At 65.8% G+C, this 55151-nt stretch carries 56 protein-coding genes and 2 tRNA genes (2 of these 58 only partly in view); 22 read left to right on the top strand and 36 right to left on the bottom strand.

Features of this window, described 5'->3' with window-relative positions; translation table 11 throughout:
• Positions 1-184: the end of an ABC transporter ATP-binding protein gene (locus HV786_RS20025; protein ID WP_175211644.1), read on the top strand. Its footprint begins 629 nt before the window's first position; only the last 184 of its 813 coding nucleotides appear in the window; the start codon falls outside the window, past its left edge; it ends in the stop codon at positions 182-184.
• 25 nt (positions 185-209) lie between these two features.
• Here HV786_RS20025 and HV786_RS20020 read toward each other — a convergent pair whose 3' ends face one another.
• Positions 210-707: a YbaK/EbsC family protein gene (locus tag HV786_RS20020; protein WP_056327899.1), complete on the bottom strand. Its 498-nt coding sequence runs from the start codon at positions 705-707 to the stop codon at positions 210-212.
• A gap of 140 nt (positions 708-847) precedes the next feature.
• Between HV786_RS20020 and HV786_RS20015 the strand changes: the two genes are divergently transcribed.
• Positions 848-1657, top strand: coding sequence for an alpha/beta fold hydrolase (locus tag HV786_RS20015; RefSeq protein ID WP_128829938.1), 810 nt, complete (start codon positions 848-850; stop codon positions 1655-1657).
• Between the two features lie 9 nt (positions 1658-1666).
• On the opposite strand, the gene HV786_RS20010 is transcribed toward HV786_RS20015, so the two are convergent.
• Positions 1667-2137, bottom strand: coding sequence for an Lrp/AsnC family transcriptional regulator (locus HV786_RS20010; protein ID WP_128829937.1), 471 nt, complete (start codon positions 2135-2137; stop codon positions 1667-1669).
• A 299-nt stretch (positions 2138-2436) separates the two neighbouring features.
• Between HV786_RS20010 and HV786_RS20005 the strand changes: the two genes are divergently transcribed.
• On the top strand, positions 2437-3330 hold the full coding sequence (locus tag HV786_RS20005; protein ID WP_175211642.1) for a DMT family transporter: 894 nt from the start codon (positions 2437-2439) through the stop codon (positions 3328-3330).
• A gap of 16 nt (positions 3331-3346) precedes the next feature.
• Here the strand turns inward: HV786_RS20005 and fusA are convergent, their stop codons facing one another.
• The 4 genes from fusA to HV786_RS19985 all read right to left on the bottom strand — a co-directional run bounded on the left by fusA (position 3347) and on the right by HV786_RS19985 (position 8036).
• The gene (gene fusA, locus HV786_RS20000; RefSeq protein ID WP_175211640.1) at positions 3347-5458 is read right to left on the bottom strand and encodes an elongation factor G; all 2112 of its coding nucleotides are present in this window, start codon (positions 5456-5458) and stop codon (positions 3347-3349) included.
• 217 nt (positions 5459-5675) lie between these two features.
• Positions 5676-6140: a universal stress protein gene (locus HV786_RS19995; RefSeq protein ID WP_056327894.1), complete on the bottom strand. Its 465-nt coding sequence runs from the start codon at positions 6138-6140 to the stop codon at positions 5676-5678.
• Between the two features lie 98 nt (positions 6141-6238).
• Positions 6239-6583 (bottom strand): protein tyrosine phosphatase family protein, encoded by a 345-nt coding sequence (locus HV786_RS19990; protein ID WP_062838528.1) that lies wholly within the window; start codon positions 6581-6583, stop codon positions 6239-6241.
• Between the two features lie 37 nt (positions 6584-6620).
• Positions 6621-8036 (bottom strand): aminotransferase-like domain-containing protein, encoded by a 1416-nt coding sequence (locus tag HV786_RS19985; protein ID WP_175211652.1) that lies wholly within the window; start codon positions 8034-8036, stop codon positions 6621-6623.
• Between the two features lie 181 nt (positions 8037-8217).
• Here HV786_RS19985 and HV786_RS19980 point away from each other — a divergent pair, with 181 nt between their 5' ends.
• Positions 8218-9141 (top strand): DMT family transporter, encoded by a 924-nt coding sequence (locus HV786_RS19980; protein WP_175211638.1) that lies wholly within the window; start codon positions 8218-8220, stop codon positions 9139-9141.
• Positions 9138-9782 (top strand): LysE family translocator, encoded by a 645-nt coding sequence (locus HV786_RS19975; protein WP_128829935.1) that lies wholly within the window; start codon positions 9138-9140, stop codon positions 9780-9782. The genes HV786_RS19980 and HV786_RS19975 overlap by 4 nt, the downstream gene beginning before the upstream one ends.
• A gap of 8 nt (positions 9783-9790) precedes the next feature.
• Here the strand turns inward: HV786_RS19975 and HV786_RS19970 are convergent, their stop codons facing one another.
• Together HV786_RS19970 and HV786_RS19965 are read right to left on the bottom strand one after the other, a co-directional pair.
• Positions 9791-10483 (bottom strand): LrgB family protein, encoded by a 693-nt coding sequence (locus tag HV786_RS19970; RefSeq protein WP_175211636.1) that lies wholly within the window; start codon positions 10481-10483, stop codon positions 9791-9793.
• Entirely contained in the window at positions 10473-10877 is a 405-nt protein-coding gene (locus HV786_RS19965) for a CidA/LrgA family protein (protein ID WP_056327888.1), read from the bottom strand. Before HV786_RS19965 ends, HV786_RS19970 begins: the two co-directional genes overlap by 11 nt.
• Positions 10878-10973: 96 nt before the next feature.
• Here HV786_RS19965 and HV786_RS19960 point away from each other — a divergent pair, with 96 nt between their 5' ends.
• Together HV786_RS19960 and HV786_RS19955 are read left to right on the top strand one after the other, a co-directional pair.
• On the top strand, positions 10974-11861 hold the full coding sequence (locus HV786_RS19960) for a LysR family transcriptional regulator (protein WP_128829933.1): 888 nt from the start codon (positions 10974-10976) through the stop codon (positions 11859-11861).
• 71 nt (positions 11862-11932) lie between these two features.
• Entirely contained in the window at positions 11933-12820 is an 888-nt protein-coding gene (locus HV786_RS19955) for an alpha/beta hydrolase (protein ID WP_128829932.1), read from the top strand.
• A 4-nt stretch (positions 12821-12824) separates the two neighbouring features.
• Here HV786_RS19955 and HV786_RS19950 read toward each other — a convergent pair whose 3' ends face one another.
• The gene (locus tag HV786_RS19950; RefSeq protein WP_128830105.1) at positions 12825-13283 is read right to left on the bottom strand and encodes a multidrug/biocide efflux PACE transporter; all 459 of its coding nucleotides are present in this window, start codon (positions 13281-13283) and stop codon (positions 12825-12827) included.
• Positions 13284-13392: 109 nt separating this feature from the next.
• Here HV786_RS19950 and HV786_RS19945 point away from each other — a divergent pair, with 109 nt between their 5' ends.
• Positions 13393-14256, top strand: a complete 864-nt coding sequence (locus HV786_RS19945; protein WP_128829931.1) for a LysR family transcriptional regulator — start codon at positions 13393-13395, stop codon at positions 14254-14256.
• Here HV786_RS19945 and HV786_RS19940 read toward each other — a convergent pair.
• Complete coding sequence (locus HV786_RS19940) at positions 14243-15109, bottom strand: ChbG/HpnK family deacetylase (protein ID WP_128829930.1); 867 nt, start codon at positions 15107-15109, stop codon at positions 14243-14245. The genes HV786_RS19945 and HV786_RS19940 overlap by 14 nt on opposite strands.
• Before the next feature lie 36 nt (positions 15110-15145).
• Between HV786_RS19940 and HV786_RS19935 the strand changes: the two genes are divergently transcribed.
• Positions 15146-15541, top strand: coding sequence for a GtrA family protein (locus HV786_RS19935; RefSeq protein WP_082586437.1), 396 nt, complete (start codon positions 15146-15148; stop codon positions 15539-15541).
• Here HV786_RS19935 and HV786_RS19930 read toward each other — a convergent pair.
• Complete coding sequence (locus HV786_RS19930) at positions 15501-17084, bottom strand: ArnT family glycosyltransferase (protein WP_420809647.1); 1584 nt, start codon at positions 17082-17084, stop codon at positions 15501-15503. The two genes, HV786_RS19935 and HV786_RS19930, sit on opposite strands and share 41 nt — an antisense overlap.
• Positions 17085-17086: 2 nt before the next feature.
• Positions 17087-18133 carry a glycosyltransferase family 2 protein gene (locus HV786_RS19925; RefSeq protein ID WP_128829928.1) on the bottom strand — a complete coding sequence of 349 codons (1047 nt, stop codon included), beginning with the start codon at positions 18131-18133 and terminating at the stop codon, positions 17087-17089.
• 151 nt (positions 18134-18284) lie between these two features.
• Between HV786_RS19925 and HV786_RS19920 the strand changes: the two genes are divergently transcribed.
• From HV786_RS19920 to HV786_RS19900, 5 genes are all read left to right on the top strand, one after another.
• On the top strand, positions 18285-18812 hold the full coding sequence (locus HV786_RS19920) for a GNAT family N-acetyltransferase (RefSeq protein WP_175211650.1): 528 nt from the start codon (positions 18285-18287) through the stop codon (positions 18810-18812).
• A gap of 169 nt (positions 18813-18981) precedes the next feature.
• Positions 18982-20190: a sodium/glutamate symporter gene (gene gltS / locus HV786_RS19915; RefSeq protein WP_128829927.1), complete on the top strand. Its 1209-nt coding sequence runs from the start codon at positions 18982-18984 to the stop codon at positions 20188-20190.
• 2 nt (positions 20191-20192) lie between these two features.
• Complete coding sequence (locus HV786_RS19910; protein ID WP_128829926.1) at positions 20193-21689, top strand: TAXI family TRAP transporter solute-binding subunit; 1497 nt, start codon at positions 20193-20195, stop codon at positions 21687-21689.
• A 42-nt stretch (positions 21690-21731) separates the two neighbouring features.
• Positions 21732-21998: a hypothetical protein gene (locus HV786_RS19905; protein WP_128829925.1), complete on the top strand. Its 267-nt coding sequence runs from the start codon at positions 21732-21734 to the stop codon at positions 21996-21998.
• Positions 21999-22003: 5 nt separating this feature from the next.
• Positions 22004-22471 (top strand): YaiI/YqxD family protein, encoded by a 468-nt coding sequence (locus HV786_RS19900; protein WP_128829924.1) that lies wholly within the window; start codon positions 22004-22006, stop codon positions 22469-22471.
• A 17-nt stretch (positions 22472-22488) separates the two neighbouring features.
• On the opposite strand, the gene HV786_RS19895 is transcribed toward HV786_RS19900, so the two are convergent.
• The 7 genes from HV786_RS19895 to HV786_RS19865 form a co-directional block, all read right to left on the bottom strand.
• Positions 22489-22656 (bottom strand): hypothetical protein, encoded by a 168-nt coding sequence (locus HV786_RS19895; protein WP_167427935.1) that lies wholly within the window; start codon positions 22654-22656, stop codon positions 22489-22491.
• Between the two features lie 261 nt (positions 22657-22917).
• Positions 22918-22992, bottom strand: a tRNA-Val gene (locus HV786_RS19890).
• A gap of 61 nt (positions 22993-23053) precedes the next feature.
• On the bottom strand, positions 23054-23779 hold the full coding sequence (dnaQ, locus tag HV786_RS19885; protein ID WP_056327877.1) for a DNA polymerase III subunit epsilon: 726 nt from the start codon (positions 23777-23779) through the stop codon (positions 23054-23056).
• Positions 23780-23781: 2 nt separating this feature from the next.
• Complete coding sequence (locus HV786_RS19880; protein ID WP_128829923.1) at positions 23782-26880, bottom strand: efflux RND transporter permease subunit; 3099 nt, start codon at positions 26878-26880, stop codon at positions 23782-23784.
• A gap of 30 nt (positions 26881-26910) precedes the next feature.
• Positions 26911-27993 (bottom strand): efflux RND transporter periplasmic adaptor subunit, encoded by a 1083-nt coding sequence (locus tag HV786_RS19875; protein ID WP_128829922.1) that lies wholly within the window; start codon positions 27991-27993, stop codon positions 26911-26913.
• 272 nt (positions 27994-28265) lie between these two features.
• Positions 28266-28727 carry a ribonuclease HI gene (rnhA, locus tag HV786_RS19870; protein WP_175211632.1) on the bottom strand — a complete coding sequence of 154 codons (462 nt, stop codon included), beginning with the start codon at positions 28725-28727 and terminating at the stop codon, positions 28266-28268.
• 50 nt (positions 28728-28777) lie between these two features.
• Positions 28778-29557, bottom strand: coding sequence for a class I SAM-dependent methyltransferase (locus HV786_RS19865; protein WP_128829921.1), 780 nt, complete (start codon positions 29555-29557; stop codon positions 28778-28780).
• A gap of 19 nt (positions 29558-29576) precedes the next feature.
• Here HV786_RS19865 and gloB point away from each other — a divergent pair, with 19 nt between their 5' ends.
• The 3 genes from gloB (at position 29577) to fabI (ending at position 32726) form a co-directional block, all read left to right on the top strand.
• Entirely contained in the window at positions 29577-30398 is an 822-nt protein-coding gene (gene gloB, locus HV786_RS19860) for a hydroxyacylglutathione hydrolase (protein ID WP_128829920.1), read from the top strand.
• Positions 30399-30405: 7 nt separating this feature from the next.
• Positions 30406-31824 (top strand): transglycosylase SLT domain-containing protein, encoded by a 1419-nt coding sequence (locus HV786_RS19855; protein ID WP_152383359.1) that lies wholly within the window; start codon positions 30406-30408, stop codon positions 31822-31824.
• A gap of 116 nt (positions 31825-31940) precedes the next feature.
• Entirely contained in the window at positions 31941-32726 is a 786-nt protein-coding gene (gene fabI / locus HV786_RS19850; protein WP_128829919.1) for an enoyl-ACP reductase FabI, read from the top strand.
• 67 nt (positions 32727-32793) lie between these two features.
• On the opposite strand, the gene HV786_RS19845 is transcribed toward fabI, so the two are convergent.
• Positions 32794-33192, bottom strand: coding sequence for an OsmC family protein (locus HV786_RS19845; protein WP_056327870.1), 399 nt, complete (start codon positions 33190-33192; stop codon positions 32794-32796).
• Between the two features lie 171 nt (positions 33193-33363).
• Between HV786_RS19845 and HV786_RS19840 the strand changes: the two genes are divergently transcribed.
• A complete protein-coding gene (locus tag HV786_RS19840; RefSeq protein ID WP_128829918.1) occupies positions 33364-34041 on the top strand; it encodes a tellurite resistance TerB family protein in 678 nt (225 codons plus the stop codon).
• Positions 34042-34075: 34 nt separating this feature from the next.
• Here HV786_RS19840 and HV786_RS19835 read toward each other — a convergent pair whose 3' ends face one another.
• The 3 genes from HV786_RS19835 to HV786_RS19825 all read right to left on the bottom strand — a co-directional run bounded on the left by HV786_RS19835 (position 34076) and on the right by HV786_RS19825 (position 36978).
• Positions 34076-35062 carry a tripartite tricarboxylate transporter substrate binding protein gene (locus HV786_RS19835; RefSeq protein WP_175211630.1) on the bottom strand — a complete coding sequence of 329 codons (987 nt, stop codon included), beginning with the start codon at positions 35060-35062 and terminating at the stop codon, positions 34076-34078.
• A gap of 19 nt (positions 35063-35081) precedes the next feature.
• The gene (gene nadC / locus HV786_RS19830) at positions 35082-35966 is read right to left on the bottom strand and encodes a carboxylating nicotinate-nucleotide diphosphorylase (protein ID WP_062838512.1); all 885 of its coding nucleotides are present in this window, start codon (positions 35964-35966) and stop codon (positions 35082-35084) included.
• Between the two features lie 82 nt (positions 35967-36048).
• The gene (locus HV786_RS19825) at positions 36049-36978 is read right to left on the bottom strand and encodes an NUDIX hydrolase (RefSeq protein ID WP_175211628.1); all 930 of its coding nucleotides are present in this window, start codon (positions 36976-36978) and stop codon (positions 36049-36051) included.
• A gap of 220 nt (positions 36979-37198) precedes the next feature.
• Here HV786_RS19825 and HV786_RS19820 point away from each other — a divergent pair, with 220 nt between their 5' ends.
• On the top strand, positions 37199-37426 hold the full coding sequence (locus HV786_RS19820) for a hypothetical protein (RefSeq protein ID WP_128829917.1): 228 nt from the start codon (positions 37199-37201) through the stop codon (positions 37424-37426).
• 59 nt (positions 37427-37485) lie between these two features.
• Here HV786_RS19820 and HV786_RS19815 read toward each other — a convergent pair whose 3' ends face one another.
• The 9 genes from HV786_RS19815 to ribD all read right to left on the bottom strand — a co-directional run bounded on the left by HV786_RS19815 (position 37486) and on the right by ribD (position 48762).
• Positions 37486-38451, bottom strand: a complete 966-nt coding sequence (locus tag HV786_RS19815) for a Bug family tripartite tricarboxylate transporter substrate binding protein (RefSeq protein WP_128829916.1) — start codon at positions 38449-38451, stop codon at positions 37486-37488.
• 69 nt (positions 38452-38520) lie between these two features.
• A complete protein-coding gene (locus tag HV786_RS19810; RefSeq protein WP_128829915.1) occupies positions 38521-39699 on the bottom strand; it encodes a CaiB/BaiF CoA transferase family protein in 1179 nt (392 codons plus the stop codon).
• A gap of 29 nt (positions 39700-39728) precedes the next feature.
• Entirely contained in the window at positions 39729-40667 is a 939-nt protein-coding gene (locus tag HV786_RS19805) for a hydroxymethylglutaryl-CoA lyase (protein WP_128829914.1), read from the bottom strand.
• Between the two features lie 194 nt (positions 40668-40861).
• Entirely contained in the window at positions 40862-41794 is a 933-nt protein-coding gene (locus HV786_RS19800; RefSeq protein ID WP_062838505.1) for a LysR substrate-binding domain-containing protein, read from the bottom strand.
• Between the two features lie 101 nt (positions 41795-41895).
• Positions 41896-41986, bottom strand: a tRNA-Ser gene (locus tag HV786_RS19795).
• A 145-nt stretch (positions 41987-42131) separates the two neighbouring features.
• On the bottom strand, positions 42132-43685 hold the full coding sequence (locus HV786_RS19790) for a SpoVR family protein (RefSeq protein WP_175211624.1): 1554 nt from the start codon (positions 43683-43685) through the stop codon (positions 42132-42134).
• Positions 43682-44941 (bottom strand): YeaH/YhbH family protein, encoded by a 1260-nt coding sequence (locus HV786_RS19785; protein ID WP_128829913.1) that lies wholly within the window; start codon positions 44939-44941, stop codon positions 43682-43684. Before HV786_RS19785 ends, HV786_RS19790 begins: the two co-directional genes overlap by 4 nt.
• A 12-nt stretch (positions 44942-44953) precedes the next feature.
• The gene (locus tag HV786_RS19780) at positions 44954-46870 is read right to left on the bottom strand and encodes a PrkA family serine protein kinase (protein ID WP_370458365.1); all 1917 of its coding nucleotides are present in this window, start codon (positions 46868-46870) and stop codon (positions 44954-44956) included.
• A gap of 740 nt (positions 46871-47610) precedes the next feature.
• The gene (ribD, locus tag HV786_RS19775; RefSeq protein WP_175211622.1) at positions 47611-48762 is read right to left on the bottom strand and encodes a bifunctional diaminohydroxyphosphoribosylaminopyrimidine deaminase/5-amino-6-(5-phosphoribosylamino)uracil reductase RibD; all 1152 of its coding nucleotides are present in this window, start codon (positions 48760-48762) and stop codon (positions 47611-47613) included.
• A 176-nt stretch (positions 48763-48938) separates the two neighbouring features.
• On the opposite strand from ribD, the gene HV786_RS19770 reads away from it, so the two are divergent.
• Both HV786_RS19770 and HV786_RS19765 read left to right on the top strand, forming a co-directional pair.
• The gene (locus tag HV786_RS19770) at positions 48939-49502 is read left to right on the top strand and encodes a cysteine hydrolase family protein (RefSeq protein WP_128829912.1); all 564 of its coding nucleotides are present in this window, start codon (positions 48939-48941) and stop codon (positions 49500-49502) included.
• Positions 49503-49522: 20 nt separating this feature from the next.
• Positions 49523-50515 carry a GlxA family transcriptional regulator gene (locus HV786_RS19765; RefSeq protein ID WP_128829911.1) on the top strand — a complete coding sequence of 331 codons (993 nt, stop codon included), beginning with the start codon at positions 49523-49525 and terminating at the stop codon, positions 50513-50515.
• A 47-nt stretch (positions 50516-50562) separates the two neighbouring features.
• Here the strand turns inward: HV786_RS19765 and nrdR are convergent, their stop codons facing one another.
• The 4 genes from nrdR to tyrS all read right to left on the bottom strand — a co-directional run bounded on the left by nrdR (position 50563) and on the right by tyrS (position 54792).
• Positions 50563-51042, bottom strand: a complete 480-nt coding sequence (nrdR, locus tag HV786_RS19760; protein WP_056327845.1) for a transcriptional regulator NrdR — start codon at positions 51040-51042, stop codon at positions 50563-50565.
• Between the two features lie 218 nt (positions 51043-51260).
• Complete coding sequence (gene glyA / locus HV786_RS19755) at positions 51261-52511, bottom strand: serine hydroxymethyltransferase (RefSeq protein ID WP_056327844.1); 1251 nt, start codon at positions 52509-52511, stop codon at positions 51261-51263.
• 326 nt (positions 52512-52837) lie between these two features.
• Positions 52838-53491 carry a YbhB/YbcL family Raf kinase inhibitor-like protein gene (locus tag HV786_RS19750; protein ID WP_128829910.1) on the bottom strand — a complete coding sequence of 218 codons (654 nt, stop codon included), beginning with the start codon at positions 53489-53491 and terminating at the stop codon, positions 52838-52840.
• Positions 53492-53562: 71 nt separating this feature from the next.
• Entirely contained in the window at positions 53563-54792 is a 1230-nt protein-coding gene (tyrS, locus tag HV786_RS19745; protein ID WP_128829909.1) for a tyrosine--tRNA ligase, read from the bottom strand.
• A 256-nt stretch (positions 54793-55048) separates the two neighbouring features.
• Between tyrS and HV786_RS19740 the strand changes: the two genes are divergently transcribed.
• A protein-coding gene (locus HV786_RS19740) for a M23 family metallopeptidase (protein WP_056327841.1) crosses the window boundary here: on the top strand, positions 55049-55151 show its 5' portion. Its footprint extends 1307 nt past the window's final position; 103 of the gene's 1410 nt are visible here — the first part of the coding sequence; the start codon lies at positions 55049-55051; its stop codon lies off the right edge, out of view.

The raw sequence follows: 55151 nt of genomic DNA, 5'->3' as shown, positions 1-55151 counted from the left end.
GCTTCAGCATGCGGACCAGGCCGTGATGATCCATGAAGGGCGGCTGCACGCCGCAGGCAGCCCGGCCGACGTCATCACGCCTGACGCGCTGGCTGCCGTCTATGGCGTGCAGGCGCGCGTGGAGGCGTGCTCGAAAGGGCGGCGGCAGGTGCTGATCGACGGACTGCAGGCGCACCCGGGCTGAACCGCGCAGCCCGGCACGAGCACGCTCAGGCGCGCTGCGCCACGTCCGCGACGGGCGCGCCCGTCATGTCCGCCAGCTGGGCTGGCGTCAGATTGAAGACGGTATGCGGATGGCCGGCGGCGGCCCACAGGCTTTCGTAGTTGAAGAGGTCGGCGTCCAGCAGCATGACCGGCTTGACGGCGTGGCCGATGGGGCAGACGCCGCCGATGGCATAACCGGTCATGTCGCGCACGAAGCGCGCATCGGCCTTGGCCAGTTCGCCAACCTGCGCCGCGACCTTGGCTTCGTCCACGCGGTTGGCGCCACTGGCGATGACGAGCACCGGCGCGTTGTCGGTGGCGCGCCGGAAGATGATGGACTTGGCGATCTGGGCGACTTCGCAGCCCAGCCCCGCGGCCGCCTCGGCCGAGGTCTTGCCCGTCTGGGGCAGCACCACCACGGGTTTGTCATGCCCCAATTCCACGAGCAGACGCGCAACGCGCTGAGCGGATTCCGGCAAGGCGGCGATGGATTCTGGCGACATCGTTGAAAACTCCGTTCAAGAAAACTGGCCCGCGCGCGGACGGTGCCGGCGGGCCGCAGACGAGTGTATCAGCGTCCGGCCGGGCCGCCGCGCCCCGACGCCGGGCTAGAATGCGGACCTGGCTACACGTCCCGATCCCCATGCGTTCCGAACCCGTTTTGCCTTTGCAGACCGCGCCCATCGGCGGTTATGCCATGTCCTACACCGAGTACGGCAGCGGCACGCCGCTCGTGCTGGTGCACGGCTCCCTGTCCGACAGCCGGTATTGGAAGTCGCAGATGGCGCCGCTGGGGCGTTCGTTCCGGGTGCTGGCCGTGTGCCTGCGCCGCTATTGGCCTGAGACCTGGGACGGCGAAGGCGGCGGCTTTTCGGTCGAGCAGCATGCCAGCGACGTGCTGGAATTCATCGACACGGTGGCAGGCGGCCCGGCTCATCTGGTGGGTCACTCTCGCGGCGGGCGCGTCGCCCTGGAAGCCGCCCTGCGTCAGCCGAAATCGCTGCGCAGTCTTACGCTGGCGGATCCTGGCCTGCAGTTGCCCGGCTGCGCCGACGAACGCGGGGGCTTTCGCCAACGCGCCCTGACGCTGATCCGGCAAGGCGAGATCGAGGAAGGGTTGGCGCTTTTTGTGGACACGGTGACCGGCCCCAACACCTGGCAGCGCATGGTGCCGTGGTTCAAGGAGATGGTGCGCGACAACGTGGGCACGCTCTTCGGTCAGGTGGACGAACGGCCAGACACCCTGACGCCCGAGCAGATCGGCGGCGTGACGATGCCGGTGCTGCTGATTGGCGGCGCGCTGAGCCCGGCGCCCTATCCCGCGGTGCTCGATGCGCTGGCGCAGTGGCTGCCGCAATCCCGCCGCATCGACATCGTGGGCTCTTCGCACGGCATGAACCTGGGCAATCCCCGCGCCTTCAACGGCGCCATCCAGGAATTCATCGGCGGTTGATCCGCGCGGTCAGGGTTCAACTGACGGCGTGTGCTTCAGGCGCCGCAACACAAACGTGGAACGGCTGTGCCGCACGCCGCGCAGCTTGTACAGCCGCTTGCGCAGGAATTCCTCGTAGCCTTCCGTGCCCGCCACGGCAACCTTGATCAGGTAGTCGTATTCGCCCGTGACCAGAAACGCCTCGACCACTTCGGGCAGGCGGCTGATTTCCTCGCCAAAGCGCGCCAGCGTGTCGTCGTCGTGGTGCTCAAGCGTGACTTCGATCATTACCGTGTCCGGCAGCCCCAGCGCCTTCTGGTTCAGCAAGGCCGCATAACCTTCGATTACCCCCGACTCTTCCAGCGCCTTGACGCGGTTCCAACAGGGCGTGGGCGACAGGCCGACCGTTTCGGCCAGCTTCAGGTTCGTCAGGCGGCCGTCCGCGCGCAGGGCACGCAGGATCTTGCGGTCGGTGTCATCGAGTTTGGGCAATGTGGGCATGGTTGACGGAATATTGAAGGAACAATCCCTACGGCAGCGGATTTTACAGAAATAAGATTCTTCAAGACGTCGTAAACCGGCGTGAATCAAGAAACCTATTTTGCGCATGACGCCGTAGACTTTCCTCAAGGCGCGCACCTATCCCGCGCGTCCCGATTCGGCGCTCACGCTGCGGCACAACCCGGCGGGTGCGCCGGCAGTTTTCACGCAGCAAGCCCGCGCGCCGATCCGCGCGGCTGGAAATCATGCCCCACGCAGCAGCACCCGCGAAATCCGGTCTCGGCCTATCCGGCGCCGCCATGCTTTTCGTCGCCCCCGCGCTCTTCGCCTCAAACATGGTTGCGGCCCGCTGGGCGCACGACGCCAACCTCCCCCCCGTCTTTCTCGCCTTCGGCCGGTGGCTGATCGCCCTGCTGATCCTGTTGCCCTTTGCCGCCCCCGCCTTGCGCGCCCATCGCCGGGCCTTGTGGCGCGGCCTGCCGGCGCTGTTGCCGCTGGCCGTGCTGGGCATGGGCGTGGCGGTGGCGCCGCAGTACATCGGTGCGCAGACCACCAGCGCCACCAACATTGCGCTGATCTTTTCGTGCAGCCCGCTGCTGGTGACGCTGCTGGAAGCGGTGTTCTGGCGCAAGCCGCTGTCAGCGCCCCGCGCGGCCGGCCTGGCGCTGGCGTTGACCGGCGTGCTGGTGGTGCTGACGCGCGGCGATGCCCACGCGCTGGCGCGGCTGGCGTTCGGACAAGGAGATCTGTGGGTGCTGCTGGCCGCCACCGGCTGGGCGTTGTACACGGTGCTGCAAAAGCGCCTGACCCTGCCCGCGGTGCCCGACCGCGCGCGGCTCGCGACGATGATGCTGGGCGGCGCGCTGGCGCTGGCGCCATTTGCCGGCATTGAAGCGGCAGCCGGCATGGCGCCAGCTTGGACGGATCCACGCCTGGCGGCGGTGCTGCTGTTCCTGGCGGTGGTGCCGAGCCTGGGCGCCTATTACGTCTATGGCCGGCTCATCAGCGTGGCCGGGCCCGCAACCGCGGGCCTGTCGATGTTTCTGGTGCCGGTCTACGCGGCGCTGCTGGCCTGGCCGCTGCTGGGCGAGGCGCCGCAGCTCTTTCATGCCTACGGCTTTGCCATGATCCTGCTGGGCGTGAAGCTGGCCTCGTCGCGGCTGCGCCCGGCGGCGGCCGCAGCCGCCGCCTGAGGGCACGGCACGACGGTCAGCGGCCCGCGCCCTGCGCCGCCATGACTTCCTGCGCCACCTGGCGCGGCGCTTCGGCGTAGTGCTTGAACTCCATCGTATAAGTCGCGCGGCCCTGCGTCAGCGAACGCAGCGACGTGGAGTAGCCAAACATCTCGGCCAGAGGCACCTCGGCGCGCACGACCTTGCCGCCGCCGCCCGCGATGTCTTCCATGCCCTGCACCATGCCGCGGCGCGACGACAGATCGCCCATGACGTTGCCGGTGAAGTCCTCGGGCGTCTCGACCTCGACCTGCATCATGGGTTCCAGCAGCACGGGATCGGCGCGCCGCATGCCTTCCTTGAACGCCATCGAGCCGGCCATCTTGAACGCGTTTTCGTTCGAGTCGACGTCGTGGTACGACCCGAAGAACAGCGTCACCTTCACGTCCACAACCGGATACCCGGCCAGCACGCCGGCGTTAAGGGCCTCGCGAATGCCCTTGTCCACCGCCGGGATGAACTCGCGCGGCACCACGCCGCCCTTGATCGCGTCGACGAATTCGTAGCCCTTGCCGGCCTCTTGCGGCTCGAGCTTGAGCACGACATGCCCGTACTGGCCGCGGCCGCCAGACTGCTTGACGAACTTGCCTTCGACCTCGTTGCAAGCCTTGCGGATGGTCTCGCGGTACGCCACCTGCGGCTTGCCCACCGTGGCTTCCACGTTGAATTCGCGCTTCATGCGATCGACCAGGATTTCCAGGTGCAGCTCGCCCATGCCGGAAATGATGGTCTGCCCGGATTCTTCGTCGGTGCGCACGCGGAATGACGGATCTTCCTGCGCCAGGCGGCCCAGCGCGATGCCCATCTTTTCCTGGTCGGCCTTGGTCTTGGGTTCCACGGCCTGCGAAATGACGGGCTCGGGGAACACCATGCGTTCGAGGATGATGATGTGCGAGGGATCGGTCAGCGTGTCGCCGGTGGTGACGTCCTTGATGCCGACGGCCGCGGCGATGTCGCCCGCATAGACTTCGGTGATCTCGCGCCGTTCGTTGGCGTGCATCTGCAGAATGCGGCCCAGGCGCTCTTTCTTTTCCTTGATGGGGTTGTAGACCGAGTCGCCCGACTTCACCACGCCCGAATAGACGCGGAAGAACACGAGCTGCCCGACGAAGGGATCGGTCATGATCTTGAAGGCAAGCGCGGAGAACGGCTCGTTGTCGGTCGGATGACGCTCGATTTCGTGGTCGCGCTGGTCATGGCCCTTGATGGCGGGCACATCCACCGGCGAGGGCATGTAGTCGATGACCGCATCCAGCATCGCTTGCACGCCCTTGTTCTTGAAGGCGCTGCCGCACAGCATCGGCACGATCTCGTTGGCGATCGTGCGGGCGCGCAGCCCTTCCTTGATTTCCGCTTCGGTCAGCGGCTCGCCGGACAGGTATTTTTCGAGCAGGGTTTCGTTGGCCTCGGCGGCCTTTTCCACCATTTTTTCGTGCCATTCCTGCGCCTGGTCCTGCATCGCCGCGGGGATGTCCACGTACTGGAACTTCACGCCCTGGCTGGCGTCGTCCCAGATGATGGCCTTCATCTTGACCAGATCGATCACGCCCTCGAAGTGGTCTTCGGCGCCCACCGGCAACTGGATGGGCACGGCGTCGCCCTTCAGGCGCTCGGCGATCTGGCGCTGCACGCGCAGGAAGTCCGCGCCGACGCGATCCATCTTGTTGACGAAGGCCAGCCGCGGCACCTTGTATTTGTTGGCCTGGCGCCAGACGGTCTCGGACTGCGGCTGCACGCCGCCCACGGCGTCATAGACCATGACGGCGCCGTCCAGCACGCGCATGGAGCGTTCAACTTCGATGGTGAAGTCGACGTGGCCCGGCGTGTCGATGATGTTGATGCGGTGCTCGGGATAGTTGCCCGCCATGCCCTTCCAGAAGGCGGTGGTGGCGGCCGACGTGATGGTGATGCCACGTTCCTGCTCCTGCTCCATCCAGTCCATCACCGCCGCGCCGTCGTGGACCTCGCCGATCTTGTGGGTGATGCCGGTGTAGAAGAGGATGCGCTCGGTGGTCGTCGTTTTGCCTGCGTCAATATGGGCGCTGATGCCGATATTGCGATAAAGCTCGATGCGCGTCTTGCGGGTCATGGCCTCTTCCTACGGTTGGATGAAGATGCGTAAATATTACGCGCCGTGCGGCAAGATACAAGCCTGAATCGGCCCGCTGACGCGAGTTTGGCGGGTCCATGAGTTTGGCCCCGCCATACCAACGTATAAGCGCATGCGCCGGGCATGAAAAAGCCCCTCTGACAGAGGGGCCTTGGCGCATGCGGTGGCGCGCTACGCGCACCAAGTTGGCGCGCGATTACTTCTTGTCTTCCTTGACGCGATAGACCAGCACGGCAGTGGTGGCCAGCGAGAGCACCTTGGCGGTGACGCTGCCCAGCAGCAGGCGCGACAGGCCGCTGCGGCCGTGGCTGCCGATGAAGATCAGATCGCAGCCGGCGTCGGTGGCGGCCTGAACGATGCCGTCGGCCACGTTGAAGTTGGACACGGCGCGCGCTTCGACCTTGACGCCTGCGGTATCGGCACGGTCGCTGATCTGCTTGAGGTACTTGTCGGCTTGCTCGGCGGAGGCCTTTTCGTAGTCTTCGTCGGTGATGGCGTAGGCCGCGGCCATGCCGTCAAAACCGATGGTGGCCGCGAAGGGCTGCGTCACGTAGAGGGCGACGACTTCGGCGCCGACTTCGCGCGCGAAGCAGATACCTGCGTTGGCGGCTTGCGCCGAGAGCGGGGAACCGTCGGTGGGAATCAGGATCTTCTTGAACATCTTGCCTGCTCCTGTGTTGGAGGAATCTTTATGCTACCGGAAAGCCGCCGGGCCGACATCAGCCGAACCGGCGGCCTTGACGAGGGTCAAGGCGGGGTTTATCCCAACTGCTGGGCAGCCGCGAACAGGTTGGTGCAGCGGGTGCCGGTGCGGCAGTATGCCAGGACCGGGCCCGGCAAGGTGCGCAGCAGTTCCGCAAAGCGGGCGACATCGGCGGCGGTCATGGCGCTGCCCACGACGGGCTGATATTCGATCTGCAGGCCGGCTTCCTGCGCGGCGCGCGACACGTCGGCGGCGGTGGGCTGGTCCGGACCGCCCTCGAAATCGGGGCGGTTGATGATGACGCTCTTGTACCCGGCCGCGGCCACGTCGGCCATGTCGTCGGGGCCCAGTTGCGGGGCGACGGCAAAGTTCTGGGTAAGGGGCTTGATGGGTGCGGACATGACGGTTCCTTCGGTGACTGGGCGATCTGGCTCGGAATTATTGATTGTAGGACCCGTTTTGCGCGAAAAGTTTTTCCAGTTCGGCCCAGATGCCCCGGTGGTCGGCAATCGATACCGAAAAGCGCAGCATGGTCGACGGCGCCTGCGTCGGCGAGAACAGGGTGCCCGGCGCGAGCAGCATGCCGCGGTCCGCGGCCTCGCGCGCCAGCACCTCGGAATCCCGGCCGCAGTCGGCCCAGACGAACATGCCCGCGTGCGCCTCGTGCGGAATGGTCAGACCCAGTTTCAGCAAGCCCTTCATGCAGCGCTGGCGCGCGTCGTCGACCCGCTGTCGCACGCGTTCGATATGGCGCCGGTACTGCCCTTCCATGAGGACGCGGTGCACGACGCGCTCGCCCAGTTCGGGTGAAGTCAGACCCGCCAGCATCTTCAGGTCGGCCAGCTTCTGCAGCAGTTCGGCATTGGCCGCCACATAGCCCACGCGCAGGCTGGCCGCCAGCATCTTGGAGTATCCGCCCACGAAGATGACGCGGTTCAGCCGGTCCAGGGCCGCGAGCTTGATGGCGCCGCCCGGATGCAGCTCGCCGTAGGTGTCGTCTTCGACGACCATGAAATCGTGGCGTTCGGCGATGCGCAGGATGCCGTAGGCAGCCCCGGCGGACAGCGTGTGGCCGGTGGGGTTGTGAACCGATCCGTTGATGATGAAAAGCTTGGGCTTGTGCTGCGCGGCCAGTTGCTCAAGCAGGTCGAGGTCCGGGCCGTCGGGGCCGCGCGGCACGCCGATCAGGCGGGCACCGAAGGCGGCAAGGCGGCCGAAGATCACGAACCAGGCCGGGTCCTCGACCAGGACGGTATCGCCCGGCTTGACCAGATGGCGCGCGATGAGATCCAGCCCGTGGGTGACGCCGTTGGTCGTGAGCAGGTTGTGCTCGGGATGGGCGGGCACGCCCTCATTCTGCAGCACCGCGGCGATCTGCTGGCGCAGCGGCGCAAAACCTTGCGGACTGCCGTAGCTGACGAGGTTGGCCCGCACCGAGCGGCCCACCGCCCGCACGGCGCCTGCCACCATGTCGGGATCCAGCCAATCGGCCGGCAGGAGGCCCGCCCCGCCCGGCATGCCCGGCGCGTTGGATTCCCGGAACATGCTGCGCAACAGCCAGGCGATGTCCACCCGCGCGGGCGGCGCAAGCGTGCTGGGTGCGGCCGCGGCCACCGCCGTCAGCGGGCCGCTGCGGGCCTTTACGAAAAACCCCGCGCCCCGGCGCGATTGCACCAGCCCGCGGGCCACGAGGCGGTCGTAGGCCTCGACCACGGTGAAACGGCTGACGCCCGACTGTTCGGCCATCTTGCGGATGGACGGCAGGCGCGTGCCGGGCCGCAAGCCTTGCTCGTCGATGCGGCGGGCCAGGCCATCGGCCAGTTGCGCCACCAGGGTGGCATCGGCCTGGCGCACGGGCTGCCAGGGCATGGAAGGGGAGGACGGAGCAACTGTCATGGAGATTTGACCAGGCCAGTGATTAAAGTGACACGCCATTGTGTACCGGTACTGTACTGATGGCTGTGCGTAGAGTGACAGCAATGCCGAAAGCCTGCAACCGCAGACCCGGCCATTGAGACATTTTTCCGGTGCTGTCATGACCCGTCCCGCGCTCTTGCCGTCGCCTTCGGCCACTTCCGCCGCCCCGTCATCCCTATGGGAGGGATACGGCTACGGTTTCCTGGGCGTGCTGGTGTTTTCGCTGACGCTGCCCATGACCCGCGTGGCGGTGGCCGAACTGGCGCCGCTGCTGGTGGGATTGGGCCGCGCGCTGATCGCCGCGCTGCCCGCGGTCGCCCTGTTATGGCTGACCCGCAGCCGCCGGCCCAATCGCGCGGAATGGCCGGGCGTGATCCTGGCGGCGCTGGGCATCGTCGTGGGCTGGCCGCTGGCCTCGTCGATCGCGATGCAGACGGTGCCTTCGTCGCAAGGCGCGGTATTCAACGGCCTGCTGCCGCTGTCCACCGCCGCCTTTGCCGCGCTGCGCAGCGGTGAAAGGCCTTCCGCCGCCTTCTGGGGCTGGGCCGTCGCGGGCGCCGCGCTGGTTACCGCTTATGCGCTGCGCCAGGGCGAAGGCACGCTGACCGCCGGCTACCTGTGGCTGCTGGTGGCCGTGGTGCTGGGCGGCATGGGCTACGCCGAGGGCGCGCGCGCCTCGCGCACGCTGGGCGGTTGGCGCACAATATGTTGGGCGCTGGCCATCAGCGCGCCCGTGGTGGCCCTGCCGGTCGGCTGGATGGCGGCGCAGCAGCCCCACTGGCCCAGCTCGGACGTGATCGCTGCCTGCGCCTACCTGGCCTTCGGCTCGATGTTCCTGGGATTTTTCGCCTGGTACCGCGGCCTGGCCGCCGGCGGAATTGCCCGGGTCGGACAAGTGCAATTGCTGCAACCCTTCCTTACCGTCGTGGCCGCTGCTTTGCTGTTTGGCGAAACCGTGGAGGCGACGACGTTCGTGTTTGCCGCCGCCGTGATCGCCGTTATTGCCGGCGGACGCCGCGCCATCGTAAGGACCCCGAAATGAACCTGCTTCCTGCCAATTGGGCCGACGTCCCGCTGGCCTCACTTTCCCTGCTGGGTCCACTGGCGCTGTTTGCGCTGGTCAGCTCGATCACGCCCGGCCCCAATAACGTGATGCTGGCCTCGTCGGGCCTGAACTTCGGATTCCGGCGCAGCGTGCCGCATTTGCTGGGCGTGAACCTGGGTTTCACGCTGATGATCTTTCTGGTGGGCGTCGGCCTGGGTTCGGTCTTCCAGCAGACGCCCGCCCTCTATACCGTCCTGAAGTACGCCGGCGCTGCCTATTTGCTGTATCTGGCGTGGAAGATCGCCAACTCCGGCCCGCTGGACGAGGGCGAGGCGCGCGGCAAGCCGTTCACGTTCCTGCAGGCCGCCGCCTTCCAGTGGGTCAATCCCAAGGCCTGGGTGATGGCGGTGGGCGTGGTGGCGACCTACACGCCGCAGAACGGCTTCTTCGCCAACCTGGTGATCGCGACGCTGGTCTGCGGCATCGTCAACCTGCCCAGCATCGGCATCTGGGTAACCTTCGGCACGGCCCTGCGCCGCGTGCTGCACCGGCCCGCAGCCATCCGCGCCTTCAATGTGGGCATGGCCCTGCTGCTGGTCGCCTCGCTGTATCCCGTCGCCCTGGAACTGCTCTACTGACCCGCCGTTCAGGCCAGCAGCCCCACCACCACGGCCGGCGTGACCAGCACGTTGAACAGGCCCGCCATCACCATCACCAGGCCCGCGACCGCGCCCTCTTCGGCGGCCAGCTCACGGGCCTTGGCCGTGCCCGCCCCGTGCGCCCCCATGCCGAATAACGCGCCGCGCGCCAATGCCGAGCGCAGCGGCAGCCACCGGCACATGAGCTGTCCGATGGCCGCGCCAAACACGCCCGTCACGATGACAAAGACGGCCGTCAGGTCAGGCACGCCGCCCACATGGGACGACACCGCCACGGCAAACGGCGTGGCGACCGAACGCGGCAGCAGGCTAAGCCGCAGGTCCGGCGGCAAATCCAGCAGGCTGCCCAGCAGCCATGCGCTGGCGCCCGCGATGCCGCTGCCCACCGCCACCCCGGCGGCCAGCACCGGCCAGTAACGCCGGATCAGCGCGCGCTGCTGATACAGCGGCAAGGCGAATGCCACGATGACCGGGCCGAGCATGGCCATCAGCCAGTGCGAGCCGGACATGTATTCGCGATAGCCGGTATGCAGCAGGATGGCCAGCGTCAGCAGGAGCGCGGGCGCAACGACCAGCGTGGACGTCCACCAGTAGGCATAGCGGCGGTAGAACAGACGCGCGCAGACGTAGGCGGCGACCGTCGCGGCCGGCCAGAAAAGCAGGTTGAAGTCAGGCGGCATGGCGGTTCATCCAGCGATAGCAAAGATCGATGGTCAGCGCCGTGCCTGCCATGACGAGCGCCGTGCCCAGCAGGATTACCGCCAGCAGCTTGACGCCCAGCAGCCCCAGGAATTCACGGTGGTCCAGCAGCGACATGACCGCCGGTACGAAGAAGAGCAGCATTTCGCCCAGCAGCCAGCTTGCGCCGCGCTGCACATTGCGCACACGCAACCGGCGCGTCGCCAGCAGAAGCAGCACCAGCGCCATCCCGATGACGCCGCCGGGCACCGGCAGGCCAGAGGCCTGCGCCACCGCCTGACCCGCCAGGGAAAAAAGAACGATCAATGCAATCTGGAGCAGACGGCTGCGGCGCAGCGCGCTGCGCAAAAGGATGGAATGGCGAAAGCGGGTCATGAGACGAAATCCAGCGGCAAGGTTCCGTTGTACGCCTGCGGCAGGCATAGATAAAATGAATTCGATGAATCCCATCTATTCCAATCAGGCATAGCCATGGAACTGCGTACGCTACGCGCCCTGGTCGAAGTCGTCCGGCAAGGCGGTTTTTCCCAGGCGGCGAAGGTCGTCCATGCCACCCAACCCACAGTCAGCAAAGCCGTGCGGCAACTGGAGGATGAACTGGGCATGCCGCTCCTGGACCGGCAGGCGCAGCCGTTAAGGCTGACGGCGGCCGGCGAGATCGTGTACCGGCGCGCCATCGCCATGTTGGCCGAGCGCGACGACCTGCGGGCCGAGTTGGACGATCTGAAAGGCTTGAAGCGCGGCGTGCTGCGCCTGGGCCTGCCGCCGCTGGGCAGCAGTTCCCTGTTCGCGCCGATGTTCGCGCGCTTTCGCAGCCGTTATCCCAGCATCGAGATCAGTCTGGTGGAGCATGGCAGCCGCCGCCTCGAAGAGATGGTAATGGCTGGCGAAATCGAGCTCGCCGGGTCGCTCAAGCCGGTGCCCGGCCATTTCGAATGGCAGCCGGTGGCACGCGAACCGCTGGTCGCCCTGATGCCCGCCGACCATCCGCAGGCGCATGCGCCCTCTGTGGGACTGCACGACCTGCGCGACTCGCCCTTCATCTTGTTCGAGAGCGGCTTCGCCTTGAACCGCATCATCCACGACGCGTGTCAGCGGGCGGGCTTCGTGCCGGCCATCGCCGCGCGCAGCGGCCAGATCGATTTCATCGTGGCGCTGGTGGCCGCGGGGCTGGGCGTCGCATTCCTGCCGCGCATCACGGCAGACGTGGCGCTGCACGCAGGCGTGGCGCGCGCGCCTTTGCGCGATACGGGGACGGACTGGGAAATGGTGCTGTTGTGGCGCCGCGGCGGCTATTTATCCTACGCCGCGCAGGCGTGGCTGGCGTTGACGCGCGAGGTGCATCCCGGCACCCCGTGACGGCGCCGGGCCGGCCGCGCCGGAGTATGCTGATGCCGGAACCCAACCCGACTTGCCGGGTCAGACCCTTCATGCCCGCCCTGCCCCGCTTCTCTGCCCGCCGACTATTCGCCGCCGCCGTGCTCACCGCCGCCGGCGTGGTCGGTTGCACGCAACTGGATTCCTGGCAACGCCAGACCATTTTTTCGCCGCAGTCCGAGCCGCAATCCTGGTGGCGCGACCCGGCCGCCGGGACGCAGGTCTATGACCTGACCCTGGAAAACGGCGACAAGGTGCGCGCCTGGTATCTGGCAAGCCCCAAGCCGGGCGCCCCCACCGTCCTGTATCTGCACGGCGCGCGCTGGAACCTGAACGGCAGCGCGTTCCGTATCGACGGCTGGAGCCGGATGGGATTTTCCATGCTGGCGATCGACTATCGCGGCTTTGGCGCGTCCACACCGCGTCTTCCGTCCGAAGAAAGCGCCCTGCAGGACGCCATGGCGGGCCTGAAGGAACTGGCGCGGCTGCAACCCGATCCGGCGCGGCGCTTCGTCTACGGACACAGCCTGGGCGGCGCAATCGCCATCGACCTGGCCTCGCGTCCCGAGCAGCCGGACTTTGCCGGCCTGATCGTGGAATCCAGCTTCACCAGCATCGGCGCGATGCTGGCCACGCTGCGTTGGGGCAACGTGCCCGGCGCCAGCCTGCTGGTCACGCAGCCCTTCGCCTCCGTGGACAAACTGGCCCAGCTGCACACGCCGATGCTGTTCATGCACGGCACCGCGGACCGCGTGGTGCCGCACACCATGAGCGACGAGCTTTTTGCGGCCGCCCGCAACGTGGCGCCGGATTTGAAGCGGCTGGTCAAGATTGAAGGCGCCTCGCATTCGGGCGCCTTTCGCAGCGGCACGCAGTACGAAACCGCCGTCAAGACCTTCATGCAGGACGCCCGCCAGGCCTACCAGCGCAAGAAGGGTTGAGCCTTTATGCCCCGGCGGCGGCAGCGCCGCGGCGCGACAGCCAGGCGATCACGCGGGGACGCGCGCGGTCGTAGGCCAGGTTGTAGAAGAAGGCATAGGGCAGATAGAACAGCACCAGCGCAATATCCAGCACGAAGGCTTCCCACAAGCTGATGCTGAGCCACCAGGCCGCCAGCGGGATCACGATGAGAATCAGGCCGAACTCAAAGCCGAATGCATGCACCACGCGCACCCGAAAAGTACGCGTCCAGCCAAAACGGTTTTCGATGCGGTCAAAGCCCGCGTTGTAGATCATGTTCCATACCAGCGCGATCCAGGCGATCACCGCGGTCAGCACGCCCATTTCAAACAGGGATTTGCCCATGGCCCAGGCCGCCACGGGGGCACACAGGCCGATAGCGATGATTTCGAACAGGAAGGCGTGGAGGAATCGTTCTTTGAGGGTTTTCTTGGCTTGCGTCATGACCCACCTGCGGTCGGTTTGCTTCGGAGTGACGGCATTTTCCACGCCTATTCCGTTACGATAAAGATCATATCCATCGGAAAATCCGATACTCGGACCCGTCACCGCCATGCGTCATTCCCTTGAATCCCTGGCCGCCTTCGCCCAGGTAGCCGCCGAAGGTTCTTTCTCGGCCGCGGCCCGCAAGCTGGGCAAAAGCCAATCCACCGTCAGCGAAACCATCGCCAACCTGGAGGTGGATCTGAACGTCACGCTGTTCGATCGCAGCCAGCGCCAGCCCGCCCTGACCGCTGCCGGCAAGGTGCTGCTGGGACAGGCCATGCAGGTGCTGGCCGCCAACGACCGGCTGAACCGCAGCGCCAGCCAGTTGTCCGAAGGCCTGGAACCCCGGCTTACGGTCGTGCTGTCCGACACATTCCAGTCGCGCACGTTCGAAACCATGCTGAGCCAGATCGACAAGCGCTACCCGGCCCTGCGCTTCGAATGCCTGATCGCGGAATACGAGGACGTGGTGGCGCTGGTGCAGCAGGGCCGCGCCCACGTCGGACTGATGGCCGCGCAGGAAACCTACCCGCCGGACGTGGCGCATGCGTGCCTGGCCGAAGGCTCGGAAATCGTCCTGTGCGTGGGGCGTTCGCATCCGTTGGCCAGCCTGCCGTCGGTCACGTCCGACCACCTGAAGACCGAGCGCGAACTGCGCCTGAGCACGTACGAGCTGGATGACAAGGACGCCACGCCCGCGCATGCGACGTGGTCGGCGCCCGGCTACCTGATGCTGCTGGAAATGGCCAGCCTGGGATTCGGCTGGACCGAACTGCCGCGCTGGACGATCCAGCGCTTTGGCGGCGATCAGCTCGTGGAACTGAAGGTGCCGGGATGGCCGCGCCGGATCCATGTCGACGCGGTCTGGTCGACGCGGCGCGCGCTGGGGCCGGCGGGCGCATGGCTGCTGGAAAGCCTTACGCGGGGATAGCGCGCCCCACTACCGGCAATTCGTGATCGGCGCGTGTCAACGCCAGGCGCGTGATGCGCACGCCGTTGGCGTCCAGCCAGTCACCCAGCTTGGGGCTGGCCAGCACGTCGAATTCGGCACGGCGCTGGCGCGCCATCGCGCTGTCCTGCTCGTTGCTTCTAGCAAAACCCAATGCCGGATGGCACATGACGAGGTCGCCCTCGCGCGCATTGAACAGCCAGGTCTGCAAGAGCTGCGCGTAGCGGCGCTGGCCGCCGTCGAACGCATACACGCCCAACAGGCGCCGGTTGGTCCGCAACCCGCTTGAACGGGCCTCACGCGCCAGCGCTGACGCGCCCAACGCGCCGATCACGTGCGCCTTGAACGATTCCTTCAGCGGAATGCCGCATTGCATGCCGGGCGCCGTCTGGCGCAACCAGGGCCGTTGCGTTCCATAACGCTGCACGAGCCGCGCCAGGACGCGCTTGCGGATGCCGGGCAATTGATGCACGTGCTGATGCCCGTCGACATAGTCCGGCGAGCGGCCGAACGCGGCTTCGAATGCGTCGAACTGTTCATCAAGCCGCGCATCGATCCAGGCGGCATCGAGCCGGCCCGCATAGGCCTTCAGGATCAACGCGCCGAGCGAAGGCAGCGGTTCGGCATCCGCGCCCAGCGTTTCCGAGAAGTTCAGATGCAGACCGATGTCCACATCGTTCGCCGCCAGCCTGGGGGCATTGGCGGCGAACGTGGGGCCCAACGAGAGGCAGCTGACCGCGCTGACCCGCCGCATGCCGGCCAGCGCAATCATGCCCTCATCGACGTCCGCATTCATGCCAAAATCATCACCGCACACCACGACGCGCTTGCTCATCAACGTCTCTCCATTCAGCTCTTCGACACATTCCCCATGCGCACCCTCATCCGGCAGATCAGTCTTTTCGTCGCCGTCGGCTGCGCTGCCGCCGCAACGCATTGGGCAGTTGCCGTGGGCTGCGTCGAAGCGTTCGGCGCACCGCCGCTGGCGGCCAACCTGATCGGCTGGCTGAGCGCCTTCGTGGTGTCCTTCAGCGGCCATTACCGGCTCACGTTTCGACATTCGCCCATACCCTGGACCGTAGCGGCCCGTCGTTTCTTTTTTATTTCAGCGATCGGCTTTGCGATCAACGAATCTGCCTATGCCTGGTTGCTGCACGCCACCGACGTACCCTACGACACGTTGCTGGCGCTGATCCTCATCGGCCTGGCGTTCGGCACCTTCATCGCTAGCCGGCTGTGGGCGTTCCGGCACAAACCCGCTGCCTGAGCGCCGCGCCCGCATCCACGCGCCACATCGCATGCCGGGCGCTCGTCACGACGGGCGCCAGCCCTTGCAGCGGCAGGTAGATGGCGCCATCGCCATGCCCGCCCCACACCCAGAACCGCGCACCGTCCGGCGCCGCGCACAGCGTGGCGTTGAACTGCTCGGCGCTGATCAGCACCTGTTTGCCGGTGACCGGATCGAACTTCGCGGCGTCGTACAGCTCCTTGCGCCAGTTGTCGCGCACCGGCACCTCGGGATTGAGCCAGTCGTCCACGACCCAGGTAGGCCGCGGGGCGCGCGCGTAGAGCGCCAGGTCGAAGGGATAGGCGTGCAGCGACACGAAGGTATCGTCCGGACGCGCTTCCTGCCGCACGACCTGGGCCAGCGGCGCGGCGCTGCCCTTCGCATTGAATGCGGCGATGCCCACGGCGACGACGCAGATGCCGGCGGCGACCACCGCGCTGATGCGCACCAGCCGCGGCGTCGTCACACCGTTCTCGCTGCGCCACGCCGCCAGGATGACCTCTGCCAGCAGAAACGCGAGCGGCGCCAGCGCAGGCAGCACATAGCCGATCAGCTTGGAATGCGGCAACGAAAAGAACACCACCACTACGGCGAACCACACCGCGGCCAGGCGCCGCAGGCTGCGCGCCGGCCCCGCGAGCCAGAACGCGCGACGCAGGATGCCGCCGCCCCACAGCGACCACGGCAGGCTCAAGCCGGCCAGCACGGGCAGGTAGAACCAGAACGGCTGGGCATTGTTGAAACCGCCGGCCGCGAAGCGCTGGAAATGCTGATAGACGAAGAAGTAGTCGTAAAAGCCCGGAAACCGCATCTGCATCAGGACGAACCACGGCGCCGCCACCGCCAGGAACACCAGCAGCGCCGGCGGCCAGACCAGCGCCCTAAGCCCGCGCCAGCGCCGCTCCCAGACCAGCCACAGCAACAGGATGGCGCCGGGCAGCACCAGGCCGATCAGCCCCTTGGCCAGCACCGCCAGCGCGGCCAGCGCCCCAGCCGCCACGGACATCGCGCGCCACCGTTCGCCACGCTCGACGCGCAACACGGTTTCCGCGGCAGCCAGCACGCACAGCGTGATGAGGCCCGCGACCAGCATGTCCAGGTTGGCAAACTGCGCGCCGCCGTAGAAGAACGGCACGGTGCAAAGGACCAGCACCGTCAGCGAGGCGGCCGCCGCGTCGCGATGCCTGCGCACGAATACGTACAAACCGGCGGCCGCGCTCCACGCGGCCAGCCACGAAGGCAAGCGCGCCGCCCACGGATGCACGCCGAACACCGAAAACGATAATTCGGTCAGCCAGTAATACAGCGGCGGCTTGTGAAAGTACGGCATGCCGTCCAGCAGCGGGACGGCGTGCGAGCCGCTGCGCAGCATGTCCCAGGCGACGCCGGCGTAGCGCCCCTCGTCGGGCAGCGTCAGCGGACGCATCCACGCCAACCAGGCAAGCCAGATTCCCGCGGCCAGCAGCAGCCATCCTGCCGGCGGGGTCCATTCGGAGCGCGCCGGCTTGTTAAGGTTGGCCATCATCAGCCCTGCGCCTTGCCGGCGGGACCGCCTCGGGTGCGTCGCACGACAAACAGCGGACGGCCCTTCACTTCGTCGAAGATGCGGGCGACATATTCGCCCACGACGCCCAGCGAGATCAGGTTGACGCCCGCAAAGAACAGCACTGCCGTAACGATGGTCGTCCATCCGGACACGGCGTTGCCGGACGTCAGGTAGGCCACCACCAGGAATGTCGCATAGGCCAGCGCCAGGACGGCAAACGCCACGCCCACCAGACTGACCATGCGCAGCGGCCAGGTCGTAAAGGCAGTCAATCCGTCCAGCGCCAGGCGGAAAAGGCGCAGACCGCTGTAGGTGCTGGTGCCGTGCATGCGCTCGTCGGGCGTGTACGGCAGCGCCTCGCCCTTGAATCCGACCCAGGCATACAGGCCTTTCATGAAGCGGGTGCGCTCGGGCAGCGCGATCAGCGCGTCAACCACGCTTCGATCCATCAACCGGAAGTCGCCGGCGTGCGCCGGCACCTGCACGCCGCGCGCATTGCTGAGCAGCTGGTAGAACCAGCGCGCGCCCGAGCGCTTGAGCCAGGATTCGTCGGCGCGGTCGCGCCGCACGGCGTACACCATTTCGGCGCCGGCCGACCAGCGCGCGAGCATCAGCTCGATCAACGCGGGCGGATGCTGCAGGTCGGCGTCCAGGCAGATCACCACGTTGCCGGTGGAGGCCTCCAGGCCCGCGCTCAGCGCGGCTTCCTTGCCGAAATTGCGCGACAGCTGCACGTGGCGAAAGCCCTCGTGTTCGGTCCATTCCGACATCAGCGCGTCGGTGCCGTCAGTGCTGCCGTCGTCGGCCACGATGATTTCCCAGCTGGTGCACAACGCCGACAGCCGGTTGCGCAAGAGCGGCAGCAGCACGCGCAGGTTCTCGCACTCGTTCAGGCACGGAATGACGCAAGTGACACGGATGTCATACGGCACGTCCGCGGTCTGCGGCGGCCACACGGAACGCAGGGGCAGAGGCTTACCCAACACCTGCGGCGCTGGGGGGTCGGACCGGAACTGGATGTGCATGAGACTTTGATTGGACGGAATGCGGGGCACGATGCGGTGCAGTATGCGCAGGGCCTCGTCGAATTTTCATGAAATGCCGGCGCGCCCCCGATCGTTACAATGGCGGGCAGTTTTCAGGCTTCGACACGTCATGCAATATCAAGTCCGTCCCATGCTGGCCAGCGATGTGGACGCCATCCTCCAGGCCCAAGCCCTCGCCTATCCGCGGTTCCTGCTGGAGGGCGCCGGCTTTTTCCTGAACCGCCTCGCGCTTGCGCCGCACTATTGCTGGGTTGCCCAGCCGGATGCGCCAAGCGAATCCGGCGCGCTGCTGGGCTATCTGATTTCCTATCCCTGGGACGCGGGCCTGCCGCCCGCCCTGGATGTGCCGCTTTCCGCGCTGCCGCCGCAGGCCGATCACTGGTTCCTGCATGACTGCGCAGTCGTGCCGGCGGCGCAGGGCTTGGGCGTGGGCCAGGCGCTGGTGGGCGCCGCCGCCGCGCGCGCCGTGGAAAACGGCCTGACGCGCGCCAGCCTGGTATCCCTGGCGTCTGCGGCGAGCTACTGGCTGCGGCATGGGTATGCGCCGCTTGCCCCGCAGCCTCCCGGCCTGGCCGAGAAACTCGCCGGCTATGGCGCAGGCGCCAGTTACATGTCGCGCGCCTTTCCCTTCCCGGCCTCACCCCCCTTGCGCGCCTGATCGAGCCGTCTTTCAAAACGTGTACAGCCACGCTTTGCCGGACGTAAGATAGGTCCGCAGTCCGCACACGATGCGGCGGCAGAACGGTCTGAAAACGCGGTTTGATTACGGCTTGAAATCGGTTTGAACAGTCTGGCTTGCTGCGCCCCGGCGGGGCGCGAAGGTTCATATGATCTCCCTTTCGCCCGTCCAATCCCTTCTCGCCTGCTGCCTCGTGCTCGTCATCGGACGCGTCATGACCACGCGCATCGGCGTCCTGGCGCGCTACAGCATTCCGGACCCCATCGTGGGCGGGCTATTGTTCGCCGTGCTGGCCTACCTGCTGTCCACCTGGGGCGGCGTCGCCGTTTCGCTGGAAACCAGCATCAAGCCCACGCTGCTGCTGCTGTTCTTTGGCTGCATCGGGCTGACCGCCAACTTGAAGCTGCTGGCCCGGGGCGGGCCCCGTCTCATTGCCTTTCTGCTGGCGCTGATCCCCTTTCTGGTTCTGCAGAATGCCGTGGGCCTGGGCATGGCCTGGCTGCTGGACATGCACCCGCTCATGGGACTGTTGGGCGGCACGATCACCCTGGTGGGCGGACACGGCACGGGCGCGGCTTACGCGACACGCTTTGCCGACTTCAACAACATCCAGGACGTCATGCCACTGGCCATGACGGCCGCGACGCTGGGCCTGGTGCTGGGCGGCATCGTGGGCGGGCCCGTGGCGGAATGGATCATGCGCCGCCACAAGGTGTCGGGCAGCCTTGACCATACCGCGGCTCAAGGCGACCAGCCCGCCGACCTGAACGAAGACCAGCAGCCGCCCACGGCCGGGACGTTCATCCTGTCCATGACCGCGGCGTTCGTGTGCCTGGTGGTCGGCGGCGTCCTGGCGGCGCTGGTTGAAGACGCGCCCGTCAGCCTGCCCAACTTCCTGTGGTGCCTGGCCACCGGCGTGCTCATCCGCAATGCGGGTCCGCTGGTCGGCATCCGGCTCGACGACCGGGCCACCGAGATCATCGGCACGATCTCGCTGTCGCTGTTCCTGGGCATGACGATGATGACGCTGGACCTGTCCAGCGTCGCGAGGCTGGCCGGCCCGCTGGCGCTGATGCTGGCCGTCCAGACGCTGGTGTGCGCGCTCTACGCCGCGTGGGTGGTGTTCCGGCTGCTCAAGCGCGACTACGAGGCGGCCATCATGTCCGCCGCCTTCTGCGGCTTCGCGATGGGCGCCACGGCCACCGCCATCGCCAACATGCAGGCCCTCACGCGCCGCCACGGCCCGGCGCCGGAAGCGTTCATCGTGGTCCCCGTCACCGGGGCCTTCCTGGTGGACATCCTGAACGTGATCGTCCTGAGCTCGCTGATTTCCTTGCCATTCGTGGGAGGAATGTAGCCATGTTCAAGAAACTTTTGATGGTATTGCTGTGCGCGATGCTGGCCGCCTGCGGCCGCGCACCCGATGCTGACGCCTTGCGCGCCGACGTCACGCGCAGCCTGGAAGCCACCTATGGGCAGGACCTGTTTCGCATCGCCAATCTCAAGCGAATGGGATCGGCCACGGACAGCACCGCGCCAGCCGGCGAAACCCGCCGCGTGGTGTATTACGACGTCGACCTGGAACTGACCCGCGACATTTCGCTGGGCGCGTGGGACCAGCCCGGCGCGGCGTCGCTGGTGACGCTGCTGGGCGCGGGCCCGCGCAGCATCAGCGGCGTGAAGTCCGGCGGCAACAAGGCCGGAGATCGCATCATCGCCCATGCCAGCGCCATCTACCGCGAAGACGGCGGGGCGTGGAAGCTGGTGACGCCGGCAGGCTTCAAGGCGGCCGAAGCGCCGTCGCTGGACACCGGCGCGCCGCCCCCGGTCACGCGCCAGTTGCTGGACACGTTGGACCAGATCACGCATTCGGTGACCTACAGCGCCTCCAGCACCGCCCAGCACGTCGTGCAGCAGGAGCTGGAACGCTCGGTGGCGCGCATCAACGGCCGCCTGTCCCGGCTGCAGCAGGGTTACCCGCTGGCCGGCGGCCCGGACCGCGGCGAATACCTGGCGTTTGCGCGCGCCCTGAGCGACGTCGCCCGAAAACGCCAGATCCGGGTGTCGCCGCTTATCACCGGCGGCGGGGCCGACAACATTGCGCTCCTGCGCAGCGGCGACGCCGTGGTCGGCCTGGCCCAGGCGGACACGGCGCGGCTGGCCTATGAAGGCGCGGGCCCCTTTGCGGGGCAAGGCCCCTTCCCCGGTCTGCGTGCCCTGGGCAGCCTGTACCCGGAACTGGTCCATATCGTCGTGCGCGACGACCCCGCGCTGCGCGGCGTGCGGGACCTGAAGGGCAAGACGATCGCGCTGGGGCCGGAAGGATCGGCCGTGCGCGAGACGCTGCAAACCGTGCTGGCGGCGCATGGTCTGCAGGCGGGCCGCGATTACAAGGTGTCGGACTCGCCTTTCGTCGCCGCCCTGCCGCTCCTGCATGCTGGCACGGTCGACGCCGCGGCCCAGGTGATCGGCGTACCGGCCACGCCGCTGCGCGATGCGCTGATTCCCGCGCAGCTCAAGCTGCTGCCGCTGGACCCGGACGCCATCAAGACGCTCACTTCCGGGGATAGCGTGCTGATGCCGCTGGACATCGCGGCCGGCACCTACCCCAATCAGGCGCAGCGCATTCCGACGGTGGGGGTGGCGGCGCTGATGCTGACCACCACCGACCTCACGCGCGACGAAGCGCTTGTCGTGGTGCGTGCCGTCTACCAGGCCGGGCAGGACCTGCTGGCGGCCGGTTCGACACAGGGTTCGCAGGTGTCTGCGGCCACCGCCCGGCTTGGCCTGAGCGTGCCGCTGCACGACGGCGCAGAGGAAGGCATCGCCCAACTGGAGCACGCCAAACCGCGCTGAGCCGGGTTGCGTCTATGATGGCGCTCCCTATCAGGAAATCCGATGAACAAATTCGACCTCCAAAAGAACCAGGCCCTGAAGCTGGCCGGCCAACTCAAGCAATCGGCCACGCCGGACCGCTTCGGCACCGCCTCCCAGGTGCCCGACCGCCGCGAACAGCGCAAGCTGGATCAGGCCGCCGGCCTGGTCCCCTTCCCCCTGAAGTTGTCGCAGGCGCAGGCTGACAAGCTGCGCGCCGCCGCCGCCGAACGCGGCGTGTCGACCAATGACCTCGTGGCCGAGGCGCTTGAGAAAGCGCTGGGCGCGTAAGCGCGATGCATATCTGGGTCGACGCGGACGCCTGTCCCGCCGTCATCAAGGACATCCTCTTTCGCGCCGCGCAGCGCTGGCAGATGCCGCTGACGCTGGTGGCCAATCAGCCGCTCTACACCCCGCCATCGCCGCTGATCCGTGCCGTGCAGGTGCCGCGCGGCTTTGACGTGGCCGACGCGCACATCGTGGAGCGCGCGGAACAAGGCGATCTCGTCATCACCGGCGACATACCGCTGGCCGCGCAGGTGCTTGAGAAAGGCGCCATGGCGATCAATCCCCGCGGCGAGCGCTATTCGACGGAGACCATCCGCGAACGGCTGGCGCTGCGGGACATGATGGAGGAACTGCGCGCCAGCGGCGTGGACACGGGCGGCCCGTCGTCCTTCAGCCAGTCCGACCGCAAGGCGTTTGCAAACCAGCTGGACACGCTGCTTGCGCGCGTGGCCCGGCAGCAGGCGCAAAAAAGCTGAAGCCGCCTGCGGCGGCGTCAAGAAAAGGTGATGTAGGCCTTGTAGATGATCGCGCCGATGGCGGTGACCAGGCCAAGGCCCATCAGGGTCATGCCGAGATTACGGTCACGAAACCCGAAGCCGATCAACATGAGCGCCACGCCCGTGCAAATGATGATGAGCATGGTATTGGTGTGCGGACTCATGGCCTTCTCCTGTTTGCTTGGCAGTCAATCGCCGATTTATTGATGATAGACAGGCGTGGAACAGGCTTGGCGCAACCGGGGTACTGCCGGGTTGCGCCAGATCAGAGAAAGAGTAATGAATCAAAAACAAAAAAGCCAACCGATGAAGGTTGGCTTTTTGCTTGCTGCCCGAAGAACAAGACCTGCATCGCGAAAAACCTGCTGCGAACTGGCCATTGTCTTTTGGGGCACTTCAAAGGCTTGAGCGCCTTGGAAGGTCTTTGGTGGGTAGTACTGGGTTCGAACCAGTGACCCCTGCCGTGTGAAGGCAGTGCTCTACCACTGAGCTAACCACCCCGAAAGAGGCGAAATAATAGCACGAATTTTTAAACGTGTGCAAGTCGCCTCTGATAACTTCTTAGGCGGCTGCCGCGACAGGCGCATCGACCTTGCGCCACACGCATTCGCCGCCCACGCTCTTGTCCAGCGCGGCAAGGTAAGCCTCGTGTTCGGCAAGCTCTTCGGCGCTGGCCGTGATGACCGGCAGACCCGAGGCATCGAACCGGGCAAGCACCATGCCGCCGCCGCTGGCGCCGGCGCTGTCGTCCACATCGATGAGCAGCGCATCCTGGCCACGCGTCATCGCCAGCCAGACTTCAGCCAGAAGCTGCGAGTCCAGCAATGCGCCGTGCAGCGTGCGGTGCGCGTTCGAGATGCCGAAGCGGTCGCACAGCGCATCCAGGGAATTGCGCTTGCCCGGGAACAGCGACCGGGCGTGCAGCAGCGAGTCGGTGACGGTCTCGCAGAATTCGGTGATGGGACCGCGGCCGATCTTTGCGAGTTCGGCGTTGAAGAACTTCACGTCGAACGCGGCGTTGTGCGCGATCAGTTCGGCGCCCTGGATGAACTTGACGAATTCGTCCGCGACTTCGGCAAAGCGCGGCTTGTCCGACAGGAACTCGGTGGTCAGCCCGTGCACCGCCAGCGCCTCGGGATCGCTGTCGCGGTCCGGGTTCAGGTAGATGTGCAGGTTGTTGCCGGTCGGCGTGCGATTGACGATTTCAACGCAGCCGATTTCGACGATGCGATGACCCTGTGCTGGGTCCAGTCCGGTGGTTTCCGTGTCAAAGATGATCTGGCGCATAACTATTCCGACGCTTGGGGCTGCGAGGCGGGCGGCGTGGGCGCGGAATGCGCCTGGCTGCCGGAGGTGCCTGCCTTCTTGCGTGCGGTGGCAATCAGCGTGTAGGCCACCGGCACGACGAACAAGGTCAGTAGTGTACCCAGCAACAGCCCGCCCACCAGAACCCAGCCGATCTGCTGGCGCGATTCCGCCCCCGCGCCCGTGGACAGCGCAAGGGGGACGGTGCCCAGCACCATGGCGCCGGTCGTCATCAGAATTGGGCGCAGCCGCAGCACGCTGGCTTCGACCACGGCCTCGAACAGTTCCCTGCCCTCGTCGCGCAGCTGGTTCGTGAATTCCACGATCAGGATGCCGTGCTTGGTGATCAGGCCGACCAGCGTGATGAGCCCGATCTGGCTGTAGATGGACAGCGTGCCGCCCGTCAGCCACAGGGCAAGCAAGGCGCCCGTCATGGACAGCGGCACCGACAGCATGATGATGAACGGGTTGCGCCAGCTTTCGAACTGCGCCGCGAGCACCAGGTAGATGAAGGCCAGCGCCATCGCAAAGACCAGGTAGATGCTGCCCGACGAATCGCGGAATTCGCGCGACTGGCCGTCCAGGTCCGTGATGATCGTGTTGGGCAGGACCTCGCGCGCCACCTGGTGCATGTGGTCCAGCACCTCGCCCAGCGCATAGCCGGGCGCCACCGCCGCGTCGATCTTCACGGCCCGCAGGCGGTTGAAGTGGTTCAGCGACTGCGGCGACACGCCTTCGTGCACGCCCAGCAGGTTGTCCAGCTGGACCATGCTGCCGTCGCGCGCGCGCACATAGATGCCCGAGATGTCTGTGGGATTGGCGCGGTCGCGCGGCGTCACCTGCACGATTACGTCGTACTGCTCGCCCTCGTCCTTGTAGCGGGTGACCTGGCGGCCGCCCAGCATCGATTCGAGCGTGCGGCCCACCACGTCCACGTTGGCGCCCACGTCGGCCATCTTGTCGCGGTCCACGCGCACGCGCAGCTCCGGCGTGTTCAGGCGCAGGTCGGTGTCCAGGTTCAGCAGGCCCGGATACTTGCGCAGCTCGGCCAGGAAGATCTCGGTCAGCCGCGACAGCTCCTGGTACGAGGCCTGGCTCATGATGATGAATTCCACCGGCTTGGAACGGGCCGACTGGCCCAGCGACGGCGGATTGGTCGGGAAGGCGCGCACGCCCGGCAGCGAGGCGAACTGCGGCTGCAATTGCTGGGTGATGGCCTGCTGCTTGCGCTCGCGCTCTTCCCAGGGCTTCAGGCGCAGGATCGCGGTGCCGTCAGTGACCGTGGGAAAGCCCACCGTGACCTGGCTGCCGCTGGCTTCCGGGATGTCGGCATAGAACTTTTCAATGCCCAGCATGCTGTCCAGGGTGTAATTCAGCGTGGCGCCTTCGGGCGAGCTGACGAGGCCGAAGACCACGCCGCGGTCCTCGACCGGCGCCAGTTCACTCTTGACCACCTTGAACAGCACGCCGCTGCCTGCCGCCACGGCCAGCCCGATCACGACGACGATCCAGCGATGCCGCAGCGAGGCGCCCAGCATGCGGCGATAGCCGTTGCTCAGGCCGTTCAGCCAGCCTTCAATCAGGTTGTACCAGCGGTTGTGGCTGGTCTGGTGGCGCAGCAGCACCGAACACATCATGGGCGTGAGGGTCAGCGCCACGAAGCCCGACACCAGCACCGCGCCCGCCAGCGCCAGGGCGAACTCGATGAACAGCCGCCCGGTGCGCCCGGTGGCGAACGCCAGCGGCGCATACACGGTGACCAGCGTCATGGTCATGGCGACCACCGCGAAGCCGATCTCCTTCGAGCCGCGCAGCGCGGCTTCCTTGCGCGGCATGCCGTCCTCGATGTGCCGGTAGATGTTCTCCAGGACCACGATGGCGTCGTCCACCACCAGCCCGATCGCCAGCACCATGGCAAGCAGCGTCAGCGTGTTGATCGAAAAGCCGAACAGATACATCAGCGCGCAGGCGCCCACCAGCGACACCGGGATGGTGACGATGGGAATGATGCTGGCGCGCAGGTTGCGCAGGAAGAAGAAGATCACCAGCACCACCAGCACGATGGCTTCGATGATGGTGTGGAACACGGAATCGATGGAGCGCTCGATGAACACCGACGAGTCGTACGCGATGTTCAGCTTCATGCCGGCCGGCAGGGTCTCGTTCAGCCGCTCGACCTCCTGGCGGGCGGCCTTGGACAATTCCAGGGGGTTGGCGGTGGATTGGCGCGTGATGCCGATGTTGATGGCGGGCTTGCCGTTGAAGCGGGACAGGATCCGGTCGTTGGCGGCCGCGATCTCGACCTTGGCGACGTCGCGCATCCGCACCGGATAGCCCTTCACGTTGGCAACGATCACGTCCTCGAACTGGGCGGGCGTCTGCAGGTCGGTGGCCGACACCACCGAGAACTCCCGTGCCCGCGACTCGATGCGGCCCGCCGGAATTTCGACGTTCTGGCTGCGCAGCGCGGCTTCCACGTCCTGCACCGTCAATCCGTACGCCGCCAGCTTGTCGCGATCGACGTAGATGCGCATGGACGGCAGGCGCTCGCCAAAGACGCGCACTTCGGCCGCCCCGGGCAGCACCGACAGGCGGGTCTTGATGTAGCGGTTGATGTAGTCGGAGGTCTGGATCGCCGAGAACGATCCCGACTCCACGGCGATGTAGATAATGGGCTGGGAATCGGCCTCGACCTTGCCGATGATCGGCTCGTCGATCTCGTCGGGCAGGAAGCGCCGCGCGCGCGAGACCTTGTCGCGCACTTCGGCCGCCGCCGCGTCGGGGTCGCGCGAGAGGTTGAACTTGATGTTGATGAGGCTGCGCTCGGAGCGGCTGCGCGAGGTCATCACGTTGACCCCTTCGATGCCGGCCAGCTGGTCTTCCAGCGGCTTGGTCACCTGCGACTCGATCACCTCCGGCGAGGCGCCCTTGTACGTGGTGTCCACCGACACGATCGGCTCGTCGATCTTCGGGTACTCGCGCACCGTCAGGCGCGAATACGAGATCAGGCCGATCAGCACGATGATGAGCGACAGGACCGACGCGAACACCGGGCGCTTGATACAGGTTTCCGAGATACGCATGGCGCTATCGCTGAAAGGGTGAAGGGCCGGCTATGGGCCGTTGCTCACGATGGTCACGCGCGCGCCGTCCGTCACGCGCTGCAGGCCCGAGACCACCAGCATGTCGTTCAGGGCGACGCCGGTCAGGATCTCGACGCGGCCCTCGCGGCGTTCGCCGATGGTCACTTCGCGCCGATGCGCCACGCCGTTCTCGACCCGGTAAACGTACTGCGTTTCGCCCGACGGCGATAGCGCGGCCTCTGGCGCGACCAGCGCCTTGTCTTCGTTAAAGAGCAGTTGCACGCGGGCGAACATGCCGGGGCGCAGCACGCCGTCCTGATTGGCAACCGTGGCGCGCAGCAGGATGGACCGGCCGCCCGCGTCGACCAGCGGGCTGACCGCGTAGACCAGTCCGCGGCGCTCCTGGCCGGGCAGCGCATCCATGCGCAGCGTCAGTTGCTGTCCGACGCGCACCTTGCTCAGGTACATCTCGGGCACGCGGAAATCCACCTTGAGCGGATCGATGGCCTCAAGGGGCGCCAGGTCCTGCCCCTGGTTGACGTAATCGCCCACCGACACGCTACGCAGTCCGACAATGCCGGCAAAGGGCGCGGAAATGGTCATCTTGTCCAGCCTGGCCTGCGCCAGCGCCACGGCGGCCTCCTGCACCTTTAGCGTGCTGGCCGACTCGTCGCGCGCCTGCTGGCTGACGAAGCCCTTGCCCTGCAGTTCGACGGCGCGGCGGTAATGGCTTTGCGCCAGCGTCAGGTTGGCGCGCGCCTGCGCCAATTCAGCGCGCGGCACGGAGTCGTCCAGGCGGATGAGAAGCTGGCCCTGCTTGACGGGCTGGCCTTCCTTGAAATCAATGGCCTGGATGCGTCCGGCCACTTCGGGGCGCAGGACGACGGACTCATCGGAGCGCAGGCTGCCGACGGCCGACAGACCGCGCGCGAAAGGCACTTCCTGGACGGCGGCCACGGCGACACGGGCAGGCGCGGCGGGAGCGGATTGAGGTTTGGCGGAAGCCTGGGCAGGGGGTGCGGCCGGCGCCAGCCAGCGCGGCACAAATACGCCGAGCGCGGCCCCAGCGGCCAACCCTGCCGCGACGGCGGCCAGCAGTACAGCTTTTTTCATGCGCGAAAGTGGCGGTGTTGCGGCGCGGACCGGGCATGCCCCACTCGGACGTCGCCGCAGGAACTGGAGGAAGGGTTGGCACTTTAGCACCCGGATTTACATACTGGAACAATCCTGAAGCGCGATGAAAGAACTAAATCTGCCCTGGCCGGCGAATTCGAGGGTATATCCGGATGCCGTGGAGCGGCTGGACCAGGCGCAGGGCAGGTGTTCGGGGTCCTGCCGCGACGTGCCCGACCCGGACAGCCGCCCAATGGGCGGAGCCTGCCGCGTCAAGCGCGGCGCGCGACGTCCACGCCCATGTTGGCCAGCTGGTCGGCGCGCTCGTTGCCGGGGTCGCCCGCGTGCCCGCGGACCCAGCGCCAGGACACCGTGTGGCGCTGGACCTGTTCATCCAGCGCCTGCCAGAGCTCGGCGTTCTTGACAGGCTTTTTCTCGGCGGTGATCCAGCCGCGCCGTTTCCAGTTGGCCAGCCACTCGGTCATGCCCTTCATGACATATTGCGAGTCGGTGTGGATCGTGACGACGCACGGGCGCTTGAGGGCGCGCAGGCCTTCGATGACCGCCAGCAGTTCCATCCGGTTATTCGTGGTCTGGAGCTCGCCGCCATGCAGCGTCTTTTCGTGCGCGCCGGCGCGCATCAGCACGCCCCAGCCGCCGGGCCCTGGATTGCCCTTGCAGGCGCCGTCGGTCCACATTTCCACTTTCTGGTCGTTCGTTTTGTTGTCCTGCATGGTGCTGCGTGCGTGTCCTTGTGCTTGCAATGTGAGGCGGGCCCGGCGGCTCAGGAGGGGTCAAAGCCATCGTCCGCCTGGCGGTTGACCACCACCGAGGCAGCGCGGGCGCGCTTGGGTTTGGTCTTCCAGGCAGGCCCGATGATACGCATGCCGGTCACGCGCTTGACCGCCGAGACCATGTAGACGGCGCCGCCCAGGCTCCACCAGCGGGCGCCGGCCGATTCCAGGAAGCTCCAGCGCTCCAGCCATTTTTCGCTGCGGCAGGCCGGCGCGTAGCAACCGAACTGGCTTTCATCGACCTCCAGCGACAGCAGCTTGAACCAGTCCTTGAGCCGCGCCAGCGACACCTGCGACGACGGCGGCTGCGGCAGCCAGGGCTCCATGCCCGGCATGCGGGTGCGCGCGCCCCACATGCTCCAGGGGTTGAACCCCGAAATGACGACACGGCCCTCGGGGACGAGGACGCGCTCGACCTCGCGCAGCACGTTGTGGGGGTCGGGCGTGAGTTCAAAGGTGTGCGGCAGGATCAAAAGGTCCACGCTCTGGGATTCGAACGGCAGGGCCTCCGGCTGCGCGACGACCACGCGCGACTGCCAGCCCGGCAGGCTTTCCGGCGCCGGGGTCTCGGTGCCCACGTAGCCCTTGAACGGCATCCGGTTGGCCCCTAACAGGTTCAGGTCGGCAAGGCCGACCTGCCAGGCGTAATATCCGAAGACATCCGCGACGGCCGCGTCGAACTGGGCGCGCTCCCAGGCCAGCACGTACTGGCCCGGCGGCGTCTGGAACCATTCGGCCAGTTCTACAATCGGCGGAGTTTCTTCTGCCACGTTTTTTCCTTCGAATCCCATGCAAGCCTTGACCGCCCCCGCAGGCGGCCGCGATCGCAACGCCGCGGTCTTGCCTTTGCCAGCCTTTTCCGACAACTACATCTGGGCGATCGTCCGCGACGGCCAGGTGGCGGTCGTGGACCCCGGCGAAGCCGGACCCGTCTTGCGGTTTCTGGATCAGCAAGGCTTGAAGCTGCGCGCCATTCTACTCACGCACCACCACGGCGACCATGTGGGAGGCGTGCTGGAATTGTCCCGCATCGAGGGCATCACCGTATATGGTCCGGCGCGCGAAAAGCTGCCGCGATGTGATGTCCGGCTGGCCGAAGGCGACCGCGTGACGCTGCCGGAACTGGATCTGGACCTGTCGGTGCTGGACGTTCCGGGCCATACGGCGGGCCACATTGCCTACGCGGGCCGCGCGGCCGGCGTCGACCACGCGCTGTTCTGTGGCGACACGCTTTTCGCGGGGGGCTGTGGCCGGCTTTTCGAGGGCACACCCGCGCAAATGTTTGATTCCTTGGAAAAATTTTCCTCTTTACCGCCAGATACAAAAGTTTTTTGCGCACACGAGTACACTCTAGCGAACCTTCGCTGGGCATTGGCCGTCGAACCGGCCAACCGCGACCTGCAAACGTGGCATCTGCGGGCCCAGCAATTACGCGCGGAAGGACACCCCACGCTTCCTTCGACCATCGGTCAGGAACGCGCGACCAATCCGTTCTTGCGCACACAGCAGCCCGACGTCGTCCAGTCCGCAGCAAGTTGGGCCGGACGCAGCCAGACTACGCCGGTAGAGGTCTTTGCCTCCCTTCGTGAATGGAAGAACGATTTCAAGTGACCACCTGATGAATCTATCCCGACTCCTTCTGCCGCTCATGCTGGCAGTCCTCGCCGGTTGCGCAGGAACCAAAGCCCCCGATAGCAAGAACCTCACCACCAATTCCCAAGGCCGATACATTGCCCGGGACACGTCCCGCACGATCGACCTGACCAACCCGCCGGCTGACGCGTGGGACCGCATCCGCCGCGGTTTCGCCATCCCCAACCTGAACACCGACCTCTCCAAGCAGTGGACCGACTACTACGCGTCCCACCCCGAGGCGGTGCAGCGCATGGCCGAGCGCGCCGGCAAATATCTGTACTTCATCGTTGACGAGATCAACCGCCGCGGCCTGCCAACCGAGCTGGCGCTGCTGCCCTTCGTGGAAAGCGCGTACAACCCGACCGCGCTGTCGCGCGCGCAGGCCTCGGGCCTGTGGCAGTTCGTGCCGGCCACGGGCCAGCACTTCAACCTCAAGCAGGACTGGTGGCGCGACGAACGCCGCGATCCCATCGCCTCGACCAACGCGGCGCTGGACTACCTGGAAAAGCTGTTTGAAATGCAGGGCGACTGGTACCTCGCCCTGGCCTCGTACAACTGGGGCGAAGGCTCGGTGCAGCGCGCCATGGCCAAGAACGAGGCCGCCGGCCAGAACACCGACTACCTGTCGCTGAACATGCCGGACGAGACCCGCAACTACGTGCCCAAGCTGCAGGCCATCAAGAACATCATTGCCGATCCGCAGCGCTATGCGGTGGCGCTGCCGCCCGTCGGCAACACGCCGTACTTCGTGACGGTGCAAAAGAACAGCGACATCGACCTGGAAATCGCCGCCAAGCTGGCCGAAATGCCGCTGGACGAGTTCAAGGCCCTGAACCCCTCGTTCAACCGCCCGGTCATCCGCGGCGACCACGGCCCCACCCTGCTGCTGCCGGCCGACCGCGTCGAGATCTTCAACGCGAATCTCACCAACTACAAGGGCGACCTGTCCGCCTGGAAGGTCTACCACTCGCGCCGCGGCGAATCCTACGCGTCCATCGCCAAGCGGTTTGGCGTGTCCGAAGCCACCCTGCGCGAAACCAACGACATCAGCCGCCGCCAGAAGGCCGCTAACGGCCAGGCGCTGCTGGTACCGGGCGACCCCGGCACGGGCGGCGTGCAGATCGCGTCGCTGGCGCCCCCGGTGGGCGCGCTGGACTCGGCCCCGCAAGACAACAAGGCCGCCGCGCCGCGTGGCCGCGCCGCGCAGGCGCCCGCCGTGCGCGTCTCCAGCGCCCGCCCCAACGTGCGCAGCCACAAGGTCCGCCAGGGCGACACCCTGTTCTCGCTGGCCAAACAGTACGGCACCACCGTCGACGCGCTGCGCGCGCTCAACAACATCAAGGGCAGCGCCCTGAAGATCGGCACGCAGCTGCGCGTGCCTGGCACGAACGCGCGCGGCTGACACCCGCCACGTACGGCGCGGCGCCCCGGCACGGGGGCCGCGCCGCTCGCCCGCTGGTCCGCCAAATTCCCTAAAATAGGCGGTCTCCAGAAGGGAAAAAATCAAAGGACACATCTATGGGCTTTCTTGCCGGCAAACGCATCCTGGTCACCGGGGTGCTTTCCAACCGTTCCATCGCCTACGGCATCGCGCGCGCCTGTCATCAGCAAGGCGCCGAACTGGCGTTCACTTACGTCGGCGACCGCTTCAAGGACCGCGTGAGCGAGTTTGCCGCCGAATTCAACAGCAACATCGTGCTGCCCTGCGACGTGGCCGAAGACAGCCAGATCGACGGCGCATTTGCTGAACTGGCCAAGCACTGGGACGGCCTGGACGGCCTGGTCCATTCGATCGGTTTTGCGCCGCGCGAAGCCATCGCCGGCAATTTCCTGGATGGCCTGTCGCGCGAAGGCTTTCGCATCGCCCACGACATCTCGGCCTACAGCTTCGCCGCCATGGCCAAGGCCGCCCTGCCCCTGATGGAAGGCCGCAACGGCTCGGTGCTGACGCTGACCTACCTGGGCGCCGAGCGCGTGGTCCCGAACTACAACACGATGGGCCTGGCCAAGGCGTCGCTCGAAGCCAGCGTGCGCTACCTGGCCTCCGCGCTGGGCCCGCGCGGCATCCGTGCCAACGGTATCTCCGCCGGCCCGATCAAGACCCTGGCAGCCAGCGGCATCAAGGACTTCTCGGCCATCCTGAAGTTCGTCGAGAACCAGGCGCCGCTGCGCCGCAATATCACCATCGAAGACGTCGGCAATGTCGCGGCCTTCATGCTGTCGGATCTGGCCGCCGGCGTGACCGGCGAGATCACCCACGTGGACGGCGGTTTCTCGACCATCGTCCCGGGCATGGAAGAGTAAGACTTCCTTAGGCGGGGCGCTGCGCCCCGCCTTGCACAGGCGGCCCCGCCGCCTGCTCCGGCCTTCCTCAGTCCGGCCGCACGATCAGGGTGGACACCTGCACGTCCACCGCCGTCATCAGCTTGTGGATCGGGCACTTCTCGGCCACCGCCAGCAATTCGTCGATCTGGGCATCGGACAGCTCGCCGTGCAGCGTCAGCTTGGCGGTCAGCCGGTAGATGCCGCGACGTTCCTCGCTGGCATCGCGCACCACTTCCACTCCCACCGATTCCAGCGGCAGCCCCTTGCGCTGCGCGTAGACCATCAGGGTCATCGCCTTGCAACCGCCCAGCGCCGTATCGAAGTAATCATGCGGATCCGGCCCCTCCCCCTGCGGCTTGGGCATGTCCAGCGGCAGGTCGTGACCTTCGGCCGTCGCGGTGAACTGCAGGGACTGGGGCGCATTCTGGCGCACGCGGATGCTCATGAGTTGATTCTCCTGGTTGGGATTGCCGGGGACTGCCGAATGGCCGGCTTCAGGACGGTTTTAGCACTTGCTGAACTCTTGCGGGGCCGGATGGCGCGGCTGACGGAAAGCTGAACTTCCTGCCGCGGCCACGGTCCGATATCCCTGACCGTCAGATTCACAGGAGGCCGCATGAGCGCCCGGCAATTACTCGATCAACTGTTGCAGTCCGGACAAGGGCTGCTTTCCGACACCACGAACCGCGTGCAGAACGCCACCGGCGGCAAGGGCTCGTCCCTGCTTTCGGGCCTTGGCGGCGGCGCCCTGGGGGCAGGCGCCCTCGGCCTCTTGATGGGCAGCAAGAAGGCCCGCAAGATCGGCGGCAAGGTCGCCATGTACGGCGGCATGGCCGCGCTGGGCGCGCTGGCCTATCGCGCCTACGGCGACTGGCAGCGCAAGCAGGCCGGCGCGCCTACCGCGCCGCCGCAGACGCTGGACCGCCTGCCGGCTCCGGAAGCCGAACAGCACAGCAATGCGGTCCTCACCGCCATGATCGGCGCGGCCAAGGCCGACGGCCACATCGGCCCAGAGGAAAAATCCCTGCTGGAAACGGAACTGGCCAAGCTGTCGTCCGACGCCCAGGACCGCCGCTGGCTGGAGGCCGAACTGTCGCGCCCCCTGGATCCCAGCCTGATCGCCCAGTCGGCCAAGACGCCCGAAATGGCGGCCGAGATGTATCTGGCCAGCCTGCTCATCGTGGACGAGGAAAGCTTCATGGAGCGTGCCTACCTGGACGAACTGGCGCGCCAGCTCAAGCTGGAGCCGGGCCTGAAGGAACAGCTGGAGCAGCACGCCAAGGCGGCCGCCTGACCGCCGCCGCCGGCTTTGTAGCCGGCGTTGCAGCTCAATCCGCCCGTAGCCCGATCGCCTCGGTCAGCGCCGTGTAGCGGTCGATATCCGCGCCGATCATCCGCTGGAATTCATCCGGCGTGCTGCTCGCAGGCGTGAAACCCTGCTCGCGCAGCGCGGCCTGCACGTCCGGCCGCCGCACGATCTTCGCCACTGCGGCATTCAGCTTGTCGACCACTGCGGGCGGCGTGGCCGCCGGGGTCAAGAGGCCATGCCACTGATCCAGCGCGTAGCCGGACACGCCCTGCTCGGCCACCGTCGGCACCGTGGGCATCAGCGGCGAACGCGCCGGCGACGTCACGGCCAGCGCGCGCAGCTTGCCGGCCGCAATGAGCGGCGCCGCGCTGGATGCCGTCACCACCCCGAGGCCCACCTGGCCCGCCGTCACGTCCGTCAGCGCCGGGCCGCAGCCCTTGTACGGCACCTGCTGCATCACCGCGCCCGTCTTGCGAGAGAGCAGCTCGCCCGCCAGATGTTGGGGCGTGCCGTTGCCGCATGTGGCAAAGGGCAGCGGCTTGTCCGGCACGGCGGCAGCGACCACGTCGTCCAGGTTGCGCAGGGGCGAGGCGGCCGGCACGACGAACACCGAAGGCACGAAGGCCACGTTGATGACCGCCGCAAAATCCCGCTTCGGCGAGAAGCCCAGGTTGCGGTAGACGCCGGGGTTGATCGCAAACGAACTATTCACCATCAGCAGCGTGTAGCCGTCGGGCGGCGCTTCGGCCACGATGCGCGCGCCAATGTTGCCGCTTGCGCCCGGCCGGTTTTCCACCACGACCGGCTGCCCCAGCGACTCCTGCAGGCTGGCGCCGAGGCGGCGCGCAAGCAGGTCGGTGCCGCCGCCTGGCGGAAACGTCACGACGATCGTGATCGGATGCGATGGGTACGATGCGTCTGCCGGCGCTTCACCCGACGGCGGGTTGCCGCAGGCAGTCAGAGTCAGGGTAAGCAGCGAGAGCGACGAAAGCAGCAGGCGTTTCATTTTGCAGGCCGATAAATGTTCAGGCGTCCAGACCGATGTCGAGCACCTTGGCGCTGTGCGTCAGCCAGCCCACGGCGATCTGGTCCACGCCGGTGGCGGCCACGGCCGCCGCGGTGTCGGGCGTGATGCGGCCCGAGGCCTCGGTGATGGCACGGCCCCGTGCCATGGCGACAGCGCGGCGCAGGTCGTCCAGACTCATGTTGTCCAGCAGCACCACGTCCACGCCCAGCGCCAGCGCAACCTCAAGCTGCTCCAGCGTGTCGACCTCCAGTTCGATCTTGACCATGTGGCCGACGCCGGCCCGTGCGCGCTCGACGGCCGTCGCCACGCTTCCGGCCAGCGCGATGTGGTTGTCCTTGATCAGCACCGCATCGTCCAGACCGTGACGGTGATTGCTGCCGCCCCCCACGCGCACGGCGTACTTCTGCACCGCCCGCAGTCCCGGCATGGTCTTGCGCGTGCACGTGACGCGCGCGCCGTAACCCGCAATCGCACGCGCAATCGACGCCGTGGCGGTCGCCACGCCGCTCAGGTGGCACAGGAAATTGAGCGCGACCCGCTCCGCGCTGAGCATCGCGCGGGCATTGCCCTGAATGCGTGCGATCTCCATCCCCGGCGCCAGATCAGTGCCGTCGCGGTGAGACACTGTGAACGCAAGACTGGGATCCATCAGCCGGAACGCCAGTCGGGCCAGATCCAGCCCCGCCAGCACCCCCTCCTGCCGCGCCACCAGCCGCGTTTCGGCGGTGGCGTCGGCCGGCACGATGGCGTCGGTGGTCAGGTCGCCAGCGCGGCCCAGGTCTTCCAGCAGCGCCGCGCGCACAAGCGGCTCCAGCATGACGTCCGGCAAGGGCGGAACGGGCAGGCGATCAGCGGCGGCGGGCACAGCGGCTTTAATGCTCATTTTGAGTATTTGTAGCGTAAAAAAAGTCGCGCGAGATTTGCGCAACATTTATGCTAAATATGAGTATAAGCCTTGTCAAGCGTCAAACGACACGCGAGACGGGCAGCTTGCTGCCTGCAATGGCGCGCTCCAGCAGGACATCCCGGCGGAACCGGAAAAGCTTGGCGGGCCGTCCGGCCGTCCCGGTCGCCATCGCGCCGGTCTCTTCCACCAAGTCCTGCTGCTCGATGAAGCGGCGAAAGTTCTGCTTGTGCAGACCCCGCCCCGCCAGCGCCTCAACCGCCATCTGCAACTGCAACAGCGTGAACTCGTCCGGCATCAGCTCGAACACCACTGGACGGTACTTGATCTTGGCGCGCAAGCGCGCGATACCGGTGGCCAGGATGCGCCGGTGGTCGTGACGCATCGGCTGCCCCGGCGCCGCGGCCTGGCCGCCCGTGCGCCGCGCCGCCTCGGGCACCAGCCCGGCTTCGAACAGCAGTTCGTAGCGTTGCAGCACCATGTCTTCGTTCCACGCGGCGCCGTCCAGGCCGAACGTAATGCCTGCGCGTTGATGGCGGCGCGCGCGGACCGAGGCGTCCGCACTGTCTTCGCACCAGGCCGACAGGCGCGGCACGATTACCTCGTCCACCAGCGCGGGGGTGCCGGCACGCCGGTCCTCCCACGGAAAATAGCGATACCAGTCCTGCCATCCGACCTGCGCGACGCCCGTTTCGCCCGCCTCGCGCGTCAGGCCCAGATAGCTGACCGAGATGACGCGCCCGCCCGACTCATCGGAGCGGTCGCCGTCCGCGAACGTATAAAGCTGTTCGACATAGCCCAGCGGATGGTGCGTCTGCGCTTCCACCCAGTCGCGCAAACCGGCCTGCAGCGAGCGATGCGACAGCTCGAACGGTCCGGCCGGCAACGCGCGCGCATCGTCCGTGGTCAGCACGCGCGGCTCGCCGTTGGTGACGGCCACCAGCACGGCAACGAGTTCAGCATGAACGGAGCGTTCGACGGATTCGGTCAAGGCAGGCGAGGAAAAGGAAGTGTGAGTGTCGGCGCGCGCAAGGCGGCGGGAAGGTGAGGATTATAAGGATGCAGTGTGGCAAGTTTGGGGGCCGTTGTCCTGCAACAGCCCCTTGCAATCGTGACATCCAGAACGCAGCCTGCCCGCGGCGGCGGTTCTAAGATAGGTTCATGTCCAGGCGCATCGCCATCCTGGCATGCGCGCAGCCGGAGCAATCGCCATGTTGAAAACCTCTCCCGATCCGAACGCCGCGTCCAAGGCTGCTGACGAACCGAAGCCCCCCGTCAATCCGCGCAAGGGCACCGAAACCCTGCCCATGCCCGACGAAAGCAAGGTCGTCGCAGGCATGCCCCGCCGCGGCCGCGCCATTGCCGAACCCGGCGAGCCCGGCGTCATCACGCCGGAAGACGACGTGCTGGATACGTCGTACGACACGCCCAAACCTTGAGGCGTCGTCCGCCTTCAGACGCCCGGGGGTCCACCTTGGGCCACCCGGAGCCATTCCCATCAATCCAGCTTGACTTTCGCCCCCTCGATCACAGGCTTCCACTTCTGGTAGTCCTGCTTGATGGTCGCCGAGAACTGCTCCGGCGTCGTGGGCATGGCCTGCGCGCCCTGAGCAGCCAAGGCCTCCTGCATCGCCGGCAAAGCCAGCACCTTGTTGAGCTCCGTGTTCAGCGTCTGGATGATGGGCTTGGGCGTCTTGGCCGGCGCCAGCAAGCCATACCAGACCCGCACGTCGAAGTTCGGATACCCCAGTTCCGCCACCGTCGGCACGTCGGGCAGAACCGGGCTGCGCTGCGGCGAGGTCACGGCCAGCGCGACGGCGCTGCCGGCCTTGAGCTGCGGCGCTGCCGACGGGATCGACGTGAAGATCACCGGCACCTGTCCGCCCAGCAGGTCGGCCATGGCCGGCCCCGACCCCTTGTACGGCACATGCACCAGCTTGATGTCGGCCCGCTGCTGAAGCAGTTCGGCAGCCAGATGCGTGATGGTGCCGGCGCCGGGCGACCCGTAGTTGACTGCGCCGGGCGCCTTGCGGGCCGCTTCGATCAGCGCCTGCAAGGTCTGATAGGGGCTGGACTTGCCGGCCACGATGACCAGCGGCGCTTCGCCCACGATGCCGATCGGCTCAAAGTCCTTGACCGGGTCGTACGAAAGCTTGCTGTAGATGGAAGGCGCCACCGCCAGGTTGTCGACCTGCCCCATGACGATCTCGTAGCCGTCCGGCTTGGCGCGCGCGGCCGCGCCGATGCCGATGGTGCCGCCAGCGCCCGGCCGGTTCTCGGCCACCACGTTCCATTTGGTGGTCTCGCCCAGCTTGGCGGCCACCGTGCGGGACAGGAAGTCCGTGCCGCCGCCCGGGGTGAACGGCACGATGATGCGGATGGGCTGATTCGGGTAGGACTCCTGGGCGTGGGCGCCTGCCGCGACGCCCAGCACGCAAGCTGAAAGCAGAAGGTTGCGTAGCATGTGATGTGTCTCCGTCGTTATTGCTTTATAGGCAGGCGGTGTCGCCTTGGTGGTCCTGCCGCGGCGCGTTCAGATGACGCCGCGTTCCTGCAATCCAACAATGTCGTCCTGCGCAAATCCGAACTCCAGCAGCACATCGCGGGTATCGGCGCCCAGTGCGGGCGCCGGTTGCACGGGCCGGGCTTCGGCCTGCGCAAACTTGATCGGGAAACCCAGCATGCGCACATCGCCGTGGCCGCCATGCGGAACGTCGATCGCCATGCGCTGATCCTGCACCTGGGGATCCTCGAACACTTCCTGCAGGTTCAGCACCTGGCCGCACGGCACGCCGAACCGGTTCAGCCGTTCGATCCAGTGGGCGCTGGTGTGCTGACGCGTGCGCGTCTGGATGGCCTCGGTGATCGCCGCACGGTTGCGCATGCGATCGGCGTTCGTCGCAAAGCGCGGGTCGGCGCGCAGCTCGGACAGCTCCAGCGCGTCCAGCAGCTTGTGATAGACGACGTCGTTGCTGGGCGCGATGGCTACCTGCCCGTCGGCCGTCTCGAACAGCCCGTAGGGCGACGCGATGCCGTGATCGTTGCCCGTACGCGCCGGCAGCCGGCCGTCGGCAAAATAGTTCGACGCCTGAAAGCTCAAGAGGCCGATCATGCTGCCCAGGAGGCTCACGCTGACGCTGTCGCCCTGGCCGGTGCGCTCGCGGCGCAGCAGCGCCGCCACGATGCCAAGCGCGCCATTCATGCCGGCCACCAGATCGCTGATGGGCGGACCCGCGCGCATGGGCGGCTGGTTTTCCGCGCCATTCAGGCTCATGAACCCGCTCATCGCCTGCGCGATGAAATCGAAGGCCGGCCGGTCGCGATAAGGCCCCGTCGTGCCAAAGCCGTTGATGCTGCAATGAATGATGTCGGGCTTGAGCGCCTTGAGCGCCTCGTCTCCCAGGCCCATCTTCTGCATGACGCCCGGGCGGTAGTTCTCGACGATCACATCGCATTCGGCGATCAGGCGCCGCAGCACGGCCTTGCCCTCCTCGCTGTACAGGTCGAGCGTGACGGATTTCTTGTTGCGGTTGTAGTTGGCGAAGTACCAGCTCAGGCCGTCGCGTATCACGCCCTGGGCGCGCACCGGGTCGCCTTCGCCCGGCGTCTCGATCTTGATGACCTCTGCGCCCATGTCGGCGAGCAGTGACGTGCAGAACGGGCCCGAGATGATGCGGGTCAGGTCCAGAATGCGGAATCCGGATAAAGGCATGGGTTATTTTGAATCTAGGATTTCTGAAATCAGCCGACGGCGGCCACGGCGCCGTCGTAATCGTGCAAGGCAAGACGCGGCCCGGCCTTCATCACCTGGCCGGACAACGGGCGCTTCATCACCGCTTCAAGATGCCGCGACGCCTGGATCAGCGCCGCCAGGTCAATGCCTGTCTCGATGTCCATCTCGTGCAGCAGATTGACCGTATCTTCGGTGCAGACATTTCCCGTCGCCCCCGGCGCAAACGGGCAGCCGCCCAAGCCGCCCAGCGATGATTCAAAGGACGTGATGCCCGCGTGCAGGCCCTCGACCACATTCACCAGCCCGAGGCCGCGCGTGTTGTGAAAGTGCAGGGAAAAATCCATGGCCGGAAACGCGGCGCGCAGCGCGTCGACCGTCTTGCGCACGAGCCGCGGCGTCGCCATGCCCGTCGTGTCGCCCAGCGTGACGGCGTCGAAATCCAGGCGGGCAAACTCGGCCACGATGGTCTTTAACGTGGCGATATCGATATCGCCTTCGAATGGACAACCGAAGGCCACCGCGATGGCGCCCTTGCGCCGCATCGGTTGGCCCTTTAACAGCGCCGCCACGTCCTCGATGTCGCGCAGCGATTGCTCGACGGACCGGTTCAGGTTCTTTCTGTTGTGGCTTTCGCTGGCCGACAGGAACACCACGACTTCATCGGCACGCGATGCCAGCGCGCGTTCAACGCCGCGCGGGTTCGGCGCCAGCGCGCTCAACACCACGCCAGGCCGCTTGTCCGCCAGCGCCAGCAGTTCCGCGGCGTCGCGCATCTGCGGCACGGCACGGGGCGACACGAACGAGGTCGCCTCGATGTGCCGCACGCCGGCGGCAATCAATTCGTTCAGGATGGCAGCCTTGGTGTCGGTGGGCACGAACTCGGGCTCGCTTTGCAGTCCGTCCCGCAGTCCCACCTCCACGATCTGCACTCGGCTTGGAAGGCTCACTTCTGTCTCCTCGCGCCCGCGCGGCGGGCGGTCCATGGGCTTGATGAGTCATCTTCCGAGGTCATCCGCCCCGGCACAAATCGCGAATCTTCATCGGGGCATCGCCATTCGCGATGGCTGCGCGCGGCGGCGCCTGTGTTGGCCGTCCGGATTTTGCTGCGCAACATCCGGGTCCTAATCCGGAAAGACCTGCCTCAATTGCCAGAGGCGGCGGCCTCTTGCAGCAGGTGCTCCATCAGCAGGCGGGCAGCGCCGGACAGGGGTTCATTGCTGCGCACGCACAATTTGAGCTGGCGACGCGCCCACGCGTCCGTCAAAGGGATAATCCTAAGATCGCCGCAATCGAAGAGGGACAGCGCCTCCACGGGCACGATGCCGATGCCCAGTTCCCGGCGCACCATCGACACCAGCGCATCGTACGAGGTGACCTGGAATCGCAGCCGCACCGTCCGATTGATGGCCGCCGCCTCGCGCGTGAACAGGTAGTTCGCGGCGCTGCCCCGGTGCATGCCGACATGGTCGTATTCCAACGTGTCGGCAAACGCCACGCGCTCGCGCGCGGCGAGCGGATGAGACCGGTTGACCACCAGCGTCATCACATCGCGCCGGTACGGAAAACTCTGCAGCCCGCTGTCGTCATCGGTCTGGGTATAGATGCCGATATCGCTCACGTTTTCCTGCACCGCGCGCGTCACCGCCGAACTGACGTTTTCCTCAAGATCGATCTGCACCCCAGGATGCAGAGCCAGAAAGCGCTGCAGATCTTCCGGCAGAAACTGCGTGATGGACGACAGGTTGGCCGCAATGCGCACGTGCCCGCGCACGCCCGACGAAAAATCCCGGATCTCGTCCGTGAGGCCGCGTGCCTGATGCAGCAGCGCCCGCGCATGCCGCGCCAACGCGTGACCCGCGCCCGTCGCTTCCACCCCGCGAGCATGCCGCGTGATCAGCGCCACATCCAGGATGCGTTCCAATTCAGACAACCGCTTGCTCAGCGCCGAAGGCGCAATGTGCTCACGCGTGGCGGCCGCGGCAATGCTGCCTTCTTCGACCACGGCCACAAAGACCTGCAGGCTGTAGAGATCCAGGCGAGGCGCGGATGATCGAATCGGCGGGTCGAAAGTCATGGCACGAGCGTACCGTAACGATTCCCGGAAATGCAAAAAGCCCCGATCTTTGGGAGATCGGGGCTTTTATTGGCTGGCCGGTGAGGCCTTGCCGGTATTCGTGGCGGACAGAGGGGGATTCGAACCCCCGATACGCTTTTGACGTATACACGCTTTCCAGGCGTGCGCCTTCAACCGCTCGGCCACCTGTCCTACTGCATCTTCAGGGGCCTTTTGGTGCTGCTAAAAGGCGCTGCTGAAAATGCGAATCCGCGATTCTAGCAGAATGCGCGGCTACACAGCAAGCGGCCAAACAAAAAGGGACGCACTACGCGCGTCCCTTCCCCTGCCCACGGCTTTACTTCGACGCCGGCGGGTCCTGCTCCCGGTAGGAGCTGATCGTGCCGTCGGGTTCGGTCTCTTCGAGCCGGACGCGGAATCCCCACAGGCGGGCCAGGTGCTTCATGACCTGTTCGGCGTCTTCGCCCGCCAGCGGCCGGCCGCGGCTTTTCAGGTGGCGCAGCACGAGCGAGCGGTCGGTGTCGCGATTGAAGCGGATGACCTGGATATCGGGCACCTGGTTGTCGCGGTTGTGCTGCGCGGCAAGCAGGCGGCGGATGTCGCGGTAGCCCTCGTCGTCGTGAATCGCGGCCACTTCCAGCTTGGGGTTGGCCTGATGGTCCGAGATGGCGAAGAAGCGGAACTCGCGGATCAGCCGCGGGGACAGGTATTGCGAGATGAAGGATTCGTCCTTGAAGTTGCGCATGGCGAAGTCCAGCGTCTTCAGCCAGTCGCCGCCCGCAATGTCGGGGAACCAGCGGCGGTCTTCGGGGGTGGGCGCCTCGCAGATGCGGCGGATGTCCGACATCATCGCAAAGCCCAGCGCATAGGGGTTGATGCCGCCATAGCCGCGCTCGTCAAAGCCGCGCTGGCTGACGACGTTGGTGTGGCTTTGCAGGAACTCCATCATGAAGCCATCGTTCACCAACCCCTTGTCATGCAGGCGGTTCAGGATGGTGTAGTGCCAGAATGTGGCCCAGCCTTCGTTCATGACCTTGGTCTGGGTCTGCGGATAGAAATACTGCGCGACCTTGCGCACGATGCGCACCAGTTCCTTCTGCCACGGCGCCAGCTTGGGCGAGTACTTCTCGATGAAGTACAGCAGGTTTTCCTCGGGCTCGGGCGGAAACACGGCTGCCGCAACGCGGGTGTCCTTGTCCGCCTCGATCCGGGGCAGCGTGCGCCACAGGTCGTTGTACTGCAGGCGCGCGTGCTCTTCGCGCTCGGCCTGGCGGGTCGCCTCTTCCTTGTACGAGACCGGCGTCGGCCGCTTGTAGCGGTCCACCCCGTGGTGCGACAGCGCATGGCAGGAGTCCAGCAGCGACTCCACGGCGTCGATGCCGTAGCGGTCCTCGCAGTCCATCACGTACTTGCGCGCGAAGACCAGGTAGTCCAGCACGCCATCGGCGTCCGTCCATTGCCGGAACAGGTAGTTGCCCTTGAAGAAGGAATTGTGCCCGTAGCAGGCGTGCGCAATCACGAGCGCCTGCATCGGCATGGAATTCTCTTCCATGAGATAGGAGATGCAGGGGTTGGAATTGATGACGATTTCGTACGCCAGCCCTTGCATGCCGCGGCGGTAGAACTGCTCGTTGCGGATGAATTCCTTGCCGTAGGACCAGTGGGGATAGCCAATGGGCAAGCCCGCCGATGCGTAGGCATCCAGCATCTGTTCCGAGGTGATGACCTCGATCTGGTTCGGATAGGTATCCAGACCGTATTCGCGGGCGATCTGCGAGATCGCGTCGTCATAGGTCTGGATCAGTTCGAACGTCCATTCGGAACCCTGCGAGATCGGCACGGCGGCGCCGCCCGATCCCGGCTCCGCGAGAGCACCCATGTTGGCGTTCATGCGGTCTCCTTCTTGAACAGGTCGTGGAACACGGGAAAGATCTCGCCGCGGTCGCAGATGCGCCGCATGACGAAATGCGGTTCCAGTTTCTGTTCGTACTCGGCCCACAGGCTGCTCTTGCGAGCCTCTTGCGAGTCGGGAATTTCAATGTAGGCGAAGTAGCGTGTCGAGGGCAGCAGATGCTCGGCCAGGAATCGCGCGCTCTTGCCCGCGTCGGCGCCAAACGAGTCGCCGTCGCTGGCCTGCGCCGCATAGACGTTCCATGCGGCCGGCGGGTAGCGCTTTTCCAGGATCTCGCGCATCAGCTCCAGCGCCGACAGCACGATCGTGCCGCCGCTCTTGGGGTCATAGAAGAAGGTATGTTCGTCGACTTCCTCGGCGTTGTCGGTATGGCGGATGAAAACCAGGTCGACGTGTTCGTACTTGCGCGACAGGAAGAGATAAAGCAGCGTGAAGAAGCGCTTGGCGAGATCCTTCTTGCCCTCGTCCATGGAGCCGGACACGTCCATCAGGCAGAACATGACGGCGCGCGCCATGGGGATGGCGACCGACACGCGATTGCGATAGCGCAGGTCCAGGTCGTCCAGGAACGGCACACGCGCCAAGCGCTCACGGCAGTCCTCGACGTTCTGTTCCAGCTCGCGCACGCGCGCCGCGGGCACGCCCGCCGCCTTGGCCTCTTCCAACGCCTTTTCCGCGTCTTCGAGGTCGGCGCGCGCCTTCACACCGAGCGACACGCGCCGCGCCAGCGACGACTTCAGCGTACGGCTGATGCTGAGCGTGCTGGGCGAGCCCGTGGTCGTGTAGCCCGCGCGTTGCCACTTCTTCTGGCTGACTTCGCCAAGCTGGTTGCGCGCCAGGTGCGGCAATTCCAGATCCTCGAAAAAGAGGTTCAGGAATTCGGCGCGCGACAGGCTGAAGGTGAACTGGTCCACCGACTCGCCTTCACCCGGCTCGGACCCGCCTTCACCCTGCCCGCCCTGCGGCCGGTCGAAGGTGTCGCCCTTGGCGAATTCGCGATTGCCCGGATGCACCATCTCGCGGTCGCCGCCCGCGCCGTGCCGGAACGTCGGCTCGGAAATATCGCGGGCGGGCAGGTTGATCTCACCGCCTTGATCCATATCCTGGATCGAGCGGTCACGGATCATCCCGTGCACCGCCTTGCGGATCTGATCCTTGTAACGCCGAAGAAAGCGCTCCCGGTTAACGGCGCTCTTGTTGCGACCGTTAAGACGGCGATCGATCAGTGAATTCATGATTCACCTCGCTCAGGAAGACTTCCTCACACGGAGATACCACTCGCACAGCAGCCTGACCTGCTTTTCCGTGTAGCCCTTCTCCACCATCCGGTCGACGAAGCTCTGGTGTTTCGACTTGTCCTCGGCCGAGGCCTTGGCGTTGAACGAAATCACAGGCAGCAGGTCTTCCGTGTTCGAGAACATCTTCTTCTCGATCACTTCGCGCAGCTTTTCATAGCTGGTCCAGTTCGGATTGCGGCCGCTGTTGTTGGCGCGCGCCCGCAGCACGAAGTTCACGATCTCGTTGCGGAAGTCCTTCGGATTGGCAATGCCCGCCGGCTTCTCGATCTTTTCCAGCTCATCGTTCAGCGCGCTGCGGTCGAAGCTTTCGCCGGTTTCAGGATCGCGGAATTCCTCGTCCTGGATCCAGCAGTCGGCAAACGTCACGTAGCGGTCGAAGATGTTCTGGCCGTACTCGGAGTAGGACTCCAGGTAGGCGGTCTGGATCTCCTTGCCGATGAACTCCGCATAGCGCGGCGCGAGAAAGCCCTTGATGAACTCCAGGTAGCGCCGGCGGATCTCGTCGGGATAGTCTTCGCGGCCGATGCGTTGCTCCAGCACGTACATCAGGTGCACCGGATTGGCGGCCACTTCGGTCTGGTCGTAGTTGAAGACGCTGGACAGGATCTTGTACGCGAAACGCGTGGAGACCCCGGTCATGCCTTCGTCGGTGCCCGCGTAGTCCTTGTATTCCTGCAGCGCCTTGGCCTTGGGATCGACATCCTTCAGGCTTTCGCCGTCGTAGACCCGCAGCTTGGAATAGATGCTGGAATTCTCGGGCTCCTTCAGGCGCGTCAGCACCGAGAACTGCGCCATCATGTCCAGCGTTCCGGGCGCGCACGGCGCTTCGGACAGCGAGCTGTGATGCAGCAGCTTCTCGTAGATGCGGACCTCTTCGGAAACCTGCAGGCAGTAAGGCACCTTGACGATATAGATACGGTCAAGGAACGCCTCGTTGTGCTTGTTGTTGCGGAAGGTCTGCCACTCGGATTCGTTCGAGTGCGCCAGGATCGTGCCGTTGAACGGGATGGCCGAGAAGCCTTCCGTGCCCTTGAAGTTGCCTTCCTGGGTGGCCGTCAACAGCGGATGCAGCATCTTGATCGGCGCCTTGAACATTTCCACGAACTCGAGCAGCCCCTGGTTCGCCAGGCACAAGCCGCCCGAGTAGCTGTAGGCGTCCGGGTCGTCCTGCGAATGGCGATCGAGTTTGCGGATATCCACCTTGCCCACCAGCGACGAAATGTCCTGGTTGTTCTCGTCGCCCGGCTCGGTCTTGGCGATGGCGATCTGGCGCAGCACCGAAGGGTTCAGGCGCACAACGCGGAACTTCGAGATGTCGCCGTCGAATTCCTTCAGGCGCTTGACTGCCCACGGCGACATGATGCCGGTCAGGTAGCGCTTCGGAATGCCGTATTCCTTTTCGAGCATGTCGCCGAACCGTTCGGGATGAAACAACCCGAGCGGCGATTCGTTGACCGGCGATCCCTTCAGGGCGTAGATCGGAAAACTTTCCATCAACGCCTTGAGCCGTTCGGCGATGGACGACTTGCCGCCGCCCACCGGCCCGAGCAGATAGAGGATTTGCTTGCGCTCCTCCAGTCCCTGCGCGGCGTGCTTGAAGAACGCGACGATCTGTCCGATCACGTCCTCCATGCCGTAGAACTCCTGGAACGCCGGATAGCGTCGGATGGTCCGGTTGGAAAACAAACGGGAAAGACGTGGGTCGTTGCGCGTATCCACGATCTCGGGTTCGCCGATCGCGGCCAACATGCGCTCAGCGGGGCTGGCGTAGGCCATGGGATCGCGCTTGGCGAGGTTCAGATACTCCTCGAGCGAGAGCTCCGATTCCTGCTCTCTTGCATACTGCGACTTGAAGCCTTCGACGATGTTTTGCACGGAAACCTCCTACAACACGCGAAAAATTCAATACGTCCCTACATGCCCATTGTGCATCAGCGCCTGCGAATTACTAAACAACTTCGCTGTCGGCGTTTTCGGCAGGTCGTTATGTTGCTTTCGCCACACATCAACCATAAGCACGATCGGACCCTTTCTGTTTAGGCTGCACCCCTCGGAAACAAGTTCCATCAGGGTTGCAACGCTGGTGAGCAAATTCGCACAGTCGTTTTCAGCATAGAGCCGCATATAGCGTGCCTGACGCAGCCGCACATGAAATGCTCGGCAATGAATTGACGGAATGAGCGATATCCAATGGATTCTTATGAGCCGGGGATAAACCCGAAGCGTCCGCCATGCGATCGCAGCGAACGTGCTGAACGGCGCTTTGCGTCTTCGTTCAGTGTCGTGCCGGTCGGTGTTGAACTGCGCCGATTCGCGGCACGGGAATCCGTGGTGACGAGGGCGCGCGGCGGCTGTGCGGGGGGTCCGTGAGCGCGTAGCGCCAAGTCATGCGTCTTATGCTAAGCCTGTGACCGCCTCGTGGCAATTCATTTTGTGCGAATTGCGCGTGCTCGTAATCACGCGAAACACGATTGACGCCGCGCGTGCCGATGCCGGTCAGCCAATACGGCACGTCGCATCGGCAGCGCCGCGCCGCCAAGACGCAGGCAGCGCGCGGCTCTACGTGGATTGGCAGCCGAACGCCCGGAGTGCTAGCAGCGGTTTTGCTAGGACAGCGCGGGCAGCGCCACGCTTTCCATCAATTGGCGCCACGTGCCGGCCACACGCGCGCGAACGCATAGATCTGCACCCACGCGCACGGCATCGGTGAATTCATAACGCCGCGCGGCGTCCAGATGTTCCAGCATTGGCAGGCGCACCATGCCGGCCGCGTCGCCCAGCAGCACCGGCGCCAGATACAGCAGCAGTTCGTCGACGCAGCCAGCGGAAACCAGCGCGCCGCTCAGTCCCGCGCCGGCCTCGACGTGGACCTCGTTGAACTGCTCGGCAGCCATCCAGCGCATCATTGCGGGCAGATCGACGCGCCCCGGTTCCGTCCCGGGCAAGCACACGACACTCGCGTTCTTGTCCGCCAGGCGCGCGGCCTTTGCGGCGTCCTCGCGCGCGGTGAACACGATGACTTGCGCCCCGTCGAAAAGCCGCGCGGTTTCGGGGATCTGGAAAAGGCCGTCCACGACGGCCTTGCGCGGCTGGCGCGGCGTCTGGACGTCGCGCACGTTCAGTTGGGGATCGTCCTTCTGCACCGTGCCCATGCCCGTCAGGACGACACAACTGCGCGCGCGCCAGCGGTGCCCGTCAGCGCGCGCCTCGGGGCCGGTGATCCATTGCGACATGCCGTTATGCAGCGCGCTGCGGCCGTCCAGCGACGCCGCCATCTTCATCCACACCCACGGCAGGCCGCGGCTCATGCGCGAGATGAAGCCGGCGTTCACCGCCAGCGCCTCTTCGCGGCATACGCCCGTCGTCACCGCGATGCCGGCGTCGCGCAGGCGCGCCAGCCCCTGCCCGTTCACCAGCGGATTGGGATCGCCCATCGCGACCACCACGCGCGCCGGCCGCGCCGCCAGCACCGCATCCACGCAAGGCGGCGTGCGGCCGAAATGGCTGCAGGGCTCCAGCGTGACGTACAACGTGGAACCTGCCACCGACTCGCCACGCGACTGCGCGTCGCGCAGCGCGCAGATTTCGGCATGCGGGCCGCCTGGCGGCTGCGTCGCGCCCTCGCCCAGCACGCGGCCGTCACGCACGATGACGCAGCCGACCCGGGGGTTGGGCGCGGTGGTCGTCATGACGGTCTGCGCCAGCGCCAGCGCGCGTCGCATCCAGAAGAGGTCGTCGGAGTCACGGGAAATGTCCATGCCGGCGATTGTATGTCCGCCGGCGCCGTCCCGCCCGGCTTTGCCCCCATGCCGCCGCGCAGAGATACGGATGTCCGTTTTGGGCCGCCCGCCGTCTCGGATCGCGCTCGCCGCCGAGCCGGTTCGGAGTAAAAATAGCGCCGTACCCCTAGAATCCATGGCCAGGAGGCCCGGAAATGAAACAGGCACTTATCGTTATCGACGTACAAGACTCTTTCCGCCAACGTCCGTTTTGGGACGAATCGGAGTATCCGGCGTTCATTTCGCAGATTCAGGCCCTGATCGATGGCGCCCAGGCCAAGGACATTCCAGTGCTGCAGGTGTTTCACACCAGCCCGTCCGATGATCCCGCGAACCCCTTTTCGCTCGCCTCCGGACACGTCAAGACATTGAAGGAACTGCGCATCGCTCCGACCGCGGTGTTCCACAAGACGGTCCATTCGTCGCTCTACGCGAAGGATGAAACCGGCGCCTCGTTGCACGACTGGCTGCTCAAGCATGGCATCGAAGGCATCATCGTGGCTGGTATCCGCACCGAACAATGCTGTGAAACCACGTCGCGCCATGCCAGCGATGCCGGCTTCAAGGTGGTCTTTCCGACTGACGCCACGCTGACCTTCGCGATGCAAAGCCCGTCGGGCAGGACCTACACGCCGGCCGAGATCCGCGACCGGACCGAACTGGTCCTGCAAGGCCGTTTTGCCCGTATCGTCCGCGCCGCCGACGCGCTGGCCGTGTAACGCGCGGGCGGGAGGCGCAGATGGTTCCGGTCTACTTCGTGGTGCCGCGCGGCATCGTCCTCCTGGACCTCGCCGGTCCGGCGGAGGCCTTCCGTGTGGCCAACAAGCTGTGTCCGGGCACGTTCAGCCAGCATTTCTGCAGCCCCTCCCGCGACGTCGAAAGCGGCATTCCTGGTCTGCACCTGGCGCACTTGCAGCCACTGCCGGCCGTGCTGCCGGCAAATGCGCTGGTCATCGTCTCGGGCGTGGTGGGCAAACACACGCGCCTGGACGATGAGGAGGCGCGCGCCATCGTGGCGTGGCTGGCTGCCCGGCATCCGGCCGACGGCTTCACCTTGATGACGGTCTGCGCGGGCGCGCTGTTCGCGGCTGCAGCGGGGCTGACGCGGCAGCGCGAATGCACCACCCACCACACCTGCCTGGATCAGCTCGCTGCCCTTGATCCCACCGCCCGGCTGCTGGACAACCGCATCTTCGTCGAGGACGGAAACCTCGTCAGCAGCGCGGGCATCACGGCGGGGATCGATCTGGCGCTGCACATGGTGGCGCGCCATTGCGGCCCGCGCGTGGCCAGCGAGGCGGCGCGCGACATGGTGGTCTACCAGCGCCGCGCCGGCTCGGACTCGGCCTTGTCGCCGTGGCTGGACCATCGCAGCCATATGCATCCGGGCGTGCACCGGGTGCAGGATGCCGTCATCCGCGATCCCGCCGCCCCCTGGTCGGCCCAGTCGCTGGCGGACCAGGCGCACACCAGTGCGCGGCACCTGACGCGCCTGTTCCGCGAGCACGCGGGGTGCACGCCGATGGATTACCTGTATCAGATCCGCGTGGCGCTGGCTCGCGACCTGCTGCGCGACACCCGGCTGGACCTGGAACGCGTGGCGGAGAAGTCGGGATTTGGATCGGCGCAGCACATGCGCCGCGTGTGGCGCAAATTCCAGCCGCTGACGCCAAGTCTGATGCGCGGGACGCCCGGCAATGAAGCGTTCGGCAGCGGCGCGCCCATGCAATAAACGGCGCCCGGGGCGCCGTTCAGGGGTCCTGGCCGCGTCGGGCCGCGCTAGTCCTTGCGCAGCTTGCCCGGCAGCAGCGGCCCCTGCATCTCGCGGATGGCTTCGACGAATTCGCCGATGTCCTCAAAGCTTTTGTAGACCGAGGCGAAACGCACGTACGCCACCTTATCCAGCTTGCGCAGCTCGTTCATGACGAGCTCGCCGATATGTTCGGACGGCACCTCGCGCTGGCCGCTGGCCAGTAACTGCTCTTCGATCCGGGCAACGGCGGCATCCACGTCCTCCGTGCTGACGGGGCGTTTGCGCAGCGCAAGGCTCAGGCTTGCGCGCAATTTGACAGGATCGTATTCGCTGCGGCTGCCATTGCGCTTGACGATCGACGGCATGGCAAGCTCCACCCGCTCATAGGTCGTGAACCGCTTGTCACAGGACAGGCAGCGGCGGCGACGGCGAATGGCGTCGCCCTCTTCGGAGACCCGGCTGTCGACAACCTGCGTTTCGGCATTGCCGCAAAATGGACACCGCATGTGTGATCCCTAAAGACACTGGTGGCAATAATTGAGCATATTGTAACGACGGGCATCATGCAAAGCGTCAATTCGGACGACTGTCCCGCCGCGGCCGCCTGGCCGATTGCCAGCCAGGGCGCCGCCTGCATGCCCAAAAAGAACAAGGGACGGCGTCTCGCGAAACCGTCCCTTTGCCCGATTCCCGTTCGCGGCGTGGCCGCGCCCGGGTCGCCTGCTTACTTCTTGCCGTAAACCGGCAGGCGCGAGGTCAATTCATTGACCTTGGCGCGCACGGCGGCGATGTTGGCTTCGTCGCGCGGATTGTCCAGCACGTCGGCGATCAGGTTGGCCGTCAGCTCGGCGTCGGCTTCGGTGAAGCCTCGAGTCGTCATGGCCGGCGTGCCCAGGCGGATGCCGCTGGTCACGAAGGGCTTTTCCGGATCGTTCGGGATGGCGTTCTTGTTGACCGTGATGTGGGCCTGACCCAGCACCGCTTCGGCTTCCTTGCCCGTGATGCCCTTGGAACGCAGGTCCACCAGCATGACGTGGCTCTCGGTACGGCCCGAGACGATACGCAGGCCACGCTTGACCAGCGTGTCGGCCAGCACCTTGGCGTTCTTGACGACTTGCTGGGCGTAGTCCTTGAATCCGGGTTCCAGCGCTTCCTTGAAGGCCACGGCCTTGCCGGCGATGACATGCATCAGCGGACCGCCCTGGATGCCGGGGAAAATCGCCGAGTTGATGATCTTCTCGTGCTCGGCCTTCATCATGATGACGCCGCCGCGCGGGCCGCGCAGCGACTTGTGCGTGGTCGAGGTGACGAAGTCGGCGTGCGGGACCGGGTTGGGGTAGGCGCCGCCAGCAACCAGGCCGGCGTAGTGGGCGATGTCGACCATGAACAGCGCGCCGTTTTCACGGGCGATGCGGGCCATGCGTTCGAAATCGATGTGCAGGGCGTAGGCCGACGCGCCAGCCACGATCAGCTTGGGCTTGTGTTCCTTGGCCAACTGCTCGACCTGGTCGTAGTTCAGGACTTCGTTTTCGTCCAGGCCATAGGAGATGAAGTTGTACAGCTTGCCCGAGGCGTTGACCGACGCGCCGTGCGTCAGGTGGCCGCCTTCGGCCAGGCTCATGCCCAGCACGGTGTCGCCCGGCTTGAGGACCGCCATGTACACGCCCTGGTTTGCCTGCGAACCCGAGTTGGGCTGCACGTTGGCGGCTTCGGCGCCAAAGATCTGCTTCAGGCGGTCGATGGCCAGCTGTTCGACCACGTCCACGTATTCGCAACCACCGTAGTAGCGCTTGCCCGGGTAGCCTTCGGCGTACTTGTTCGTGAGCTGCGTGCCCTGCGCTTCCATGACGGCGGGGCTGGCGTAGTTCTCAGAAGCGATCAGCTCGATGTGCTGCTCTTGGCGCTGGTCTTCCTTCTGGATGGCGGCCCAAACGTCCGGGTCAGCCTTGGACAAGGTGAGGTTGCGGTCAAACATGACGGGGGTTTCCTGAGGCAGGTAATGGAAAAGAAACGGCAGATAAGAAAACGGCGTCGGGCGGGTAAACCCGGAGAATGCTGAGTAGTTTACCCCGTCGCGCGGGATCATTTGCGCTTAAAACCACCGGAACCGCGCCAAATTCCGGCGCACGGGCGCGAAAACCACGGCTTGACCACGCGGCCGGAAACGGCACTCATGCCGACTTGAGAAAGTTTCATGCAAGGGTGTTCACGGCACAGCCGACGGTGTGACCGGCCGTACCGCCGCCTTGCCGCCATGAAAAAGGGCCGCACTAGGCGGCCCTGCGTACACCTGGCTGAACGTCAGGTCGAGGTGGCCCCGATTTGCTTGGGCGCGAGCCTCGGATTCAGCGTATAGGTCCCGGTCAGCGACGCCTTCGCTAGCACGTGCTTCTGGATTGCCCGCAGCGCGTCTTCGCCGGTGAAAGAGCCCTGCAGGTTCAGGCTGGGCACGTCCAACGCATACAGGGTGAAGATGTAGCGATGCACGAGGGCATCGTTCCAGGGCGGGCACGGACCGTCGTAGCCGAAGTACTCGCCGCTCATGTCGTGGTCATTGGCGAACCACGACGAGTAGGAATTGATGCCCTGGCGGGCGTCCATTGGCGCCAGCGGGCCACCCTTGCCGCGCGGCGTGATGCCGTTGGAGAACGCGCCTTCGTCGATCTCGCGCAGGTCGGCCGGCAGGTCCACCAACACCCAGTGGAAGAAATCCACGCGGTCCAGGTCGGCGGGCACTTCGCGGCCTTCCTGGTTGACGTCGTCTGGGCGCGAGGGCACATCCGGATCGTGGCAGATCAGTGCAAACGACTGTGTGCCCGCGGGGACGTCGTCCCAGGAAAACTGCGGGTTGAAGTTATCTGCCAGCGCGACGTGCGATTGCGCATCGATCTTGCCGAAAGCGTAGCGCTCGGGAATCGACTCGTGATCGGAAAATGACAAACTCGAAAGTTCCATGTCGTGCTCCTGTAAATGCCGCAAAGGCGCTCTGCCCCTGTCTGTACCCTCAGCGTATCAAAACTTCGCAATTACGGGTTCAAGTTAACACGGGCGAACTTTCGCTTGCCCACCTGAACGACGTAAGTCCCGGCCGGCAATTGCAACGATTTGTCTTCCACGCGATCGCCGTTGACGCGCACCCCGCCCTGCTCGACGTTACGCTGCGCTTCCGAGCCGGAGGCGACCAGGCCCGCTTCGCGCAGCAGCTTCAGAATGCCCACCGGCGCGCCGCCGATATTGACCTCGGGCATGTCCTCGGGAATCGCGCCGTCGCGGAAACGCGCCTCGAACGAAGCCAGCGCATCGTCGGCGGCCTTGGCGGAATGGAACCGCGCGATGATTTCCTGCGCCAGCATGACCTTGGCATCGCGCGGATTGCGCCCGCCATCGATCTCTTGCTTGAGCGCCGCGATCTCCTCCAGCGAGCGGAAGGACAGCAGTTCGAAGTAGCGCCACATCAGCGTGTCGGAGATCGACATCAGCTTGCCGAACATGGAATCGGGCGACTCTGAAATGCCGATGTAGTTGCCCTTGGACTTGGACATCTTCTCTACGCCGTCCGTCCCGACCAGCAGCGGCATCGTCAGGATGCACTGCGGCTCCTGTCCATACTCTTTTTGCAGTTCGCGCCCGACCAGCAGGTTGAACTTCTGATCGGTGCCCCCCAGCTCCAGATCTGACTTCAGCGCGACCGAGTCGTAGCCCTGCATCAGCGGATACAGGAATTCATGGACCGAGATCGGGATACCGCCCTTGAAGCGCTTGGTGAAGTCCTCGCGCTCCATCATGCGCGCCACCGTGTAACGCGACGCGAGCTGGATCATGCCGCGGGCGCCGAGCGGGTCGCACCATTCGGAGTTGTAGCGGATCTCGGTGCGGGCGGGATCCAGCACCAGGCTAGCCTGCGCGTAATAGGTCTTGGCGTTGGCCTCGATCTGCTCGCGCGTGAGCGGCGGGCGGGTGCTGTTGCGGCCGCTGGGGTCGCCGATGGTGGAGGTGAAGTCGCCGATGAGGAAGATGACGTTGTGCCCCAGGTCCTGGAGCTGGCGCATCTTGTTCAGCACCACCGTGTGGCCCAGATGGATGTCCGGTGCGGTCGGATCCAGGCCAAGCTTGATGCGCAGCGGCACGCCGGTGGCGCGGCTCTTGGCCAGCTTGCGGGCGAATTCGGACTCGACCAGCAGCTCATCGCAGCCGCGCTTGGCTATACGCAGATCGGCTTCGACTTCAGGTGTGATGGGGGCTTCGGTGGGTGACATGACAGGGGGGCCAATGCGGCTTCAGCCGACAAAAAGGTGTAAAAAGTGACGAAAACTATCGTAAATTCTAGCCGAATCAGCTAGGATACCGGCCTAATCATACGCAACTGCCATATGTACGCAGTTGCGTTCGCTCTACCATCCCTTGTTCACAAGATGCGCCCCGCGCCAGCCCTTGCCCCGGAAACGGTGCGCGCGAGGGCCGTTCGTGTACCGCACCCTGCGAGTTCAAGCCACCTGAGAGGGTTTTTTCACGATGAATCGTGGCCTCCACGAACTGGCGAGTGGCCTCAAGCGCAAAGTCGCTGCCGTATTTGCGCCCGTTGAGCCCAAGCCCCATCGCTCGGGACTTTTCCGCC

The sequence above is a fragment of the Achromobacter mucicolens genome (assembly GCF_902859725.1).
Taxonomy (GTDB): Bacteria; Pseudomonadota; Gammaproteobacteria; order Burkholderiales; family Burkholderiaceae_B; genus Achromobacter; species Achromobacter mucicolens.
The sequence above is the reverse complement of the archived record's forward strand: the minus strand, read 5'-3'. Positions and strand labels throughout refer to the sequence as shown.

Excerpts from the sequence above, each read along its gene's own strand:
- HV786_RS20020 (WP_056327899.1), bottom strand. The coding sequence starts at position 707 with ATGTCGCCAGAATCCATCGCCGCCTTGCCGGAATCCGCTCAGCGCGTT.
- HV786_RS20015 (WP_128829938.1), top strand. The coding sequence starts at position 848 with ATGCGTTCCGAACCCGTTTTGCCTTTGCAGACCGCGCCCATCGGCGGT.
- HV786_RS20010 (WP_128829937.1), bottom strand. The coding sequence starts at position 2,137 with ATGCCCACATTGCCCAAACTCGATGACACCGACCGCAAGATCCTGCGT.
- HV786_RS20005 (WP_175211642.1), top strand. The coding sequence starts at position 2,437 with ATGCTTTTCGTCGCCCCCGCGCTCTTCGCCTCAAACATGGTTGCGGCC.
- fusA (WP_175211640.1), bottom strand. The coding sequence starts at position 5,458 with ATGACCCGCAAGACGCGCATCGAGCTTTATCGCAATATCGGCATCAGC.
- HV786_RS19995 (WP_056327894.1), bottom strand. The coding sequence starts at position 6,140 with ATGTTCAAGAAGATCCTGATTCCCACCGACGGTTCCCCGCTCTCGGCG.
- HV786_RS19990 (WP_062838528.1), bottom strand. The coding sequence starts at position 6,583 with ATGTCCGCACCCATCAAGCCCCTTACCCAGAACTTTGCCGTCGCCCCG.
- HV786_RS19980 (WP_175211638.1), top strand. The coding sequence starts at position 8,218 with ATGACCCGTCCCGCGCTCTTGCCGTCGCCTTCGGCCACTTCCGCCGCC.
- HV786_RS19975 (WP_128829935.1), top strand. The coding sequence starts at position 9,138 with ATGAACCTGCTTCCTGCCAATTGGGCCGACGTCCCGCTGGCCTCACTT.
- HV786_RS19970 (WP_175211636.1), bottom strand. The coding sequence starts at position 10,483 with ATGCCGCCTGACTTCAACCTGCTTTTCTGGCCGGCCGCGACGGTCGCC.
- HV786_RS19965 (WP_056327888.1), bottom strand. The coding sequence starts at position 10,877 with ATGACCCGCTTTCGCCATTCCATCCTTTTGCGCAGCGCGCTGCGCCGC.
- HV786_RS19960 (WP_128829933.1), top strand. The coding sequence starts at position 10,974 with ATGGAACTGCGTACGCTACGCGCCCTGGTCGAAGTCGTCCGGCAAGGC.
- HV786_RS19955 (WP_128829932.1), top strand. The coding sequence starts at position 11,933 with ATGCCCGCCCTGCCCCGCTTCTCTGCCCGCCGACTATTCGCCGCCGCC.
- HV786_RS19950 (WP_128830105.1), bottom strand. The coding sequence starts at position 13,283 with ATGACGCAAGCCAAGAAAACCCTCAAAGAACGATTCCTCCACGCCTTC.
- HV786_RS19945 (WP_128829931.1), top strand. The coding sequence starts at position 13,393 with ATGCGTCATTCCCTTGAATCCCTGGCCGCCTTCGCCCAGGTAGCCGCC.
- HV786_RS19940 (WP_128829930.1), bottom strand. The coding sequence starts at position 15,109 with ATGAGCAAGCGCGTCGTGGTGTGCGGTGATGATTTTGGCATGAATGCG.
- HV786_RS19935 (WP_082586437.1), top strand. The coding sequence starts at position 15,146 with ATGCGCACCCTCATCCGGCAGATCAGTCTTTTCGTCGCCGTCGGCTGC.
- HV786_RS19930 (WP_420809647.1), bottom strand. The coding sequence starts at position 17,084 with ATGGCCAACCTTAACAAGCCGGCGCGCTCCGAATGGACCCCGCCGGCA.
- HV786_RS19925 (WP_128829928.1), bottom strand. The coding sequence starts at position 18,133 with ATGCACATCCAGTTCCGGTCCGACCCCCCAGCGCCGCAGGTGTTGGGT.
- HV786_RS19920 (WP_175211650.1), top strand. The coding sequence starts at position 18,285 with ATGCTGGCCAGCGATGTGGACGCCATCCTCCAGGCCCAAGCCCTCGCC.
- gltS (WP_128829927.1), top strand. The coding sequence starts at position 18,982 with ATGATCTCCCTTTCGCCCGTCCAATCCCTTCTCGCCTGCTGCCTCGTG.
- HV786_RS19910 (WP_128829926.1), top strand. The coding sequence starts at position 20,193 with ATGTTCAAGAAACTTTTGATGGTATTGCTGTGCGCGATGCTGGCCGCC.
- HV786_RS19905 (WP_128829925.1), top strand. The coding sequence starts at position 21,732 with ATGAACAAATTCGACCTCCAAAAGAACCAGGCCCTGAAGCTGGCCGGC.
- HV786_RS19900 (WP_128829924.1), top strand. The coding sequence starts at position 22,004 with ATGCATATCTGGGTCGACGCGGACGCCTGTCCCGCCGTCATCAAGGAC.
- HV786_RS19895 (WP_167427935.1), bottom strand. The coding sequence starts at position 22,656 with ATGAGTCCGCACACCAATACCATGCTCATCATCATTTGCACGGGCGTG.
- dnaQ (WP_056327877.1), bottom strand. The coding sequence starts at position 23,779 with ATGCGCCAGATCATCTTTGACACGGAAACCACCGGACTGGACCCAGCA.
- HV786_RS19880 (WP_128829923.1), bottom strand. The coding sequence starts at position 26,880 with ATGCGTATCTCGGAAACCTGTATCAAGCGCCCGGTGTTCGCGTCGGTC.
- HV786_RS19875 (WP_128829922.1), bottom strand. The coding sequence starts at position 27,993 with ATGAAAAAAGCTGTACTGCTGGCCGCCGTCGCGGCAGGGTTGGCCGCT.
- rnhA (WP_175211632.1), bottom strand. The coding sequence starts at position 28,727 with ATGCAGGACAACAAAACGAACGACCAGAAAGTGGAAATGTGGACCGAC.
- gloB (WP_128829920.1), top strand. The coding sequence starts at position 29,577 with ATGCAAGCCTTGACCGCCCCCGCAGGCGGCCGCGATCGCAACGCCGCG.
- HV786_RS19855 (WP_152383359.1), top strand. The coding sequence starts at position 30,406 with ATGAATCTATCCCGACTCCTTCTGCCGCTCATGCTGGCAGTCCTCGCC.
- fabI (WP_128829919.1), top strand. The coding sequence starts at position 31,941 with ATGGGCTTTCTTGCCGGCAAACGCATCCTGGTCACCGGGGTGCTTTCC.
- HV786_RS19845 (WP_056327870.1), bottom strand. The coding sequence starts at position 33,192 with ATGAGCATCCGCGTGCGCCAGAATGCGCCCCAGTCCCTGCAGTTCACC.
- HV786_RS19840 (WP_128829918.1), top strand. The coding sequence starts at position 33,364 with ATGAGCGCCCGGCAATTACTCGATCAACTGTTGCAGTCCGGACAAGGG.
- HV786_RS19835 (WP_175211630.1), bottom strand. The coding sequence starts at position 35,062 with ATGAAACGCCTGCTGCTTTCGTCGCTCTCGCTGCTTACCCTGACTCTG.
- nadC (WP_062838512.1), bottom strand. The coding sequence starts at position 35,966 with ATGAGCATTAAAGCCGCTGTGCCCGCCGCCGCTGATCGCCTGCCCGTT.
- HV786_RS19820 (WP_128829917.1), top strand. The coding sequence starts at position 37,199 with ATGTTGAAAACCTCTCCCGATCCGAACGCCGCGTCCAAGGCTGCTGAC.
- HV786_RS19815 (WP_128829916.1), bottom strand. The coding sequence starts at position 38,451 with ATGCTACGCAACCTTCTGCTTTCAGCTTGCGTGCTGGGCGTCGCGGCA.
- HV786_RS19810 (WP_128829915.1), bottom strand. The coding sequence starts at position 39,699 with ATGCCTTTATCCGGATTCCGCATTCTGGACCTGACCCGCATCATCTCG.
- HV786_RS19800 (WP_062838505.1), bottom strand. The coding sequence starts at position 41,794 with ATGACTTTCGACCCGCCGATTCGATCATCCGCGCCTCGCCTGGATCTC.
- HV786_RS19790 (WP_175211624.1), bottom strand. The coding sequence starts at position 43,685 with ATGAACGCCAACATGGGTGCTCTCGCGGAGCCGGGATCGGGCGGCGCC.
- HV786_RS19785 (WP_128829913.1), bottom strand. The coding sequence starts at position 44,941 with ATGAATTCACTGATCGATCGCCGTCTTAACGGTCGCAACAAGAGCGCC.
- ribD (WP_175211622.1), bottom strand. The coding sequence starts at position 48,762 with ATGGACATTTCCCGTGACTCCGACGACCTCTTCTGGATGCGACGCGCG.
- HV786_RS19770 (WP_128829912.1), top strand. The coding sequence starts at position 48,939 with ATGAAACAGGCACTTATCGTTATCGACGTACAAGACTCTTTCCGCCAA.
- HV786_RS19765 (WP_128829911.1), top strand. The coding sequence starts at position 49,523 with ATGGTTCCGGTCTACTTCGTGGTGCCGCGCGGCATCGTCCTCCTGGAC.
- nrdR (WP_056327845.1), bottom strand. The coding sequence starts at position 51,042 with ATGCGGTGTCCATTTTGCGGCAATGCCGAAACGCAGGTTGTCGACAGC.
- glyA (WP_056327844.1), bottom strand. The coding sequence starts at position 52,511 with ATGTTTGACCGCAACCTCACCTTGTCCAAGGCTGACCCGGACGTTTGG.
- HV786_RS19750 (WP_128829910.1), bottom strand. The coding sequence starts at position 53,491 with ATGGAACTTTCGAGTTTGTCATTTTCCGATCACGAGTCGATTCCCGAG.
- tyrS (WP_128829909.1), bottom strand. The coding sequence starts at position 54,792 with ATGTCACCCACCGAAGCCCCCATCACACCTGAAGTCGAAGCCGATCTG.